The organism is Streptomyces sp. DT190 (assembly GCF_049846985.1).
Taxonomy (GTDB): Bacteria; Actinomycetota; Actinomycetes; order Streptomycetales; family Streptomycetaceae; genus Streptomyces.
On the sequence record NZ_JBNCNM010000009.1, the window covers coordinates 231,941 to 274,243 of the forward strand.

44 protein-coding genes and 1 tRNA gene (1 of these 45 running past the window's edge) are annotated in these 42,303 nt (G+C 72.3%); 18 read left to right on the top strand and 27 right to left on the bottom strand.

The features are described from left to right. Positions 1-103: the 3' portion of an aldo/keto reductase gene (locus ACPXCS_RS18545; RefSeq protein WP_425945172.1), read on the top strand. The gene continues 911 nt to the left of window position 1, outside the view; the window shows 103 of its 1,014 coding nt (coding positions 912-1,014); the start codon falls outside the window, past its left edge; the stop codon is at positions 101-103. Between the two features lie 83 nt (positions 104-186). Here the strand turns inward: ACPXCS_RS18545 and ACPXCS_RS18550 are convergent, their stop codons facing one another. The 3 genes from ACPXCS_RS18550 to ACPXCS_RS18560 form a co-directional block, all read right to left on the bottom strand. After that, on the bottom strand, positions 187-1,038 hold the full coding sequence (locus ACPXCS_RS18550; RefSeq protein WP_425945389.1) for a DUF4429 domain-containing protein: 852 nt from the start codon (positions 1,036-1,038) through the stop codon (positions 187-189). 66 nt (positions 1,039-1,104) lie between these two features. Then, positions 1,105-2,313 (bottom strand): alpha/beta hydrolase, encoded by a 1,209-nt coding sequence (locus ACPXCS_RS18555; RefSeq protein ID WP_425945173.1) that lies wholly within the window; start codon positions 2,311-2,313, stop codon positions 1,105-1,107. Positions 2,314-2,386: 73 nt separating this feature from the next. Beyond that, on the bottom strand, positions 2,387-3,019 hold the full coding sequence (locus ACPXCS_RS18560) for a TetR family transcriptional regulator (RefSeq protein ID WP_425945175.1): 633 nt from the start codon (positions 3,017-3,019) through the stop codon (positions 2,387-2,389). A gap of 116 nt (positions 3,020-3,135) precedes the next feature. On the opposite strand from ACPXCS_RS18560, the gene ACPXCS_RS18565 reads away from it, so the two are divergent. Both ACPXCS_RS18565 and ACPXCS_RS18570 read left to right on the top strand, forming a co-directional pair. Then, positions 3,136-4,755, top strand: a complete 1,620-nt coding sequence (locus tag ACPXCS_RS18565) for an MFS transporter (protein WP_425945176.1) — start codon at positions 3,136-3,138, stop codon at positions 4,753-4,755. Positions 4,756-5,034: 279 nt separating this feature from the next. Further along, positions 5,035-5,343, top strand: a complete 309-nt coding sequence (locus tag ACPXCS_RS18570; protein WP_425945177.1) for a small hydrophobic protein — start codon at positions 5,035-5,037, stop codon at positions 5,341-5,343. 67 nt (positions 5,344-5,410) lie between these two features. On the opposite strand, the gene ACPXCS_RS18575 is transcribed toward ACPXCS_RS18570, so the two are convergent. After that, entirely contained in the window at positions 5,411-6,145 is a 735-nt protein-coding gene (locus tag ACPXCS_RS18575; protein WP_425945178.1) for a potassium channel family protein, read from the bottom strand. An 83-nt stretch (positions 6,146-6,228) separates the two neighbouring features. After that, on the bottom strand, positions 6,229-8,976 hold the full coding sequence (gene aceE, locus ACPXCS_RS18580; RefSeq protein WP_425945179.1) for a pyruvate dehydrogenase (acetyl-transferring), homodimeric type: 2,748 nt from the start codon (positions 8,974-8,976) through the stop codon (positions 6,229-6,231). A 418-nt stretch (positions 8,977-9,394) separates the two neighbouring features. Here aceE and ACPXCS_RS18585 point away from each other — a divergent pair, with 418 nt between their 5' ends. From ACPXCS_RS18585 to ACPXCS_RS18610, 6 genes are all read left to right on the top strand, one after another. Beyond that, a complete protein-coding gene (locus ACPXCS_RS18585; protein WP_010048512.1) occupies positions 9,395-9,832 on the top strand; it encodes a DUF3052 domain-containing protein in 438 nt (145 codons plus the stop codon). A 127-nt stretch (positions 9,833-9,959) separates the two neighbouring features. After that, positions 9,960-10,418, top strand: coding sequence for a peroxiredoxin (locus ACPXCS_RS18590; protein ID WP_425945180.1), 459 nt, complete (start codon positions 9,960-9,962; stop codon positions 10,416-10,418). Between the two features lie 148 nt (positions 10,419-10,566). Beyond that, positions 10,567-11,142: a calcium homeostasis/redox stress adaptation protein gene (locus tag ACPXCS_RS18595; RefSeq protein ID WP_425945181.1), complete on the top strand. Its 576-nt coding sequence runs from the start codon at positions 10,567-10,569 to the stop codon at positions 11,140-11,142. Between the two features lie 119 nt (positions 11,143-11,261). Further along, a complete protein-coding gene (locus ACPXCS_RS18600; RefSeq protein ID WP_425945182.1) occupies positions 11,262-11,837 on the top strand; it encodes a TerD family protein in 576 nt (191 codons plus the stop codon). Between the two features lie 152 nt (positions 11,838-11,989). After that, positions 11,990-13,135, top strand: a complete 1,146-nt coding sequence (locus ACPXCS_RS18605) for a DUF475 domain-containing protein (protein WP_425945183.1) — start codon at positions 11,990-11,992, stop codon at positions 13,133-13,135. A 130-nt stretch (positions 13,136-13,265) separates the two neighbouring features. Next, a complete protein-coding gene (locus ACPXCS_RS18610; RefSeq protein WP_425945184.1) occupies positions 13,266-14,000 on the top strand; it encodes a TerD family protein in 735 nt (244 codons plus the stop codon). Positions 14,001-14,048: 48 nt separating this feature from the next. Here ACPXCS_RS18610 and ACPXCS_RS18615 read toward each other — a convergent pair whose 3' ends face one another. Beyond that, positions 14,049-14,990, bottom strand: a complete 942-nt coding sequence (locus tag ACPXCS_RS18615; RefSeq protein WP_425945185.1) for a TerD family protein — start codon at positions 14,988-14,990, stop codon at positions 14,049-14,051. A gap of 230 nt (positions 14,991-15,220) precedes the next feature. Between ACPXCS_RS18615 and ACPXCS_RS18620 the strand changes: the two genes are divergently transcribed. The 3 genes from ACPXCS_RS18620 to ACPXCS_RS18630 are packed head-to-tail and all read left to right on the top strand — an operon-like array spanning position 15,221 to position 19,834. Further along, positions 15,221-16,387, top strand: a complete 1,167-nt coding sequence (locus ACPXCS_RS18620; protein WP_425945186.1) for an HpcH/HpaI aldolase/citrate lyase family protein — start codon at positions 15,221-15,223, stop codon at positions 16,385-16,387. A gap of 43 nt (positions 16,388-16,430) precedes the next feature. After that, positions 16,431-19,025, top strand: a complete 2,595-nt coding sequence (locus ACPXCS_RS18625; protein ID WP_425945187.1) for a phosphoribosyltransferase — start codon at positions 16,431-16,433, stop codon at positions 19,023-19,025. Beyond that, positions 19,025-19,834, top strand: coding sequence for an HAD family hydrolase (locus tag ACPXCS_RS18630; RefSeq protein WP_425945188.1), 810 nt, complete (start codon positions 19,025-19,027; stop codon positions 19,832-19,834). Before ACPXCS_RS18625 ends, ACPXCS_RS18630 begins: the two co-directional genes overlap by 1 nt. Here ACPXCS_RS18630 and ACPXCS_RS18635 read toward each other — a convergent pair. The 4 genes from ACPXCS_RS18635 to ACPXCS_RS18650 form a co-directional block, all read right to left on the bottom strand. Then, complete coding sequence (locus ACPXCS_RS18635; protein ID WP_425945189.1) at positions 19,764-20,537, bottom strand: DedA family protein; 774 nt, start codon at positions 20,535-20,537, stop codon at positions 19,764-19,766. The two genes, ACPXCS_RS18630 and ACPXCS_RS18635, sit on opposite strands and share 71 nt — an antisense overlap. A 46-nt stretch (positions 20,538-20,583) precedes the next feature. Next, positions 20,584-20,805, bottom strand: coding sequence for an FmdB family zinc ribbon protein (locus ACPXCS_RS18640; RefSeq protein WP_425945190.1), 222 nt, complete (start codon positions 20,803-20,805; stop codon positions 20,584-20,586). A gap of 22 nt (positions 20,806-20,827) precedes the next feature. Next, the gene (locus tag ACPXCS_RS18645; protein WP_425945191.1) at positions 20,828-22,231 is read right to left on the bottom strand and encodes a hypothetical protein; all 1,404 of its coding nucleotides are present in this window, start codon (positions 22,229-22,231) and stop codon (positions 20,828-20,830) included. A 74-nt stretch (positions 22,232-22,305) separates the two neighbouring features. Next, a complete protein-coding gene (locus tag ACPXCS_RS18650) occupies positions 22,306-23,157 on the bottom strand; it encodes a DUF4097 family beta strand repeat-containing protein (protein WP_425945192.1) in 852 nt (283 codons plus the stop codon). Positions 23,158-23,355: 198 nt separating this feature from the next. Between ACPXCS_RS18650 and ACPXCS_RS18655 the strand changes: the two genes are divergently transcribed. Continuing rightward, a tRNA-Val gene (locus ACPXCS_RS18655) sits at positions 23,356-23,427 on the top strand. Positions 23,428-23,520: 93 nt separating this feature from the next. Here the strand turns inward: ACPXCS_RS18655 and tgmC are convergent. From tgmC to ACPXCS_RS18680, 5 genes are all read right to left on the bottom strand, one after another. Then, on the bottom strand, positions 23,521-24,639 hold the full coding sequence (gene tgmC / locus ACPXCS_RS18660; RefSeq protein WP_425945193.1) for an ATP-grasp peptide maturase system methyltransferase: 1,119 nt from the start codon (positions 24,637-24,639) through the stop codon (positions 23,521-23,523). Next, positions 24,636-25,580, bottom strand: coding sequence for an ATP-grasp ribosomal peptide maturase (gene tgmB, locus ACPXCS_RS18665; RefSeq protein WP_425945194.1), 945 nt, complete (start codon positions 25,578-25,580; stop codon positions 24,636-24,638). Before tgmB ends, tgmC begins: the two co-directional genes overlap by 4 nt. Beyond that, complete coding sequence (gene tgmA, locus ACPXCS_RS18670) at positions 25,577-25,867, bottom strand: putative ATP-grasp-modified RiPP (RefSeq protein ID WP_425945195.1); 291 nt, start codon at positions 25,865-25,867, stop codon at positions 25,577-25,579. The genes tgmB and tgmA overlap by 4 nt, the downstream gene beginning before the upstream one ends. A gap of 110 nt (positions 25,868-25,977) precedes the next feature. Further along, complete coding sequence (locus ACPXCS_RS18675; RefSeq protein ID WP_425945196.1) at positions 25,978-26,172, bottom strand: hypothetical protein; 195 nt, start codon at positions 26,170-26,172, stop codon at positions 25,978-25,980. Next, entirely contained in the window at positions 26,169-26,534 is a 366-nt protein-coding gene (locus ACPXCS_RS18680; RefSeq protein ID WP_425945197.1) for a hypothetical protein, read from the bottom strand. The genes ACPXCS_RS18675 and ACPXCS_RS18680 overlap by 4 nt, the downstream gene beginning before the upstream one ends. A gap of 190 nt (positions 26,535-26,724) precedes the next feature. Between ACPXCS_RS18680 and ACPXCS_RS18685 the strand changes: the two genes are divergently transcribed. Next, the gene (locus tag ACPXCS_RS18685) at positions 26,725-27,933 is read left to right on the top strand and encodes a helix-turn-helix domain-containing protein (protein ID WP_425945198.1); all 1,209 of its coding nucleotides are present in this window, start codon (positions 26,725-26,727) and stop codon (positions 27,931-27,933) included. Here the strand turns inward: ACPXCS_RS18685 and ACPXCS_RS18690 are convergent. From ACPXCS_RS18690 to ACPXCS_RS18700, 3 genes are all read right to left on the bottom strand, one after another. Beyond that, the gene (locus ACPXCS_RS18690; RefSeq protein WP_425945200.1) at positions 27,914-28,576 is read right to left on the bottom strand and encodes an HAD family hydrolase; all 663 of its coding nucleotides are present in this window, start codon (positions 28,574-28,576) and stop codon (positions 27,914-27,916) included. The two genes, ACPXCS_RS18685 and ACPXCS_RS18690, sit on opposite strands and share 20 nt — an antisense overlap. 222 nt (positions 28,577-28,798) lie before the next feature. Beyond that, the gene (locus tag ACPXCS_RS18695; protein ID WP_425945201.1) at positions 28,799-29,149 is read right to left on the bottom strand and encodes a hypothetical protein; all 351 of its coding nucleotides are present in this window, start codon (positions 29,147-29,149) and stop codon (positions 28,799-28,801) included. Between the two features lie 51 nt (positions 29,150-29,200). Continuing rightward, complete coding sequence (locus tag ACPXCS_RS18700; protein ID WP_425945390.1) at positions 29,201-30,088, bottom strand: ketopantoate reductase family protein; 888 nt, start codon at positions 30,086-30,088, stop codon at positions 29,201-29,203. Between the two features lie 219 nt (positions 30,089-30,307). Between ACPXCS_RS18700 and ACPXCS_RS18705 the strand changes: the two genes are divergently transcribed. Next, complete coding sequence (locus ACPXCS_RS18705; protein WP_094057260.1) at positions 30,308-30,541, top strand: DUF2277 domain-containing protein; 234 nt, start codon at positions 30,308-30,310, stop codon at positions 30,539-30,541. Positions 30,542-30,566: 25 nt separating this feature from the next. Here the strand turns inward: ACPXCS_RS18705 and ACPXCS_RS18710 are convergent, their stop codons facing one another. The 3 genes from ACPXCS_RS18710 to ACPXCS_RS18720 form a co-directional block, all read right to left on the bottom strand. Further along, on the bottom strand, positions 30,567-31,847 hold the full coding sequence (locus tag ACPXCS_RS18710) for a phosphatase PAP2 family protein (protein ID WP_425945391.1): 1,281 nt from the start codon (positions 31,845-31,847) through the stop codon (positions 30,567-30,569). Between the two features lie 138 nt (positions 31,848-31,985). Then, on the bottom strand, positions 31,986-32,582 hold the full coding sequence (locus ACPXCS_RS18715) for a DedA family protein (protein WP_425945202.1): 597 nt from the start codon (positions 32,580-32,582) through the stop codon (positions 31,986-31,988). A gap of 254 nt (positions 32,583-32,836) precedes the next feature. Beyond that, positions 32,837-32,983 (bottom strand): hypothetical protein, encoded by a 147-nt coding sequence (locus ACPXCS_RS18720; RefSeq protein ID WP_425945203.1) that lies wholly within the window; start codon positions 32,981-32,983, stop codon positions 32,837-32,839. A gap of 9 nt (positions 32,984-32,992) precedes the next feature. On the opposite strand from ACPXCS_RS18720, the gene ACPXCS_RS18725 reads away from it, so the two are divergent. Next, positions 32,993-33,454, top strand: a complete 462-nt coding sequence (locus ACPXCS_RS18725) for a superoxide dismutase family protein (RefSeq protein WP_425945204.1) — start codon at positions 32,993-32,995, stop codon at positions 33,452-33,454. 249 nt (positions 33,455-33,703) lie between these two features. Here ACPXCS_RS18725 and ACPXCS_RS18730 read toward each other — a convergent pair whose 3' ends face one another. The 4 genes from ACPXCS_RS18730 to ACPXCS_RS18745 all read right to left on the bottom strand — a co-directional run bounded on the left by ACPXCS_RS18730 (position 33,704) and on the right by ACPXCS_RS18745 (position 38,792). Then, the gene (locus ACPXCS_RS18730) at positions 33,704-34,156 is read right to left on the bottom strand and encodes a DoxX family protein (protein WP_425945205.1); all 453 of its coding nucleotides are present in this window, start codon (positions 34,154-34,156) and stop codon (positions 33,704-33,706) included. A gap of 75 nt (positions 34,157-34,231) precedes the next feature. Beyond that, complete coding sequence (locus tag ACPXCS_RS18735) at positions 34,232-36,133, bottom strand: FAD/NAD(P)-binding protein (protein WP_425945206.1); 1,902 nt, start codon at positions 36,131-36,133, stop codon at positions 34,232-34,234. Positions 36,134-36,424: 291 nt separating this feature from the next. Continuing rightward, a complete protein-coding gene (locus ACPXCS_RS18740; protein ID WP_425945207.1) occupies positions 36,425-38,065 on the bottom strand; it encodes an alkaline phosphatase D family protein in 1,641 nt (546 codons plus the stop codon). A gap of 82 nt (positions 38,066-38,147) precedes the next feature. Next, positions 38,148-38,792 (bottom strand): HNH endonuclease family protein, encoded by a 645-nt coding sequence (locus tag ACPXCS_RS18745; protein WP_425945208.1) that lies wholly within the window; start codon positions 38,790-38,792, stop codon positions 38,148-38,150. A gap of 399 nt (positions 38,793-39,191) precedes the next feature. On the opposite strand from ACPXCS_RS18745, the gene ACPXCS_RS18750 reads away from it, so the two are divergent. Continuing rightward, complete coding sequence (locus ACPXCS_RS18750) at positions 39,192-39,773, top strand: TMEM165/GDT1 family protein (protein WP_351352782.1); 582 nt, start codon at positions 39,192-39,194, stop codon at positions 39,771-39,773. Positions 39,774-39,970: 197 nt separating this feature from the next. Then, on the top strand, positions 39,971-40,630 hold the full coding sequence (locus ACPXCS_RS18755) for an HAD-IA family hydrolase (RefSeq protein WP_425945209.1): 660 nt from the start codon (positions 39,971-39,973) through the stop codon (positions 40,628-40,630). A gap of 50 nt (positions 40,631-40,680) precedes the next feature. Here the strand turns inward: ACPXCS_RS18755 and cpt are convergent, their stop codons facing one another. Together cpt and ACPXCS_RS18765 are read right to left on the bottom strand one after the other, a co-directional pair. Further along, a complete protein-coding gene (gene cpt, locus ACPXCS_RS18760; RefSeq protein ID WP_425945210.1) occupies positions 40,681-41,217 on the bottom strand; it encodes a chloramphenicol phosphotransferase CPT in 537 nt (178 codons plus the stop codon). A gap of 27 nt (positions 41,218-41,244) precedes the next feature. Continuing rightward, a partial coding sequence (locus ACPXCS_RS18765) for a peptidoglycan-binding protein (RefSeq protein ID WP_425970993.1) occupies positions 41,245-42,303 on the bottom strand: 1,059 nt, incomplete at its 5' end.

Consider the following 42,303-nt stretch of genomic DNA (forward strand, 5'->3'; position numbering starts at 1 on the left):
CGTCCTGACGGACGAGCAGCTGGACCTGCTGGACGGCATCGCGGCCCAGGTGGCGGGCGACCGCTACGCGGACATGGCGTTCACCTCGGCGGGCCGGGAGTAGCCAAGCGCCCTGAAGGGGCGCGGGGAACTGCGCGACCGGCCACGTACGGCCCGCGCGCGCCGGCGCGCAGTACCCCGCAGACGCTAGAGCTCCGCCAGCAACTCCGCTTTCTTGACGGAGAATTCCTCATCGGTCACCAGGCCGGCCTGATGCAGCTCCCCAAGGTGCCGGATCCGCTCGGCGATGTCCGCGGGATCGCGCCGCGGCGCGGGAACGGCGGCCACCGGACTGGACGTGCGCACCGCGGCCAGCACCGCCGCGGCGAACGGCAGCGACTCGTGCACCGGCCCGTAGCCCAGTCCGAACACCACCGCGGCCGGATCCTGGTCGGCCTGCGCCGCCGGCTCCCCGGCATCCCGCCGCAGCAGCCGCAGATGCCCCTCGAAGACCTCCGGCGAGCGCCACTCCACCCCGTTGAGCTCCCCGACGGGGAAACTCTGGTCCCCGGCCTTCCACTTCGCCGACGACGCACCCGTCCAGAACCAGCGGAAGTTCACGGTCCGCCCGTCGAAGGACGCCTTGCCGTCGTACGCCTTGAACGACAACGGTCCCTTCGGCGCCTCCACGAGGAACCGGTCCGCGGGCCCGGACTCCGTCAGCAGCCCCCGCAGTTCGTCGGCGTAGTACTCCGCGAGCACCTCCCGCTCGGCGGGCAGCACCAGCCGGTAGGGGTCGCCGCTCTCCTTGAGCTGGCCGGCGGCCGCCTCCATCAACGGGTCCGCCCCGGGCCGCGGCTCGACGCGCAGCACGACCGTGCCGCGCCTGCCGCGCGTCAGCGTCACCCCGGCGATGGCGTCCAGCGGGATGCGCCGTTCCCCGAGCGCCTGAAAGAGCTTGGGTGTTCGAATCCCCCGTTCGTAACGGATGAGCACGGAGTCGGACTCGAACTCCCAGGCGGCATGAAATCCGGCCAGTACGTCACCCATGCGGCTCATCGTATGCGGCACGCGCTCCTCCGTCCCCCTGCCGAGCAGACCGCAATTCCTTCGCCTCTACGCGTGTCAGGCCGCCGCCGTGCCGGACAAACCGGTCCGGCAGACGCCGTCTTCGTGCGCGCAGTGCACCGAGCGGTATGCGCCAACGCCGATCTCTGCGAAATTGAACAGACTTGCCGTGCCCGGCTCGAAGTAGCCGGCGTGACCCTTCGCGCCCGCCGCCGACAGCACCCGCGCCCCGAACCCGGCGGACACCGGGTCCGCGCCGTGCCCCAGTCCGCCGACCTCCAGGTACGGCACGTCCTGGATCCAGTCGTCGGCGTCCCGCATCGCCCACACCCGTGCGCCGGTGCGCAGCTGGGCCGCCCGCTCGACGCGCATGCCGGGGCTGCCGGCCACCGCGATGTCGGACACCCGGCCCGGCAGGCGGTGCGCCGCGACCCCGCAGACCACCGAGCCGTAGCTGTGGCAGAACAGCGACACCGGCGCACTGCCGGGCAGCGCCCGCACCAGCGCGTCGAGCCGTACGGCGCCGTCCTCGGCGCGCATCGCGGTCGCGGAGTCGATGCCGAGTCCGCTCGGCGCCGTGTAGTCGGCCCAGGCGATCACGGCGGTGCGCGTCGAGGGGCCGGCCCGCCGCTCGGCCGCGTACAGGGCCCTGGCCATGCCGACGGGCGCCGAATAGGGGCGGTGGGTGCGCTGGAAGGTGAGCAGGTCGGTGTCGACGCCGGGCACGACGACCGACACCCGCTCCGCCGTGCGCAGGTCGCCGAAGACCTCCGCGACCCGGCCCGAGCCCTCCGGGTCGAAGGCCAGGATGCGGCGGCCCTTCTCCAGGAGGTCCTCCAAGCGGTGCAGCCTGCGCCCGGCCTCGTGCTGGCCGGCCGGGGTGAGGCGCTCGTCGTGCATGCGTTCCCGCTCGACGTCACGCGCCTCGGCCAGTGCCACGCGGTTGGCCCGGTAACGCAGCTCGACCGGGGCGCCGTTCATGTTGCCGACCGCGAGGGCGTACTTGTGGACCAGGCTCGCGCGGTCCCGCTCCCCGAGCGAGGCGAAGAAGCGGGCGAGCCGCTTCGGCTCGGACTGCGGGTCCGGCAGACGGTGACCGGCGATCCGGCCGTCCTCCCAGGCGGAGAGCGAGGCCTGCAGCGGCGAGTCGCCCCGCTGGTTGCGCAGGGCCGTCCAGCCGGTGGTCGCCAGCATCACGAAGACGACGGCCAGAGCGAGCAGTGCGCGCCAGACGTTCAGTTGCGGGGAGGTGTCGAAGGAAGTCACTGAAAGGACACACTAGGAGAACGAGAGGGTCTCGCGTTAACCAAGTGACCGGGATCACGTTTCGGTTTGTGTCCTAGGGGGACGGCTCCGCACGCCAGTTCCCGGCCAGTGCCGGCCCCACCTGGTCGAGGTAGGCCGTGGTGAGCCGGCGCAGTCCGTCCAGGGTGAGGTCGTCCCCCGCCGACCACAGCCGCTCGGTGACACGCATCACCCCGCCGAACACGGCGACGACGATTCTCGGCCGCGGGTCGGCGTCCACGTCGAGCCCTTCGCGCTCGGCGACGATGCGGGCGAGCTGCTCCTCCAGCTCCGCCGCCCGGCGCAGATGCGCGGCGAGCAGCGCGGGCGTCGACTCGATCACCCGGTAGACGCGCATGTGGAGGTCCATCGGCACGATCTCCTCCACCGCCTCGTGGATCGTGTCCCAGCTCTCCAGGACGGCCCGGCGCAGCGCCTCCAGCGGCACCTCGCCCCGCGGCCGGGCCCGCACGGCGTCCACCACGAGGGCCTCCGCGAGCCGCGGCACGAAGAACGCCGTCTCCTCCTTGCCGGCGAAGTAGCGGAAGAAGGTGCGCTGCGAGACGTCGACGGCGGCGGTGATGTCGTCGACGGTCGTCTCCTCGTACCCGCGCGTGACGAACAGCTCCAGGGCGGCCCGCAGCAGGGCGTCCCGGGTGCGCTGTTTCTTGCGTTCGCGCAGGTTCAAGGTGTGCCTTTCGTCTGAAGTGTTCGCCCAGCTCAGGCTATACGGGGATGTCGTGTCAGTTACCGACTAGTGAATTGGTTTGTCAATTGTCAGCGGCTGTCATTAGCCTCGAACGCATGACTAGTCAGACCACCATCGACACGACGGGGTCGGGGGGCGACTCGCCGGCGACGCCGTCGGACGCGACGCCGGGCAAGGGGCTGCGAGGGCACCCCTGGCTCACCCTCATAACCGTCGCAGTGGGGGTCATGATGGTGGCCCTCGACGGCACCATCGTGGCCATCGCCAACCCGGCCATCCAGAAGGACCTCGGTGCCACGTTCGCCGAAGTCCAGTGGATCACCAACGGCTACTTCCTCGCCCTCGCCGTCTCCCTGATCACCGCGGGCAAGCTCGGCGACCGCTTCGGCCACCGGCAGACCTTCCTCATCGGCGTCGTCGGCTTCGCCGCCGCCTCGGGCGCCATCGGCCTGTCCGACAGCATCGCCTTCGTCGTCGTCTTCCGCGTCCTGCAGGGCCTGTTCGGCGCGCTGCTGATGCCGGCCGCGCTCGGCCTGCTGCGCGCCACGTTCCCGGCCGAGAAGCTGAACATGGCGATCGGCATCTGGGGCATGGTCATCGGCGCCTCCACCGCCGGCGGCCCGATCCTCGGCGGTGTGCTCGTCGAGCACGTCAACTGGCAGTCGGTGTTCTTCATCAACGTGCCGGTCGGCGTCCTCGCCGTCGCGCTCGGCGTGTGGATCCTGCTGGACCACCGCGCCGAGAACGCCCCGCGCTCCTTCGACGTCCTGGGCATCGCCCTGCTGTCGACCGCCGTGTTCTGCCTGGTGTGGGCGCTCATCAAGGCCCCGCCGTCCGAGTGGGGCTGGGGCGATGCCAAGACGATCGGCTTCCTGGCCGCCTCCGTGCTGGGCTTCGGCCTCTTCGCCTTCTGGGAGACGAAGGTGAAGGAGCCGCTGATCCCGCTGGCGCTGTTCCGGTCCGTGGCGCTGTCCGCCGGTGTCGTGCTGATGGTCCTCATGGCCATCGCGTTCATGGGCGGCCTGTTCTTCGTGACGTTCTACCTGCAGAACGTGCACGGCATGAGCCCGGTCGACGCCGGTCTGCACCTGCTGCCGCTCACCGGCATGATGATCGTCGGCTCCCCGCTCGCCGGCGCCATGATCACCAAGTTCGGCCCGCGGGTCCCGCTGGCCGGCGGCATGGCGCTCACCGCGATCGCCATGTACGGCATGTCCACGCTGGAGACGGACACCGGCAGCGGCATCATGTCGCTCTGGTTCGCCCTGCTGGGCCTCGGCCTGGCCCCGGTCATGGTCGGCGCCACCGAGGTCATCGTGGGCAACGCGCCCATGGAGCTCTCGGGTGTCGCCGGTGGCCTCCAGCAGGCCGCCATGCAGATCGGCGGCAGCCTGGGCACGGCCGTGCTGGGCGCGGTGATGGCCTCCAAGGTCAACAGCGACCTCGCGGACAACTGGACGAAGGCCGGGCTGCCCCCGCTGACGCCGGAGCAGGAGCACCAGGCGTCCGAGGCGGTCCAGGTCGGCGTCCCGCCGGTGGCGCCGGGTACTCCGGACGCGATCGCCGCGAAGATCACGGGCGTCGCGCACGACACGTTCATCTCCGGCATGAGCGCCGCCTCGCTCGTCGCCGCCGGGGTCGCCGTGGTCGCCGTGTTCGTGGCGTTCCTCACCAAGCGCGGTGAGAACGCGGGCGCGGGCGCCGCGCACATCTGACGGTCCGCCCCCGGGAGTTCCTCCCGCGGGCCCGCCCCCGGGAGCCGATCCCGGGGGCGTTCGCCTATCAGGGTGAACAGGACGGCCGATCCCTCCCTTCCGGCCCCGCCCCAGGTCACAGTGGGTCAAGTCCTCCGCAGGGCACGGGGGGACGGATGCTGCGGCGCGCTGCCGGAGGGGGGCGGCGCGCAGGCAGCAGGATTGAGGACCGCTGTCGGGGTACTCGTCACCCCGTACCCGAATCGAACCCAACCGATCGAGGGTTTACGGGAGTTGACGATGGCGAGCTTCGGACACGGTACGCGCAGGCACCCCCGCTCACGTGGCCGCACGTGGTCACGGACCGGGCCGGATCGCGCGACGCTCGGAATCATCGGAGTCATCTGCGCGGTCGCCGGTTTCTTCGTGCTGGGGATCATCCTCGGCCCGGTGGCGATCGTCTGCGGCTGGCTCGCCATGGGCCGCAGCTGGGCGGGCTCCCGGCCCGTCACGGCCGTGGTCGCCCTGGTCCTGGGCGCCATCGACACGCTCCTGGCCCTCATCTGGCTGGCCGGGGCGGCGCCCGGGGGCAACGGCATGCTGTTCTGACGTGCCGTCCTCCCCGGGGACGTGAGGGAAGGGCCCGCGGCGACCGCGCCGGGGGCCCTCCTTCCTGTCATTTCACCGACGTCCCCTTCAGCGCCGCCAACTCGCCGCGCAGCGCCCGGACCTCCTCCGTCAGCTCCCGTATCGCCTCGGTCTGCCGGCGCTCCTCCACGTCGTCCTTCTCGAAGCGGGAGATGAACCAGGCGGCGATGTTCGCCGTCACCACACCCAGCAGGGCGATCCCGGACAGCATCAGCCCGACCGCGAGCATCCGCCCCAGCCCGGTGGTCGGCGCGTGGTCCCCGTAGCCCACGGTCGTCATCGTCGTGAAGGACCACCACACCGCGTCACCCAGTGTCCGGATGTTCCCGTCCGGTGAGTCCCGCTCCACGGACAGCACGGCCAGCGAGCCGAACATCAGCAGCCCGACCACCGAGCCGGCGACGTAGGTGGTGAGCCGTATCTGCGAGGCCATCCGCGCCCGCTGCCCGACCAGCAGCAGCGTCGACACCAGCCGCAGCAGCCGCATGGGCTGCAGCAGCGGCAGCAGCACGGCCGCGAGGTCGAGCCAGTGGGTGCGCACGAACAGCAGCCGCCGCTCGGCCAGGGCGAACCGGACGACGTAGTCGAGCGCGAACGCCCCCCACACCACCCACTCCACCGCCGTGCAGACCTCCACCACGTCCCGGCTCGCGTCCGGCCGGACGATCGGCACGGCGTAGGCGACGGCGAAGGCCAGCGCCAGGGCGAAGAGCGGACGCTGTGTGTGCTGTTCCCAACGCAGTTGGGCCGGCTGCTGCTGCATGGCCGCATCGTAGGAAACGTGAAGGGGTGGTGCGCCCACGGTGTACCCGTGAGCCTCACCACCCCTTGACAGGGCCCGATGTGTTATGCGTCGCCGCCCGCGGCCCCCGGGTCGGCCGCCGACACGTCGAGCAGCTGGTACCGGTCGATGGCCTGCTTGAGCACCGACCGGTCGACCTTGCCCTCGCGGGCCAGCTCGGTCAGCACCGCCACCACCACCGACTGCGCGTCGATGTGGAAGAACCGGCGGGCCGCGCCCCGGGTGTCGGCGAAGCCGAAGCCGTCCGCGCCGAGCGACTGGTACGTCTGCGGCACCCAGCGCGCGATCTGGTCCGGCACCGACCGCATCCAGTCGGAGACGGCCACGACCGGTCCCTGCGCGTCCGCGAGCTTGCGCGTCACGTACGGCACCCGCTGCTCCTCCTCCGGGTGCAGCAGGTTGTGCTCCTCGCAGTCCACGGCCTCGCGCCGCAGTTCGTTCCAGGAGGTCGCCGACCAGACGTCCGCCTTGACGTTCCACTCCTCGGCCAGCAGCTTCTGCGCCTCGATGGCCCAGGGGAGCGCCACACCGGACGCCAGGATCTGCGCCGGGATCGAGCCGGCCGTGCCCGCGCTGAAGCGGTACAGGCCCTTGAGGATGCCCTCGACGTCCACGTCGTCCGGCTCGGCGGGGTGCTGGATCGGCTCGTTGTAGACGGTCAGGTAGTAGAAGACGTCCTCGCCGTGCGGGTGCTCGGGCGAGCTGCCGTACATCCTCCTGAGCCCGTCCTTCACGATGTGCGCGATCTCGAAGCCGAAGGCCGGGTCGTAGGCCACGCAGCCCGGGTTGGTCGAGGCCAGCAGCTGCGAGTGGCCGTCGGCGTGCTGCAGGCCCTCACCGGTCAGGGTGGTGCGGCCGGCGGTCGCGCCCAGGACGAAACCGCGCGCCAGCTGGTCGGCCATCTGCCAGAACTGGTCACCCGTGCGCTGGAAACCGAACATCGAGTAGAAGACGTAGACCGGGATCAGCGGCTCGCCGTGCGTGGCGTAGGCCGAGCCGGCGGCGATCAGCGAGGCCGTGCAGCCCGCCTCCGAGATGCCGTCGTGCAGCATCTGGCCGTTCGGCGACTCCTTGTAGGCGAGCAGCAGATCGCGGTCGACCGACTCGTACTGCTGGCCGAGCGGGTTGTAGATCTTCGCGCTCGGGAAGAACGAGTCCATGCCGAACGTGCGGTACTCGTCCGGCGCGATCAGCACGAACCGCTTGCCGATCTCCTTGTCCCGCATGAGGTCCTTGAGGAGCCGCACAAAGGCCATCGTCGTCGCGATGGACTGGTTGCCCGAGCCCTTCTTCACGGTCGCGTACGTCTTGTCCTCGGGCAGTGGGAGCGGCTTGGAGCGCACCACGCGCGTCGGGACGTAACCGCCGAGGCCCTGGCGGCGGTCGTGCATGTACTGGATCTCCTCCGAGTCCCGGCCCGGGTGGTAGTACGGCGGCACGCCGGACTCCAGCTCCTTGTCCGGGATCGGCAGGTGCAGACGGTCGCGGAAGCGCTTGAGGTCGTCGACCGTCAGCTTCTTCATCTGGTGCGTGGCGTTGCGGCCCTCGAAGTTCGGGCCCAGCGTCCAGCCCTTGATCGTCTTGGCGAGGATGACCGTCGGCTGGCCCTTGTGCTCCACGGCCGCCTTGTAGGCCGCGAAGATCTTCCGGTGGTCGTGACCGCCGCGGCCCAGGTGCAGGATCTGGTCGTCGGTCATGTTCTCGACCATGGCGCGCAGCCGGTGGTCGTCGCCGAAGAAGTGGTCGCGGATGTACGCGCCGGTCTCCGTGGCGTACGTCTGGAACTGCCCGTCCGGCGTGGTGTTCATCTTGTTGACCAGCACACCGTCGCGGTCCTGGGCGAGCAGCGGGTCCCAGGTGCGGTCCCAGACCAGCTTGATCACGTTCCAGCCGGCGCCGCGGAAGATCGACTCCAGCTCCTGGATGATCTTCCCGTTGCCGCGCACCGGGCCGTCCAGGCGCTGCAGGTTGCAGTTGACGACGAACGTGAGGTTGTCCAGGCCCTCGCGGGCGGCGATGGACAGCTGGCCCAGCGACTCCGGCTCGTCCATCTCGCCGTCGCCGAGGAACGCCCAGACGTGCGACCTGGAGGTGTCGGCGATGCCGCGCGCCTCCATGTAGCGGTTCATGCGCGCCTGGTAGATCGCGCCGATCGGGCCGAGGCCCATCGACACCGTCGGGAACTCCCAGAAGTCCGGCATCGACCGCGGGTGCGGGTACGACGACAGCGCGTGCGGCGCCCTGGACTTCTCCTGGCGGAAGCCGTCCAGGTGCTGCTCGCTGAGCCGGTCCAGCAGGAAGGCGCGGGCGTAGATGCCGGGGGAGGCGTGCCCCTGGAAGAAGACCTGGTCGCCGCCGTCGCCCTCGTCCTTGCCGCGGAAGAAGTGGTTGAAGCCGACGTCGTAGAGGGACGCGGAGGAGGCGAACGTGGCGATGTGGCCGCCGACGCCGATGCCCGGGCGCTGGGCGCGGGAGACCATCACGGCCGCGTTCCAGCGGGTCGCGTTGAGGATCTTGCGCTCGATCTCCTCGTTGCCCGGGAAGAACGGCTCGCTCTTGGTGGGGATGGTGTTGACGTAGTCCGTGCTGCGCATCTCCGGCACGGCCACGCGCTTCTCGCGGGCCCGCTCGATCAGCCGCAGCATCAGGTAGCGGGCGCGTTCCCGGCCGCGCTCGTCGACGGCGGCGTCGAGGGAGTCGAGCCACTCCTGCGTCTCTTCGGGGTCGAAGTCAGGAACCTGACTCGGAAGGCCGCCAATGATGATCGGGTTGCGATCGGATGCGGAAGCCACGCTGTTCCTTACCTGTCAGAGGGCCTGCGAGGGCCGCTGTTTCGCTGTCGTCGCCGGGGCGTCGTCGCTGGGGGGCGCGCCGCTCCCCATGGTCCACCTCGCGGCCGTCAAACGTCATCTCTACCGGGCGGTAACCCAGACGTCAGAACGACTCCGTGACGTATGGGGCGAATACCTTCGAGTCTCGTACCCACAGACGATTCCCAAACGCCCAAACGGGGCAGAAAGGTGTGGTGTGCGTCACCTGGGACCACGATGGTGTGCCTGGAGTTGCGGTGACACCGCCAGGATCGTCACCGTTTCGGCGGTCTGAACGGCCGGGTACTTGCGCGATCGGTCCCGCCCGTGTGGACTACGGCCAATGCTTCGCGCACGCGCGTGGCTGAGATATTCCCAAAACATGATCAGGAGGCAACCCGTGAGCGCGACCGCGGACCACGCGGAGGAGCGGACGAACCCTGCCGCCAGGCTGGGGTTCCAGCCCGGGCAGGTGGTCCAGGAGATCGGCTACGACGACGACGTGGACCAGGAACTCCGCGAGGCCATCGAGGGCATCGTCGAGGGCGACCTGGTGGACGAGGACTACGACGACGTGGCCGACGCCGTTGTGCTGTGGTTCCGTGACGACGACGGCGACCTGACGGATGCGCTGGTCGATGCCACCACGTACATCGAAGAGGGCGGCGCGATCCTGCTCCTCACGCCGAAGACCGGCCGTTCGGGGTACGTGGAGCCGAGTGACATCTCGGAAGCCGCCACGACCGCCGGCCTGACGGCGTCCAAGAGCGTCAGCGTCGGCAAGGACTGGAGCGGGAGCCGCCTGGCGACACCCAAAGCAGCCAAGTCCAAGCGGTAACCGTACGGAACGTACGCATCGCACGGACCGGGCGGGCCGACGCCGTCGGCCCGCCCGCAGGCGTGTGCGGGTTCCTGCGTAGGGTGGACGTCCCACCGGAACCGCCCCACGAAAGGACACCGCGACGATGGCGATCCAGGTCGGCGAGAAGGCACCCGACTTCGAGCTCAAGGACAACCACGGCAGGACCGTGCGGCTGTCCGGCTTCCGCGGTCGGCGGAACGTGGTGCTGCTCTTCTACCCCTTCGCCTTCACCGGCGTGTGCACCGGCGAGCTGTGCGAGCTGCGCGACAACCTGCCCCAGTTCTCCGACCGCGACACCCAGGTGCTCGCCGTCTCCAACGACTCCATCCACACCCTGCGCGTCTTCGCCGAGCAGGAGGGCCTGGAGTACCCGCTGCTGTCCGACTTCTGGCCGCACGGCAACGTCTCGCGCGCCTACGGCGTCTTCGACGAGGACAAGGGCTGCGCGGTGCGCGGCACCTTCGTCATCGACAAGGAGGGCGTCGTGCGGTGGACCGTCGTCAACGGCCTGCCGGACGCGCGCGACCTGAACGACTACGTGAAGGCGCTCGACTCCCTGTGACGCCACCTCGGGCGTTCCGCGCTCGACACCCGCTGAAATGTCGGCTCCAGGGCCTGCGAGGGGCGGGAACCCGTCACTAGGATCGACTCGTTGATCCGACATCCGAGCACAACGGGGCATCCCGCCCCTGGACACCAATGGAGGACTCGTGGGAGTCAGCCTCAGCAAGGGCGGCAACGTATCGCTGACCAAGGAGGCGCCGGGCCTGACCGCGGTCATCATCGGTCTGGGGTGGGACGTCCGCACCACGACCGGCACCGACTTCGACCTGGACGCCAGCGCGCTGCTGCTGAACAGCTCCGGCAAGGTCGCCAGCGACGCGCATTTCATCTTCTTCAACAACCTCAAGAGCCCGGAGGGCTCCGTCGAGCACACCGGTGACAACCTCACCGGTGAGGGCGAGGGCGACGACGAGCAGATCAAGGTCGACCTGGCCGGCGTCCCGGCCGACGTCGAGAAGATCGTCTTCCCGGTCTCCATCTACGACGCCGAGACCCGCCAGCAGTCCTTCGGGCAGGTCCGCAACGCGTTCATCCGTGTCGTCAACCAGGCCGGCGGCGCCGAGATCGCGCGCTACGACCTGTCGGAGGACGCCTCCACCGAGACCGCCATGGTCTTCGGTGAGCTCTACCGCCACGGCGCGGAGTGGAAGTTCCGCGCCATCGGCCAGGGCTACGCCTCGGGCCTGCGCGGCATCGCGCAGGACTTCGGCGTGAACGTCTGAGCCGTTCGACGGGCCCCGGCGAAGGGGCTCCGGGTCCTTCTGTCCGGCGCCGCACGGTTTACGTGCGGCGCCGGACGTGCAGGACCACCTCAGTAACACCACCCGGGGAGGGACATCAGATGGGCGTCACGCTTGCCAAAGGGGGCAATGTCTCCCTGTCCAAGGCCGCACCGAACCTCACTCAGGTGATGATCGGGCTCGGCTGGGACGCGCGCTCCACCACCGGAGCCCCGTTCGACCTGGACGCCAGCGCGCTGGTGTGCAGCGGCGGCCGGGTGCTCGGGGACGAGTGGTTCGTCTTCTACAACCAGCTCAAGAGCCCGGACGGTTCGGTCGAGCACACGGGCGACAACCTCACCGGCGAGGGTGACGGCGACGACGAGTCGCTGCTGATCGACCTCTCCAAGGTGCCGGCCCAGTGCGACAAGATCGTCTTTCCGGTCTCGATCCACATGGCCGACGAGCGCGGCCAGACCTTCGGCCAGGTCAGCAACGCGTTCATCCGCGTCGTGAACCAGGCAGACGGCCAGGAACTGGCCCGTTACGACCTCAGCGAGGACGCCTCCACGGAGACCGCGATGATCTTCGGAGAGGTCTACCGGTACCAGGGGGAGTGGAAGTTCAGGGCCGTGGGCCAGGGGTACGCGTCCGGTCTGCGGGGGATCGCCCTGGACTTCGGGGTCAACGTCTCGTAACGCGATATGAGCAAAACGCGGGGTCCCCTGGGGTACGGAGGGGGCCCGACTAGACTTCGGCTTCAAAAGTTCGTAAAGCCGGGTACGGCGTGGGGGAAACCCTCCCCCAGACTCCGTCTGGGAGGTACCCCCGACACACGATTGGGTAGCCAGTGGTTCTGAAAACCTTCGGGTGGTCGTTCGCGGTCACCGCGCTCGGCCTGGTCGCAGCGGTCTTCTACGGAGGGTGGACCGCGTTCGGTGTCGTAGCGATCCTGTCCATCCTCGAGATCTCGCTGTCCTTCGACAACGCGGTGGTCAACGCCGGGATTCTGAAGAAGATGAATGCCTTCTGGCAGAAGATCTTCCTCACCATCGGCATCCTGATCGCCGTCTTCGGCATGCGGCTGGTCTTCCCCGTCGTGATCGTCGCCGTCAGTGCCCAGCTCGGGCCGATCGAGGCCGTCGACCTGGCGCTGACCGACAAGGACCGCTACCAGGAGCTGGTGACCGACGCGCACCCGTCGATCGCGGCCTTCGGTGGCATGTTCCTGCTCATGATCTTCCTGGACTTCATCTTCGAGGACCGGGACATCAAGTGGCTGGGCTGGCTGGAGCGCCCGCTGTCCAAGCTCGGCAAGGTCGACATGCTGTCGGTCTGCATCGCCCTGATCGTCCTGCTGATCTCCTCGATCACCTTCGGCGCCCACGCCCACCAGCACGGCGGCACCCACGCCGACAAGGCGGAGACCGTCCTGCTCTCCGGCATCGCCGGTCTGATCACGTACATGATCGTCGGCGGGCTCTCCGGCTACTTCGAGGACAAACTCGAAGAGGAGGAGGAGCGCGAGCACGAGGCCGAGGAACAGGCCGAGCGCGAGGGCAAGCCCAAGTCGGCGGTGAGGCTGGCCGGCAAGGCCGCGTTCTTCATGTTCCTCTACCTGGAGGTCCTGGACGCCTCGTTCTCCTTCGACGGCGTCATCGGCGCCTTCGCCATCACCAACGACATCGTGCTGATGGCCCTGGGCCTGGGCATCGGCGCCATGTACGTGCGGTCGCTCACGGTCTACCTGGTCCGCCAGGGCACCCTCGACGACTACGTCTACCTGGAGCACGGCGCCCACTACGCCATCGGCGCCCTCGCCATGATCCTGCTGGTCACCATCCAGTACGAGATCAACGAGATCATCACCGGCCTCATCGGAGTCGTCCTGATCGGCGCCTCCTTCTGGTCCTCGGTGCGCCGCAACCGCGCCATCGCGGCAGCCCAGGGAAAGGCCGGCTCGGACGACAAGACTGAGGTCTCGTCCGGGGTGTGACGCCCCTCCGGGTGAGGAACGCTCTCGACGGGGCGGCCACCGAGGTGACTCCTCGGCGGCCGCCCCGTCGGTCGTCAAGGGCCGCGGGCACGGCGGTGACCCGCGGCTCCCAAAAAAACATGGGGGCGGAATGGGCCTGTTCGACGGACTCAGGCGCGGCACCGTGCAGTTCGACTCGGGTGACGCGTCGACCAACGCGATCGAGCTGACCAAGCGGCGCGCACAGATATCACTCACCAAGCAGGACGCGGCCACCGGCCATCTGCGCGTGAACCTCAGCTGGCGGATGCGCACCTCCGACATCGGCGGCTCCCAGCGCGAGAGCCTGCTGCGGCACCCCTTCCGGGCGCTGAAACCACCGGAGGTCATCGGCCACAGCCAGAGCATGGTCAACGTCGACCTCGACCTGGGCTGCCTCTACGAGCTCCAGGACGGCACCAAGGGCGTCGTCCAGCCGCTCGGCGGCTACTTCGGCGACGTCAACGCCCCGCCGTACGTCAAGCTCAGCGGCGACGACCGCTTCGGCTCGGGGTCCGGCGAGACGATGTACATCAACCTCGACCACCGCGACAGCATCAAGCGGCTCCTGGTGTTCGTCTACATCTACGACCAGACGCCCGCCTTCGACCGCGCCCAGGCCATCGTCACCCTCTACCCCAGCAACGGCCCGCGCATCGAGATCCACCTCGACGAGCGCCAGCCGCAGGCCCGCTCCTGCGCCGTCGTCATGATCGAGAAGGTCAAGGACGAGATCGTCGTCCGCCGCGAGGCCAGGTTCGTCTACGGCTTCCAGGCGGAACTGGACCGGCTGTACGGGTGGGGGCTGCAGTGGGGGCGGGGCTACAAGTCCAAGGTGGGCCGCTGAGCCCGTGGGGCCGGCGGAGCCCTTCGGGACGGCCCGGCGCCGGGGCGCTCAGCGGCCGATGAACTGCGGGCCCTGCGGGGGCAGGCGGAAGTCCGGGTCGGGGGCCGCGGTGACCGGCTGCGGGTAGCCGTAGCCGGACTGCGCGCCCGCCGCGCCCGCCGTCGCCGGTGCCTGCGGGTAGCCGTAGGCGGGCCGGCTCGCCGGCTGCGGGTAGCCGTACGCCGGCTGCGTCGCCGGAGGCTGCTGAGCCGGGTAGCCGTACCCGGACTGCGCGGGCACCGCGGTCGGCTGCTCCGGCGGCAGCGGCCGGGACACCTCTGCGGAGGACTGCGACGCGGACGCGGGCTGCCGCGGGCCGGGCTCGGTGGCCGCGGGCCGGGCGGAGCCGGCCGTGGTGGGAGGCGCGGGCACGGTGGTGGTCGCCGCCTCCGCCGACGCCGCGGCCTCCGACTCGTCCACGGAGATGCCGAAGTCGGTCGCTAGCCCCTTCAGCCCGTTCGAGTAGCCCTCGCCCAGCGCCCGGAACTTCCAGCCCTCCCCGCGCCGGTACAGCTCGCCGCAGATCAGCGCGGTCTCCTCGCCCGTCTCCGGCTTGACGTCGAAGTAGGCCAGTGCCTCCGTGCCGGCGTCCGCCGCGTCGTACAGCAGGATGCGCAGTTCCCTCACGCGGTCGAAGGCCACGCCGTCCGCCGACGCGACCAGCAGGATCCGGCTCACTTCCGGCTCGACACCGGTGAGCTCCGTCTGGATCGTGTCGGTCAGGCCCTCGGCAGCCCGCTTCTTGCCGAGCCGCCACACCTTCCCGGAAGGGTGCCGGGGCTGGTTGTAGAAGACGAAGTCCTCGTCGGAGCGCACACGACCGTCGGGGCCGAGGAGCAGCGCGGAGGCGTCGACGTCCGGAACCCCCTGCCCGGGTGTCCAGCGCAGCACGGCGCGCACCGTGGTGGCTTCCAGCGGGACGTTCGACCCCTTCAGCATCGCGTGCGTCATGCGGTCATCCTGCCTTCTCGGTCCTGCTCACGACAACGCGGGGTGCCGGGGGCCACGAGCGGCGCGGACGGCCGCCGGGGACTACCGTCGTCATGGCCGGGTACTGGCTGTGATTGCCCGCGTTACCTGAAATTCATGCCTGACGGGAACCTCCGACATGGACTTCTACGTACTATTACCGGCCAGCTTTCGTCGATTCGCAGGTCGCGCAACCACCACGGGGGAGTTCCATGCGTCATTTCGGGCACATCGCCCCTGAGGTGCGGAAGCGTCTCTTCCACCGGGAGCCGTGCGTGTTCACCGCCGACTCCCCGGCCCGGCTGCTCGCGGCGGCCCTGGGCGCCACGCTCTACAGCCCGGCCACCCGCCCCCGCCTCGCCGACGACGTCCTCAAGCAGGCCGGGCGCGGCGTGGTGTCGATGGTGATCTGCCTGGAGGACTCCATCGACGACGCGGACGTGGGCCCCGGCGAGGAGAACCTCGTCCGCCAGTTCACCGCGCTCGCCGGTCTCCCGGACGCGGATCTGCCGCTGCTGTTCATCCGGGTTCGCGCCCCCGGGCAGATACCCGACCTGGTGCGGCGGCTCGGCCCCGCCGTCCGCCTGCTGTCCGGGTTCGTGCTGCCGAAGTTCACCGAGGAGCGCGGCATTCCGTTCCTGGAGGCCCTGGCGACGGCCGAGGCCGAAAGCGGACGTCGTCTTTTCGCCATGCCGGTGCTGGAGTCCCCCGAGCTGCTCTACCGCGAGTCGCGCGTGGAGACCCTGGAGGGCATCTCCCGCGCGATCGACAAGTACCGCGACCGCGTCCTCGCCCTGCGCCTGGGCGTGACGGACTTCTGCTCGTCCTACGGGCTGCGCCGGGGCCCCGACATGACCGCCTACGACGTGCAGATCGTCGCCTCGGTGATCGCCGACGTGGTGAACATGCTGGGCCGCGCCGACGGCACCGGCTTCACCGTGACGGGGCCGGTGTGGGAGTACTTCCGGGTCCAGGAGCGCATGTTCAAGCCGCTGCTGCGGCAGAGCCCCTTCTTGGAGGTACAGGCCGCCGAGCTGCGCGCGCAGCTGATCGAGCACGCCATGGACGGGCTTTTGCGGGAGATCTCCCTGGACCAGGCCAACGGCCTGCTGGGCAAGACCTGCATCCACCCCTCCCACGTGCTGCCGGTGCACGCCCTGTCGGTCGTCAGCCACGAGGAGTTCTCGGACGCCCGGGACATCCTGCGGCCCGAGCGCGGCGGCGGGGGTGTGCTGAGATCGGCGTACACGAACAAGATGAACGAGGTGAAGCCGCACCGGGCCTGGGCGGAGCGGACGCTGCTGCGCGCCGAGGTTTTCGGCGTGGCCAACGAGGACATCGGCTTCGTGGAGCTGCTCGCGGCGGGCCTGCCGAGCTGAGTCCTCGAGTCCGGTACACCGCTGAGCGCGACGCAGGGAATCCATGGAGAAGGCAGTGAACGAGGGGCCGCACCACGAGGGGCGCGACGGTGTCTGGTCGGGCAGCTGGGTCGCCGAGCGGCTCGGGGTCGAGCTCGCCGGTGACGAGCGGCTGACCGGCCTGCTGGGACTGGCGCTGCGCCGGAACCCCAAGCGGGCGCACCTGCTGGTGTCGAACGTGCTGGGCAAGCACGTGCCGCAGGCGCCGTCCGTGGTCCACGGCCACGGGCTCGCGCTCGGCCGCCGGGTGCGTGAGCTGCTGGGCGACGAGGAGGCCCGTGCCGCGGTCGTCCTGGGCTACGCGGAGACCGCGACCGGCCTCGGCCACTCCGTCGCCGACGGCCTCGCGCTCGCGCCCTACCTGCACTCCACCCGCCGCCCGGTCGACGGTGTCGCCCCGGCCGGCGGCTTCGAGGAGTCCCACTCGCACGCGACCTCGCACCTGCTGCTGCCCGAGGACCCCGCGCTGCTCGCGGGCGACGGGCCGCTGGTCCTGGTCGACGACGAGTTCTCCACCGGGAACACGGTGCTGAACACCGTGCGCGATCTTCATGCGCGGTATCCGCGGCGGAGGTACGTCGTGGTGGCGCTGGTGGACATGCGGTCCGCCGCCGATGCGGGCCGGCTGGAGGACTTCGCCCGTGAGATCGGCGCACGGGTGGATCTCGTGGCAGCGGCTTCGGGGACTGTGCGGCTGCCGGAGGGGGTGCTGGAGAAGGGGCAGGAGCTGGTGGCGCGGTACGAGTCGCGCGGTGCCGGTGGGGGTGCGGCGCCGTCGTGGTCGCTCGGGCGGTTCCCCGCGCCTCTTGAGGGCGTCGCCGACACGCCCCTTTCAGGTGTGCGGGGAACTGCGCGACCAGCCCCCACCGACCCGCACCCGGACCACGACGGCACCGGCCCCCACGCCACCCGCGTCGACCTGCACTGGCCCCCCGGCCTGCCGGACGGCGGCCGGCACGGGTTCACCCCCGCCCACCGGGAACGCCTGGAAGCAGCCCTGCCCGGCATGGCCGCCCGGATCGCCGGGGCCCTGCCCGCCGGCGCCCGGCGCGTACTCGTCCTGGGCTTCGAGGAGCTCATGTACGCCCCGCTGCGGCTCGCCGAGGCCCTGGAGCGGACCACGGACGCCGAGGTCCGCTACTCGACCACCACGCGCTCGCCCGTCCTCGCCGTGGACGACCCCGGCTACGCGATACGCACCCGCCTGGCCTTCCCGGCCCACGACGACCCCGCCGACGGACCCGGCGAGCGGTACGCCTACAACGTCGCCGGTGCCGGTTTCGACGCCGTCGTGGCCGTCGTCGACTCCGTCGCGGACACCCCGGCGCTGCATGCCCCCGACGGGCTGCTCGCCGGGCTCGCCGCGCACACCCCGCGGGTCGTCCTCGCCGTCGTGCCGTCGTACGTCCCCGAGACCCCGCACGCCCCCGAAAGGCCCTCCATGCTGCCCGAGCCCCTCCGCGGCCCCGCCTTCTCCTCGTATGCGCCCGAGGAGGTCGGCTGGCTGCTCCAGGACCTCTCGGACGTGACCCTGGAGGCGCCGACCGAGGAGCGCGAGGAGTCGATCCAGAGCGGCGGCGCGCACTACGCCGAGTCGCTGCCCGTGGAGTACCAGCCGAGCGAGCAATACCAGGAGCTGTTCCACGCCGCGCTCAAGACCTCGGCGGCCCGTATCGCCCGGGCCGTCGGCGTCGTCACCGAGACGGTCCTCGCCGAGCGGTCCCCGCGTCCGGTCCTGGTGTCCCTGGCCCGGGCCGGCACGCCCGTCGGCATCCTCATGCGCCGCTGGGCCCGGCACCGGCACGGCCTGGACCTGCCGCACTACGCCGTGTCGATCGTGCGCGGCCGCGGCATCGACGCCAACGCGCTGCGCTGGCTCGCCGCGCACCACGACCCCCGGGACGTCGTCTTCGTCGACGGCTGGACCGGCAAGGGCGCCATCACCCGCGAACTCGCCCAGGCGCTGGAGGAGTTCGAGAAGTCCGACGGCATCACCGGCTTCGACCCGGAGATCGCGGTCCTGGCCGACCCCGGCTCCTGCGTACGCACCTACGGCACCCGCGAGGACTTCCTCATCCCCTCCGCCTGCCTCAACTCGACCGTCTCCGGCCTGATCTCGCGGACCGTGCTGCGCGCGGACCTGGTCGGGCCCCACGACTTCCACGGCGCGAAGTTCTACCGCGAACTGGCCGCCACCGACGTCTCGGTGGCCTTCCTCGACGCCGTCTCCGCCCGCTTCCCCGAGGTCGCGGACGCCGCCTGCGCCCAGGCCAAGGAGCTGCTCGCCGCCGACCGCTCGCCCACCTGGGAGGGCTGGGCCGCGGTGGAGCGCATCAGCGAGGAGTACGGCATCCACGACGTCAACCTCGTCAAGCCCGGCGTCGGCGAGACCACCCGGGTGATGCTGCGCCGGGTGCCCTGGAAGGTCCTGGCACGCGCCGGGGCGGGCAGCGACCTGGACCACGTCCGCCTGCTGGCCGAGCAACGCGGGGTGCCCGTCGAGGAGGTGGCCGACCTGCCCTACACCTGCGTCGGCCTGATCCACCCCAAGTACACCCGGGGCGCGACCGGCGCCGACGGCAAGGCGGTGACGCTGTGATGCCCGTCCTCGTCGCGAGCGACCTCGATCGCACCCTGATCTACTCCGCCGCCGCGCTGGCACTGACCATGCCGGACGCGCGGGCACCCCGGCTGCTGTGCGTGGAGGTGCACGAGAGCAAGCCGCTGTCGTACATGACCGAGACGGCGGCGGGTCTGCTGACCGAACTGGGCGACGCGGCCGTGTTCGTGCCGACGACGACCCGGACGCGCAAGCAGTACCAGCGCATCAGCCTGCCCGGTCCCGCGCCCACGTACGCGATCTGCGCGAACGGCGGCCACCTCATGGTGGACGGTGTCTCGGATCCCGACTGGCACGCGCAGGTGACCGCACGGCTGGCCGACCAGTGCGCGCCCCTGGCCGAGGTGCAGGAACACCTGCTCAGGGCCGCCGACCCGGTGTGGGTGCGCAAGCACCGCGTCGCCGACGACCTCTTCGCCTACCTCGTCGTCGAACGGGAACTGCTGAGCGAGGACTGGGTGAAGGAACTCGCCGTGTGGGCGGAGAACCGCGGCTGGACCGTGTCCCTCCAGGGCCGCAAGATCTACGCCGTGCCCAAGCCGCTCACCAAGAGCGCGGCCATGCGCGAGGTCGCCCGCAGGACGGGCGCCTCGCTCACCCTCGCCGCCGGGGACTCGCTGCTCGACGCCGACCTGCTCCTCGCGGCGGACCGGGGCTGGCGCCCGGGCCACGGGGAGCTGGCCGACACGGACTTCACGGCCCCCGCGATCAGGGCGCTCACCGAGCGTGGCGTCCTCGCCGGGGAGCGGATTCTGCGGGAGTTTCTGGGGGCAGTGCGGGGCGCCTGAGAACGCGGGTGTCCTGGTCGTCGTGCGGGTGCGGCCGCGCGGTGGCTCGTCGCCCAGTTCCCCGCGCCCCTTCGGGGCGCGTCCCCTTGGGGCGCCGTCGCAGCCGTACCGCGACGAAGGCCACCGCTGCCAGCGCCACCACAGCCAGGACCACCTTGGAGTAGGTGGAGACGATGTCCGACACCGTGTGCCAGTTCGCGCCGAGGAAGTAGCCCGCCAGCACGAACACCGTGTTCCAGATCGCGCTGCCCAGGGTGGTCAGCCCCAGGAACACCGGCAGCCGCATCCGTTCGACTCCCGCCGGCACGGAGATCAGACTGCGGAAGATCGGGATCATGCGGCCGAAGAACACGGCCTTGGTGCCGTGCTTGAGGAACCACGCCTCGGTCTTCTCGATGTCGGAGACCTTCACCAGCGGGAGCCGGCGCGCGACGGCCACCGTACGGTCCCGGCCGAGCAGCGCCCCGACGCCGTACAGCGCCAGCGCGCCGATCACCGAGCCGGCCGTGGTCCACAGCAGGACGGCGAGCAGGCTCATCCGCCCGCTGCTCGCGGCGAAGCCGGCCATGGGCAGGATCACCTCGCTGGGCAGCGGCGGGAACAGGTTCTCCAGGGCGATGGCGAGACCGGCACCCGGCGCGCCCAGCGCGTCCATGAGGTCGTTGACCCACTGCGGTCCGGCGTCCGCGGCGATGGCTGTCATGCCGCCACGCTAGGCAACCGGACCTGAAGGGATCCTGAGGAAGGCGTCAGCCGCAGCAGCCGCCCCCGCAGCAGCCGCCCCCGCCGCCGCCCGCGCGCGGGGCCGGGGCGGAAGCGGACGCCGAGCCGCCCACCGCGACGGTGGACAGGAGCTTCACCGTGTCGTCGTGGCCCGAGGGGCAGGCCGCGGGAGCGGAGGACTGGGCCATGGGGCGGCTGAGTTCGAACGTGTCGCCGCAGGTACGGCAGCGGTACTCGTAGCGAGGCATGGGCACAGGTTAACCGGCGCGCTCAGTGGCCCGCCGCGCCCCGTTCCTCACGGATCAGGGTGACCACGTGCGCCACGTCCTGGCGTACCGCCTCCGTCTCCGTGAGGAAGTGCCAGTAGTCGGGGTGGCGGCCGTCCAGCGTGGTGACGGCGCGTTCCAGGCGGGACACCGCGTCGTCCAGGGGGCGGGCGTGGCGCGGGTCGGGGGTGTTGCGGCCGGCCATGGCGAGGCGCTGGGCGTCGCGGATGGCGAAGCGGGTGCGCTCGATCTCCTGCTGGGGGTCCTTCTGCACGGCGTTCAGGCGGTGCAGGCGGTCACCCGCGGCCGAGACGGCCTCGTCGGTGGTGTTCAGCAGGGCCCGTACGGTCGACAGCAGGGCGGTCGCGTCCGCCCAGCGCTGCTCGTCGCGGGCGGCACGGGCCTCGGCGAGCTTCGTCTCGGCCCGGCGGACGTTCTCGGCGGCCGTGTCGGGGACCTTCTGCAGGTCCTGCCAGCAGGCGGCGGTGAAGCGGCGGCGCAGCTCGCTGAGGATCGGGTCGACCTGCTCGGTGCGGGTGGTGAGCGCCTGGGCGCGGGTGCGCAGGGAGACGAGCCGGTGGTCGATCTCGGCGGCCCGCTCCGGCAGCCGCTCGGCCTCGACCCGGACCGCCTCGGCCCCGCGGGTGACGCGCTCGGCACGCTCCAGGGTCTGCGGTACGCCGTGCTGGCCGGCGCCCTGGTTCAGCTTCGTGAGCTCGGGGGAGAGGGCGGCGAGACGGGCGGCGAGGTCGTCCGCCTTCAGTCCGGTGGCGCGGACGGAGTCCAGGGCGTTGGAGGCGGCGAGCAGGGCCTGGCGGGCGCGCTCGACCGCGGGCGCCAGGCGGGCCAGCTGGGTCTCGGCCTTGCCGAGCAGGGGACCCAGACCGGCGGCGAACCGGTCCAGCTCCTGCTTGACCCGGCCGAGCTCCTCCTTGGCCGCGGTCAGCTCGCCGCGGGCGCGGGTGGCCGCCGAGGCCTCCAGGTCGTCGCGGTCGAGGTCGTGGGCGTCGACGGCCTCGATGTACCGGTGGCTCGCCTCGTCGATGCGCCGGCCGAGGGCGTCGAAGTCGCTCACGGCCCGCCGGGCGGCGGGGGAGTCGTCGACGGCGGTGATCGTCTCGATGGAAATGCGCAGGTCGCGCTGGGCGGTGTCGAGCTCGTAGAACGCGGCCGCCGCGGCGTCCTTGGCGGCCTGCGCCTCGGCCCGCTGGTTCTCGGCACGGCCGCCGAACCAGCGGCGGGTGCCGCCGCCGGCGAAGGCGGCGGGCAGCGCCAGCGCGGCCAGCAACGGCAGGGTGACCAGGGCGAGCGTGTCGCGGAGCGGGCCGGGTCCGCGGGTGAGGCGGTGGCGCGGACGGCGTGCGCGCGACACCGACGGCGAGTACGGCTGCGCTGGTGTCGCCGTCACATCCCTCTCCCGTGCTGTGGTCCACCCTGCCCGGTGTCATTCTCCCACCGGTAGAGGACGAACACACGGGCCGGTCAGTTCGCCGTTCGGACCGTCACTTTGCCGTCGCCGGTGCGGGCGGACACCACGTGGGCGCTGCTCGCGTCGCGGGGCACGGACACGTCGACTCCGCCGTCACCCGTCTCGGTGGTCACGCGGTAGGTGGCGCGGGGCAGGGCGATGGTCACGGAGCCGTCCCCGCTGCGGGAGTCCACCCGGTCGGGCACGGCGCCGAGTTCGAGGCGGACCGAGCCGTCGCCGGTGTGAGTGCTCACCACGCGGGAGGCGACGTCCGCCCGGATCGAACCGTCGCCGGTGCGCATGCGCAGCGGGCCGGTGGCGTCGGAGACACGGATCGATCCGTCGCCGGTGCGCACCTCCAGGGGGCCGGTGGTGTCGGTGACCCGGACGGAGCCGTCGCCGGTGCGGATGTTCAGCGGGTCGCTGAAGCCCCGGGCGCGGACGCTGCCGTCGCCGTCCTGGACGTTCACGGCGATGCCGCGGGGCACCTCGATGCGGTGCCTGGCCGAGCAGTCGGCGACGAAGCCGGAGCACTTCAGCCGCAGGACCAGCCGGTCGTCCCGCATGGTCCAGGTGACGTCGGGGTCCTCGCCGAGGACGACCGAGCCCTGGAACCAGCGGGTCACCTCGATGCGGCCCGCCGGGTCGCCGTCCGCGGCGACGATCTCCAGGGCCGAGTCGTCGGAGTCGACGGTGAGGGTGCGGCCCTGGAGCGCGAAGGACCGGCGGTCGGGTTCCTTGTCGTCCCCGGCGGAGGCTCCGCAGGCACTGAGCCCGGCGACGAGCACGACGACGGCACCGGAGGCGGCGGCCGTGCGGGCGCGGGTGGTGCGGGTGGTGCGGGTGGTGCGGGTGGTGCGGGCCATGGTGGTCTCCCCCTGGACGGACGACGGGCGCTCTCGGGCGCTCTACGACCGTAGGGATCCGGGCCCCGCCGGGGGATCCGGGCGGCTCCCGGATCAGGGGTGGGGTTAACCCCCGGCGGGGCGGGCGATACGGGTTTGCGGGACCGGGCCCGGGGCAATGTAGGCTGTCGACTCGTCCTGGGCGCGTGCCCGGGAGCCGGGTGCGTAGCTCAGGGGTAGAGCGCCTGCCTTACAAGCAGGATGTCGGCGGTTCGAAACCGTCCGCGCCCACCGCGCCGAACAGCAGGTCAGAGGCCTCCCTGGGTTCTTCCGGGGAGGCCTTCTGCGATGGCACGGGGTGCGGCTCCGCACGGAGGGTCGGGTTCACCAGTGGATGCGCTGCCCGTCCGGCGTCACGGTGACGGTGAGTTGCTCCAGCGCCGGGGCGCCGGCCTCGTTCCAGCGGCTGAACTGTTCCTCCACGGCGTCCCACAGCGGCTCAGGGCCGCCCTGCCGGACGAGCCACCGTCCGTCGTCCTGGAACACCGCGGCCCACGAACCGGTCTCGACGTCGAGGAGGACCTCCTCGGTCCCCCCGTCCCTCTCCAGCGTGAGCCGCTGGGCGCCCGGCACGGCGAGCTGCACGACGAACCCGGACGCCCAGTTGCCCAGCACCTCTGTGCCGACGGCGGTCTCGCGTTCCTTGCCGTCCCCAAGGTCGGGGAGCAGCCCGAGCGGTGGTGGCAGATGCGGGCGGGCGAGCATGAACGACACGCCGCCGCCCAGCAGGGGCCCGGACGCCGTACCGTCCTCCCGGACCGTGAGGCGGGCGAGCTCCGAGGAGCCGAGCCAGCCGCCGATGGTCGCCAGGATCAGACCGCCCGGCCGGGTCTGCTCGACCCACTGGGGCGGCACGGTGCGCACGCCGCACGTGGCGATCACCCGGTCGTAGGGTGCGCCCGCGCCGTGGCCGAGGAGGCCGTCACCGGTCACGAGCGTGGGGAACGTGCCGAGGCGGCCGAGGGCCGCCCGGGCCCGGGCGGCCACGTCCGGGTCGAACTCGACGGAGGTGACGTTGTCCTCGCCGAGGCGCGCGCAGAGCAGGGCGGTCGAGTAGCCGGTGCCGGTCCCGATCTCCAGCACCCGGTGCCCGTCCTCGACCTGGAGGTCCTCCAGCATGCGCAGTACGAGGGACGGCAGGGTGCTGGAACTGGTCGGCTCCCGCGCGATCCGGCCGCGGATGTCCTCGGGCACGATTGTGCCGGCGATCTGGGTCACCAGCGACTCGTCGGTGTAGCAGCCCTCCAGCCAGCCGGGTTCTCCTCGCCGCACGGGCTGCCAGGCGGTGCAGTCCGAGCAGTGTGCGCGGCGGAAGAAGCCGCCGCGCAGGAACTCGTGGCGGGGGACGGCCGCGGCGGCCCGCTTCCACGGCTCGGTGCGCAGGCCGCCGGTGGACGTCATCCGATCGAGGAGCAGCCGGTGGAGGTGGGCTTCTTCGGTCACGATGTCCTCTCCAGGAGGTCGGCCAGGGCGGCGGTCATGGGCAGGCCGGTCTCGGTCTCCAGCCAGTGCCACTGGCCGGAGGGGTTGCACTCCAGGAACCACCATCGGCCGTCCTCGCCGACGGCGAAGTCGAAAGCGCCGAAGACGAGCCGGAACCGGTCCATGTAGCGATGGAGCGCCCCGCGGATGCCGGGCGGTGCCTCGACGGGGGCGTACGTCAGCCGGCTGTAGTCGGTGCGCCAGTCGAGGAGGTCGGAGTCGATGCGGACGCAGAACACCTGGTCGCCGATGACGGTCACCCGCACGTCGGCGCTCTTGCGGACGCGTCGCTGGAACAGGTGGGCCGTGCCGGCGACCGTGTCGTCGATGTTCGCCTCGGAGACCTCGGAGACCTCCACCACGGAGGAGACGCCGTCCACCAGGTAGACGGGATTCGACAGCGGCTTGTGAATCACGGGCCCATACGCCTTGATGAACTGCCGGGCGGCATCGGGGCTGGACGTGATGAGGGTGGGCGGCACCGCAAACCCGGCCTCGACCGCCGTGGCGAGGCCGGCCGGTTTGAACTCGGCGTCCCCGATGCGGTGCGGGTGGTTGACGTACAGGCAGCCGGGCAGGGACGCCAGAACCCCACCCAATCCGTACCGGGCCTGCGTGACGGCGAACCGGGCGTCCTGCTCGCCGAGGTGCGGGAAGGCGAAGCCGGTCGGCCGGCGGTAGTAGAGAGAGCGGACGTCCGCCAGATCGGCGGTCCGGGACGGCGTGATGAGGCAACCGTGCAGGCCGCGCTCGTCGATTTCGGCCTCGACCGACAGTGTTGCGGGGAAGTCTCCGGAGTCGAGCCGCACAACCGGGACGGCCCGGTCGTGCAGCTCGCGGATCACCACGTCGGCGGTGGGGTCGTGCAGGCTGGTGACGACCAACACCGGTGACTCGCTCACTGGTCGGTGTCGTTTCCGGTGTCGGTGTCCCCGCCGCCCTGGCCGTCGGGGCTGGTGCCCGTCGCCGGGTTGGTGCCCGTGCTGGTGCCGTGCTTGCCCATCTCCAGCAGCTGGTCGGCGTCGTCGTAGAACACTGCGGTCTGCGTTGCCGGGTCCAGGGCCGCGCGGGCGTACGCGGGGGCCATGGTGGGGTAGGGCGTCATGCGGCGCAGCCCCCACGGGCGGGCGGTGACGAGGCCCTGCGGGAGTGCCGGGCTCGTGGGCAGACGGTCAGAGCGAACGAACATGCCTCTCCTTGTGTCGGTGTGGTGGAGCGTGGGTGGCCCGCGCCGGCGCTCGACCCGTCCAGGGTTGGGGGCCGGGGCGGGAGTATGTGCTGGCCGAACCCGTACCGCGGCTACTGGCGGGGTCGCTTGGGGCAGCAGGGGGCGCAGGCGTACACCTCGACGTCGAGCTTGTGGGCGCCGATCGCACCGCGGGAGATGCCCGCGCTGATGCCGCCCTTGTTCAGCGAGGCGCCGCACCAGCAGCACGCCCAGCCCTGGTACTGGCGATACGTCAGCTGGGTCGCGGGCGGCGGAGTGGGGGTCATGGCATGGTGTTGCTGCCGAGCCTCGGCCCGAAGGCGTCGGCCAGAGCCGCGGTGAGTGCGGCCGGGTCGGTCAGCCAGTCGCCTTCGCCGGGGCACATCCGCCAGTGCGGGCCTGGGCCCGAGGTGCGCCGCGCGGGCGGGATGGGTGCAGCGGCCCCGCCAGGAAACGCCTCAGTGTTCTCCACCGTCCAGCCGGTGGCGGTGCCGGTGGGCACAAAGAAGTACAGCGAGGCCCGGACCGGGTCGTCCACGACGGCGCCCGCGCGGGTGCCCAGGATGCTCATCGCAGCGAGACCAAGCTGCCGAGGGACGCGGATGGCGTCCATCGAGAGGCTGTCCGGTAACGGCGTGGTCGTCGGCATGGTGGGCTCCTTGGCACCAGAGGTGATCAGGTGCGTACAGAGTGGCCCTCCTTCCGTCACAGTCCAAGGACTTCGAGAGGTCTCTTGTCCGGCGGAAAGAGGGCTTCTACTCCGCCGAAGGGGTGACGGCTGGTCAGTTGGAGGACTTCCCGCAACACTTGCGGAAGTACATGTCGATGGAGGTGCACCAGTGGCCAACACCCGGCTCAAGGCGGCCCGGCTTGCGGCCGGTTACCACTCTCAGCAGGCCCTCGCGGACGCGCTCCAGGTCGGGGTCCGGCAGGTCCGGCGGTGGGAGTCCGACCAGCCTCCCGTGCCGCAGCCCGAAGTGGCCCAGGCCCTTACCCGGCTTCTCGGGCAAGACCTCAAGTCGCTCGGATTCGCCACCCTGGCCGAAGCCGCCCCCGCCCGCCGCACGGTCCTCGCGGCCACAGCCGCGACCGTAGGGCTCGCAGCTGTCCCCACCCACGCCGTCGCCGTGCAGCCCGTCACCGCCGCAGACGACTACGAGGCAGTCACCCGCGCGCACCGGCGTCTGTACTGGTCCGTCGCTCCCGCCACCCTGCACCCGGCGGCGATCGCACACGCCACCCTCGGCTGCGCGCTGCTCTCCGAAGCGGCCGGCCGTACCCGGCATCGGATCGCCGCGGCCCTCGCCGAGACGTGGCTGCTCGCCGGGCGGATCGAGTTCTTCGACATGCGCGAGGCCGACCGGGCGCAGCACACCCTGCTCCGCGCACTCCAGGCCGCAGGCGAGGCCGACGACAGCCTGCTCGGCGCGGCGGTCCTCGCGCACATGGCGTTCGCTCCGGCGTGGGACGGGGACCGCGAGGCAGCCGCCGAGCGGATGGTGGCCGCGCGGACGTACGCCCGGCGAGGCCCGGCCTCCGCCGAGCTGCTCGCCTGGCTCGACGCGGTGGAGGCCGAGTGCGAGACCCGCTGCGGCAACACCAGGACCGCGCTGCATCTGATCGGGCACGCCGAGGACGTCCTCGCGGAGGGCGGCGAGCACACCTCCCCGGCGTGGCTGGACTGGTTCTCTCCGGTCAGGCTGGCCGCCTTCAAGGGCAACACCCAGCTGAAAGCGGGACACCTCCCGCAGGCCCGCGAGACACTCCTCGGTGTCCTGGAAGCCCTCGACCCGGCCGAGGAGAAGCAGAGCACGGTGGTCCTCGGCGACCTGGCCGCCGTCGAGGCCACGGCCGGCGATCCCGAGGCGGCGTGCGGGTACGCGCTGCGGGCACTCGACCAGCTGGAGCGCACCTGGTACGCGATGGGCATGGACCGGGTGCGGGAGGTGCGACGAGCGTTGACGCCACACCAGCACGAACGGTGTGTGCGAGAGCTGGACGACCGCCTCTACGGCTGGTCGACGACCGTCAGCGCTCTCGCTCGTTGAACGACTTGATCTGCGGGGACAGCTCCAGCAGCGACTCGACGCGGAACGTCGGCAGCTTCTGCGCCGGCTCGCTGCGCCACTGAATCGTCGCCCACGGCCCGCGGTGCACCAGCGCGGTGTGCATCCCGGCCCGGCGCGCGGGGGCGATGTCATTGTCGACGCGGTCGCCGACGTACAGCATCTCGCCGGGCTCGGCCGGGACCACCTCGGCGACGCGGTCGAAGAACGCGCGGTCCGGCTTGCTGGCGCCCCAGTCGTCGCTGGTACCGATGAGGTCGACGTCCGGGGCGAACAGCTCCCGCAGGATCTTGCCCGCCCTGACGGTCTGATTCCCGGCGATGCCCAGCCACAGACCGTCCGCACGGAGGGCAGCGAGGGCGTCGCGCACGTCCGGGTACAGGTCCTCCTCACCGAAGTGCTCGGGTTGCCCGGCCTCCGCGCGGAGCTCCCGCTCGGCGTACAAGTCGAAACCGGGCCGGAACTCCTGGAAGGTGTCGCGGTAGTCGCGTCCCTGGGCGATGACGGCGCCGAACAGGGCGGCGAAGGTGTGGCGAGGGACGCCGAGCCAGTCCGCCCAGGTGCCGTACTCCCGAGTCTCGTCCACGAGGCACTCGCCGACGTCGAAGATCACAGCGCGAATCATGGGGGCAGAGTATCCGGACACGAGGAAAGGCCCCCTCCCGCCCGAAGGCAGGAGAGGGCAGGGCAAGGGTTCACGGGCATGGACGGCGATCGGGGTCCAAGGCGCCGCGAGTGGAGCGGGCGAGCCGCCTCCGTCAGGGGTGCAGGTGTACGTGACGCCGCGGTTCCGCCAAACGGCCCGGCAACGCGCGGTTCGTGCGTGTCCCGCCCGCCAGGCCCGGGGCTACTTCGGGTCCGGCTGCTCCGGTGAGGGCTCGTGGGCGTGTTTCAGTGCCGAGCGGGCCGTCACCCGGTCGGGGCCGGTGAGTTCGGACCAGTAGCGGTGCGTGCTGACGAACACCGCGAGTTCGTGTTCGCGTCGCCGGAGTTTCTCCACCTCGGCCTGTTCGTCGGCGGTCCAGCCCGGGGAGGCGGGGCGTTCCACCTTGCGCCAGCCGTTGTCGTCGCTGAAGCCGTCCAGCGGCTCCACCGACCAGGGCAGGCGCTTCAGAAGGGCCGACAGCTCGGCCCGGACCTGATGGAGTTCCTCCTGACCGGCGAGGAGGTCACTCGGAAAGTCATAGGTCGTAGCCACGCCCCAATAATACGCCTGTTCGAATTAGGGGAGCGAGTTCCTTCCCGTGGTTCATGCGAACGGGTGTACCAGCCGGAGCTCGTCGACGATCCGCCGCGTCACCGGCGCCGGGATCCCGTGGCGCTCGGCCGCACGGAGCAACGCGCCCCCGATGGCGTCCAGTTCGAGCGGCCGGCCCGCCTCCGCGTCGCGCTGCATCGACGACTTCATCGCGGGCGGGAACGCCTCGTAGCGGGCGAGGGTCCGGGCCGGGTCCGACGGGCCGCCGCACGCGCCGCTGATCGCGGCCGTCTCCGCGACCAGGGCGGTCAGTTCGTCGCCGTGCCGGGTGCCGAGGTCGCCGATGGGCAGGCCGTGGCGGGTGGTCAGCAGGGCGAAGGGGGCCAGGAACGACATCTTCGCCCACAGGGTCGCCGTCTCGTCCTCCTTGACGCGGGTGTCGGGACCCGCGGCGCCCAGGGTTGCGGCGAGGGCGTCGAGACGGGCGCGCGGCACGTCCGTACCGGTCAGGTCGATCTCCGCGAAGGGGCTGGTGTGCGCGATGACGCCCGGGGCGACCCGGGTGGACTCGACGCGGATGACGGCGGGGGCGACCCGGTCCGGGCGGTACCGGTCGCGCAGCAGTGCCGGGTGTTCGACGCCGTTCAGGAACGGCACGAGGAGGCCGTCGCCCGGCGCGGCGGCGGGTACGCGCCGCAGGGCCGCGTCCAGAGCGGTGTGCTTGACGGTCACCAGACAGGCGTCGACCGGTTCGCGCAGCTCGGTGTCGGCCTCGACGCGGGCCGTGAAGTCGCCGAACCGGGCGCTGCGGACCCGGATGCCGTCGGTGCGCAGGGTCGCGGCCGTCTCCTCGCCGGACAGGCAGATCACGCGGTGGCCCGCGCGGGAGAGCAGGGCGGCGAGCAGACCGCCCACGCCGCCGGGGCCCAGCACGGCCACGGTGAGTCCGCCGGCCGGCGACGGGCGCGCCGCGGACGGCGCCGCGGTGCCGGTGTCAGGGGTCGGCGCGACGTTCGGCGCGGAGTTCGGTACGGAGTTCGGCTCGGGGTGCGTCACCGCTGGTTCCTCTCGTCGGTCGGCCCCGGGACGGTGGCCGCCTGGACGCGATCATGGCAGGAATCGCTGTCGCGGAGGTGAGGAAAGAGTGAGACTGGGGGCATGTGCCGGAGTATCAAGACGCTGCGTCCGCCCGTCCTGCCCGAAGAGGCCACGGAGGCGGACATTCGCGCCGCCGCGTTGCAGTACGTGCGGAAGGTCTCGGGTTTCCGGGCCCCCGCCGCTCACAACCAGGAGGTGTTCGACCGCGCCGTGGAGGCCGTGGCGCAGGCCACGGCCGAACTGCTCGACGGGCTGGAGGTCCGGGGGGCCGGGGCCGGTCGCCGGGCGGGCTGACGGCCGGCCCGGACGCCGCGACGCCTCACGCCGGCTGCGGCTCCGCCCGCGGGGCCGGGACGGTCGCGCCCTCCCACAGCCTCGTCAGGCGCCGGTGGCCTAGGACCACCGAGGCCATCACCAGCAGCACGAGCGGCCCGGCGAGCCACGGGTGGCGCGCCATCTCCAGCGGAGCGAAGCGGTACGCCGCCAGCAGCGCGACGAAGACGACCGTGCCGTAGCCGACCAGCAGGAGCCCCGCCCGGTCCCCGCCGCGGTCGAACGTGCGCAGCCCGGTCTCGATCGTGTACGCGAACACCACCCCGGCGACGAGGTCCACGCCGTAGTGCCAGCCGAACCCCAGCGTCGCCGCGAGGGTCGCGACCAACCAGAACGTGCCCGCGATCCGCAGACCGCGCGGCCCCCTGCGGGTGTGGATGAAGATCGCGGTCGCCCACGCCGTGTGCAGGCTCGGCATGCAGTTGCGCGGGGTGATCTCGTCGAAGGGCAGGTGGTAGGGCGTGCTGATCGGCGGCAGCGTGTGCGGCCACAGGTCGGCCGCCGCCCAGGTCCCGCCGTCGGGGCCGTAGGCGAACATCGGGCCCACCACGGGATAGACCATGTAGACGGCCGGTCCGACGAGACCGATCACCAGGAAGGTGCGCACCAGGTGGTGGCGCGGGAAGCGCCGCTCCGCGGCCACGTTGCGCAGCTGGTGCAGCGCGACGACGACCGCCGCGACCGCGAGCTGGGCGTACACGTAGTCGAGGGTGTGCTCCGCGACCGGGCCGCCGGCCTCCAGCAGCCGGCCCGCCAGCCACGACGGGTTGCCCAGGGCGTGGTCGGCCATGGCGATGTACGGGTCGAGCGTGACCGGGAGGGTCTGCGACGTGATCAGCAGCCAGGTGTCACCGGTCTTGCGGCCCGTCACCAGCAGCAGGCCGAGCCCGACGCCCTTCAGCAGCAGGACGCGATCCGGTCCGGTGCGGCGGGTGAGGGCGAGGACGGCCAGGCCCAGGACGACCCACAGCGCGCCGTTGCCGAAGGGGTGGCCGTCCTCCGGAAGGCCGGCGCCGGTCGCCCACCGCACCGCCAGGAAGACCAGGTCGATGCCGATCGCCGCCGCGAGGGCGATCAGCCGCTGCCGCCAGGTCAGCACCACCATGGTCAGCGCCATGCTGGCGTACAGCAGGAAACCGGACTTGGGGGCGTGGATCACCTCGCGCGCCTGCTGGCTGATCGGCCCGGGTATCCCCAGGTGGTGCGCGACGATCTGGAGCGCGACGAGGAAGCCCAGCGTGATCACGCCCGCCGTCGCCCACAGCACCGCGCGCCGGCGCTGTGGCGCGGTGCGCGCTCCCTGTTCCGTGCCCGTGCTCTCCGAGGCTTCCCGCGACGCCGTTGTCGTCAATGTCCCAGCCGCTTCCAGGTCTTGGTTCGATCGTGGTGAGGAGTCCGAGCCGCGCTACGACGTCCGGGGCTCGCGCCGCATCAGGTACGCCGCCCCCGCCCCGGCCCCGAACAGCGCCCCGACCGACACCGCCGTCCCCAGCCAGCTCGCGCCCAGCCAGTGCGCGCCGAACCAGCCGAGGGCGACGCTGTAGCAGGCCCAGGTCAGGCCGGCCAGGGCGGACCAGGGGAGGAAGTCGCGGGCGCGGCGGTGCGCGGCACCCGCGCCCAGGGAGACGACCGAGCGGCCGGCGGGCGCGAACCGGGCGAGCACGACGAGCGCGCCGCCGCCCCGCGCTAGGGCGGCGCCGAGACGTTCCTGCGCGGTGGTCAGCCGCCGGGAACGCGAGATCGCCCGGTCCAGCCGGGCGCCGCCCCGCCAGGCGAGCCGGTAGGCGACCAGGTCACCGAGGACGGAGGCGGTGGCCGCGCACAGCGTCAGTACGAGGACGTCGGGCACGTCGGTCGCCGTGCCCGCTGCCGCCGCCGTGGCCGCCGTGATCACCAGGATGCCGCTGGGCAGCACCGGCAGGAACACGTCCAGCAGGACGGAGAGGGTGACCACCGCATAGATCCATGGGCTGCCGATCAGCGACCCCACCTGCTCCAGCACCGCGACTCCCCGTTTTCCCCCGTGGGCCAGACCGTGCCGCGGTGACGCGGGGGGAGCGGCAGGGGGTGGCCGATGACAGCCATACAGCGTACGCGGGGGTGTGACGGGTGGTTCACGGGGGGCTCGTACGTTCGGTACGGAGTGTTCACCTCGTCCCGGGTCGTCCCCTCGTCACCCGGCTGCCGCGCCCTGGGAGCGGCGGGTGCGGGCGTCCCGTAGCAACGGAGAGGAGGCGAGCCCCGAGGGCCCGCACGTCACGAGGAACGGTGGACACGATGCTGGCTGGGATATGCGCGGGCGCCCTCGCCGCCACCGCCCTGTTCGCGGGTGGAGCGGGCGGAGCGGGTGGAGCGGGTGGAGCGGGCGGAGGGGGTGGAGCGGGCGGAGACGGCGGTCCGCACGGGTACACGATGCGGACGGACGCCCGGTTCGCCCCGCCCGGCCCCGCCGGACCGCCGTTGGCGCTCACGTACGACCGTGACCTCGTGCCCGTGGGCGCGTGGATCGAGGTCGGCCAGCGCACGGCACGGGACGGCGCCACGACCGTCCGGCTGCGGGTGACCGGGATGAGGCCCGGGCACGCCTACGGGGTCCATGTGCACCGCAAGCCCTGCGGCGCCGACCCGGAGGCCGCGGGCGGGCACTACCAGCACCGGCCCTCGGGCGAAGCGCACCACGTCGGTCCGCACAACGAGGTCTGGCTGGACTTCACGGCCGACCGGCACGGCACGGGCACGGCGAGCGCCCGGCACGCGTGGGGCTTCAGGCGGGGCGAGGCGTCGTCGGTGGTGCTCCATGACGTGCCGGGGGGCGCGGGAGCGCGGCTGGCCTGCTTCACGGTGCCCTTCGGCTGGGTGGCCGGGAGCGGGTAGCGGGGCCTGGTGGGGCGGGTAGCCGGGACCGGTGGGGCGGGGAGCGGTGGAGTGGGCAGCGGGGACCGGCGGAGCGGGCGGCTGGGGCCACCGGTGGAGCGGCGGGGCCGGGCGGAAAGGGCGCCGGAAGGGCGCAGGAGCGAGCGGCGGAAGGGTGCCGGAAGGGACCCCGGGACGTACGACGGCGCCTCCCCGCGTACGGGAAGACGCCGCTCTCCGTCCGGCGGGCACCGGGGCGGGTCAGGCGGGTCAGACGGCCACGGGCGCCTGGTCCGCCGTCCGCGGCCCCCGCTCGGCGGCGCTCCGCCTCAGCAGCCGGTCCAGGCCGAACGCGCCGGAGCCGGTGAAGATCAGCAGGAACATGGCCCAGCAGTACATGGCCGCGCCCTCGCCGTTGTTCTGGATCGGCCACAGCGCCTCCGGCTGGTGGACCTTGAAGTACGCGTAGGCCATCGCGCCGGAGGAGATGAACGCCGCGACCCGGGTGCCGAGGCCCAGCAGCACCAGGGTGCCGCCGACGAGCTCGATGACGGCGGCGTACCAGTTCGGCCAGGCGCCGGCGGCCGCCGTGCCGCCCTTGCCGTCCGCGCCACCGAGGACGCCGAAGAGCGCGACGGCGCCGTGGCAGGCGAACAGCAGGCCGATGACGATCCGGAACAGCGCGAGCGCATAGGGCTGGGCGCCGTTGAGGCGAGCGGTCACGTGGGGTCTCCTTCGGTCGGCCGGCCCGGGGAGGCCGGTCGGGGGACAGAACCGATCACCTCACGTTAGGTCCGCCTAACAGATGCTTGCAAGTTCAACATTTGGCCACTGCTTCATCTCCTGTTGCGGTCCGCTGTCGGTCCCCGCCGCACGTAGGGCCGCTCTCGCCACCGCGTCCGCGTCCGAAAGTGTGACCGAATCCACCCCGGGCCGGGCGCCCGCCGCCGTCACCCAGTGCACGCCCTCCGTCGGCACCCCGAGAGCGAACCTCCGCGCGTGCGGCGTATTGTGACGATCTATCAGATGGTAAGGGCGGGGCGTCACGTCCAACCCCCCTGTTTCGTAACCGTCGACGGTGTGCGGGCGGCACTGCCCCGTCCGGAGCAACTCCGCGAGAAGCGCGTCGGCCGTGCGGCGCAGGTCGGGTTCCGGCAGCCGGGCCTCTATGAGGGTCGTCACAGAGACGGCCGAACCGGGTACGTCCGGCGAGTGCGCCGTCCAGGCCCCGGCCTCCTCCGCCACGGTCAGCCGCGGTCCGAGCACCTCCACCACCCCTGCCTCGATCAGGGCGGTGAGTTCCTCGATGCGGCGCCTGGGCGGGCCGATGGACAGGAAGGCGTTGAGCGGGGTGTACCAGCGATCGAGGTGGTCCCGGCGGGAGGCACCGGCGAGTCCGCCGTGGTCGACCACCAGCCGGAGTTCGTTGCGCAGGTCGCGCAGCACGTCGAGGGCCGCCTTCGACGGGCCGTGCACATTGCCCAGGGCGGCCTGCGCGGCGTCCTCGCGCAGATACGACAGCAGCCACGCGCGCCAGGCCCCGGGACGGGCGAAGTCCCGCCCGGCGTACGGCCGGGAGATCCGCTCCCAGGACCACCGGTCGGGCTCCGCCACGCCGAACTCGTCCAGCAGCGCCGTCTCTTGGGGGTCTCCGTGCGCGACGGCGAGGAAGCGGTCGGCGAACTCCCGCTCGGGCCCGCCCGCCCTGCGCAGCAGGGTGCGGTAGTAGACCGTCTCCACCTCCTTGGCCACCAGCGGCCATATCTCCGCCAGGAAGTCGGGCGCCTCCCCGGAGTCGGCCCGCTTGCGGAAGCCCGCGATCACCTCGGGGGTGAGGACGAGCGGCAGGTGCCGGCCGTAGGGGCCCTTGGCGTTGTCGCCGCGCGCCTGGTACGGCACACCGCGCCGTGAACCGGCGTACAGCCGCGGCTCCCGTCCGGAGGGGAGGTAGCGCAGGCCCCGGCCGTCCCGTACGAAACGGCCGCCGCGGCCGGTGGTCAGCAGGGCCGTGTGGTCGAAGAAGTTGAGGCCGAGGCCGCGCAGCAGGACGGGCTCGCCCGGCAGGATGCCGGACAGGTCGATGTCGGCCGGGTTCGCGGGCGGGACGTGGCGCAGCCCGTGGCGGGCGGCGTGGGCCGCGAGCCGCACCCGGTCCGGGTCGGCGGTCGTCGGCAGATGGCCCTGGGCCAGGACGACCGCGGACAGACCGGTCAGGGTCCGGCCGTCGTCGAGGACCAGGGTCTGACGGCCGTCGGGGGCGTCGTCGAGGCGGATCGCGCGGGCCCGGTGCGTCTCGACGCGGACGGCGGCCGGCGCCAGCCGCACGACCTCGGCGAACACCCATTCCAGGTAGCGGCCGTAGTCGGCCCGGGCCGGGTACTCGTCCGGGCCCAGGGCGCCGTCCGCCCACGCGTGCAGGCTCGGGCCGGGCCGGATCGGGCCCGCGCAGTCCACGCTGTCGTCGGTGAACAGGGTGACCTGGCAGGCCACGGTGTTCATCAGCAGCTCGGGCGACTGGGCGGTGCGCCAGACGCGGCCGGGGCCGGGCGGGTCCGGGTCGATCACATGGACCGTCAGCCGGGCACCGGGCGGGAGGAGTTCCGGGGCGGAGGCGCACAGGCGTTCCAGGACGCTGGTGCCGCGGGGCCCGGCCCCGACGACGGCGACGGAGAGCGGCCCGGACGCGGGCGGAGCGGGCACCGCCGCCCCGGTCGCCCGCGCCGGAACGCGCTGCCGGGCCGGAGGGGGACCCCCGGCCGGTACGGATGCCTCTGCCGGTGGGGGTTCCTCGGTCGACGCAGACAAGGGTGGGGCTCCAGGGCGTGGGGGTTGCGTGAGTCGGAGGTCCGCGGGTGGGGAAGCGGACGGTCCGCCTCATCATGCCGTCGCCGGGAGCGGTAGTTGAGGCCCGTGGGAAGGATTGGGGCGCGCTGTGGCATGCGTCACTAGCAGCACGGGTCACAGCGGCAGCAACCGGGCGGAACAGGCCGGTTACGGGGCAAGCTCGGAGTCCAGCAGGGTCGTCAGCCGCGGGCCCGCCCCCTTGCGGGCCTTGGCGTGCTCCAGCCGGAGCCGGGCCGAACGGCCGCGCAGCGTCAGGGTCATGAGCTGGTTGCCGAACCAGGGGCCGCCCGTCTTGCGCCAGCCGACCGGCGAACGCGACAGGCGGCCGTGCCGGGCGAGGCAGCGGCCGAAGCCGCGGGCCGCCGCGCTCCAGCCGGCGCGGAAGGCCAGCCGCATCGACAGCGGCACCGAGTTGTGGACGGGGGAGCAGACCAGCTGCACCACGCGGGCGGCCGGTCCCGGCCGGGACCGCCACGAGGGCTCGGCGATGTAGGCGTGGTGCACGTCCCCGGACAGCACGCACACCGTGGCCGGCGCGTCCGCCCCGGACCCCGCCTCGGCGATCAGCTCCGCCAGCCCGGCGAAGGAGTCCGGGAACGCCGACCAGTGCTCCAGGTCGGCGGCCCGCCGCACCTTCTCGCTCAGCCGGGCCCAGCGCGGGCCGCGCTCGCCCCGGCACAGCGCCGCGTTCCACCCCTCCGCGTCGTGCACCAGGTGCGGCAGCAGCCAGGGCAGGGACGTGCCGATCAGCAGGTGGTCGTAGGCACCGGGGGAGTCCAGGACCTGCTCGCGCAGCCAGGCCTCCTCACCCGGGTCGAGCATCGCGCGGTCTTGTTCGTCGAGGACGCGGGCCGCGCGGCTGTCCACCATCAGCAGCCGTACGCGCCCGAAGTCGCGCCGGTAGCTCCAGCGGGCCGTGGTCGGGTCGGCGTCGGCCCGCGCGGTGAAGGTGCGCAGTACGTCGGTGCCGTCGGGCAGGGAGCGGACCTGCTCGTAGACCGGGTCGGCCGCCAGCTCCCCGGGGGAGAGGTTGCCCAGGTGCTGGTGGACCCAGTACGACATCAGGCCGCTCAGCAGCCGCTCCCGCCACCAGCCGGTGGACCGCATGTCGTCGAGCCAGGCGGCGGAGGTGTTCCAGTCGTCGATGACGTCGTGGTCGTCGAAGATCATGCAGCTCGGCACCGTGGACAGCAGCCAGCGGATGCGCGGGTCGAGCCAGGACTCGTAGTAGAGGTGCGTGTACTCCTCGTAGTCCGCGACCCCGCTGCCCGGCGGCTCGTCGAGGTCCCGGCGGCCCGCGAGCCAGCGCTGCGTGGCGTCGGAGGTCTCGTCCGCGTACACCTGGTCGCCGAGCAGCAGCAGGACGTGGGGCCGCTCGCCCTCCGGGTCGGCCGCCAGGCGGGTGGCCAGTGCGTCCAGGGCGTCCGGGCCGACCGGGTCCTCCCCGCCGGCCGGCGGGGACGCCCAGCGGCAGGAGCCGAAGGCCACGTTCAGGGCGCCGTCCGGGCCCGGCGCGTGGATCGCGGAGGGCGGGAAGGGCGAGCCGGGCAGCGGCCACACCCGGGTGTCGTCGAGGAGCACCTCGTACGTCGTCGTCGTGCCGGCCGTGAGGCCGGTCACCGGGACGAGCGCGTAGTGGTGCCCCGCGATCTGGAAGGTGCGGGCCGTGCCGCCGGCGCCGTCGGCGCAGCGCACCTCGGCCGTGCACGGGCGGCTCGTCTCGACCCAGACGGTCGCGGACGAGCCGTCGGTGTACCTCAGCAGTGGTCCGAGGCGCAGTCCGGCCATGGCGTTCCCCTCTCCGTCGCCCCGTACGGTACGGAACGACGGAGGTCAGCGGGGAGGTTCCGGCGTGAATTCCTCGCGCGTGTCAGCAGCCGGCGAGGTAGTTCGTCAGGGCGGACTTCTCGGCGGAGTCCACCGAGAGGCCGTAGTAGTACTTCACCTGGACCCAGGCGCGGACGTAGGTGCAGCGGTACGCCGTCCGGGAGGGCATCCAGGTGGCGGGGTCCTGGTCGCCCTTGGCCTGGTTGACGTTGTCGGTGACCGCGATGAGCTGCGGGCGGGTCAGGTCGTTGGCGAAGGCCTGGCGCCGGGAGGTCGTCCAGGAGTCGGCCCCGGAGTCCCACGCCTCGGCGAGCGGGACCAGGTGGTCGATGTCGACGTCGGAGGCGGCCGTCCAGGTGGCGCCTTCGTAGGGGGAGTACCAGCTGCCGCTGGTGGCCGCGCAGGCGGAGTCCTGGACGACGTTGGTGCCGTCGCGCTTGAGGACGACCTCGCGGGTGTTGCAGGCGCCGGACTGGGTGATCCAGTGCGGGAAGAGGTCGCGGTTGTAGCCGGTGCGGTCCTCGGTGGCCACGGTGAGGGTGGCGAGGTAGGAGCGGGCCGTGGCGCCGCTGACCGGGGTGGGGAGGGCGGCGGAGGCCGAGGGGGCGCTGAAGAGGGCCACGGAGGATATGAGGGCGGTGAACGCCGCGGCCACGCTCAGCCGTCGACGCGCGTAGAACCTGGGCATGCGAACTCCCTTGGGGAGAGGGGGTGTTGGCGGGCGAGCGTGGGAATGCTCGCGGTGCCGTGTTGCGCACAGGTGTGCGCCCGGTGAGAAGTTAGTGACGCGTGCATGACATGACAAGATTCAAGACGGAACTTTTCACTCCGGGACCGTCGCGTACGATGGACGGCGCAGAAGGGGAGTAGCTCTTCGCCGGACCGTCGACATACTGCTCAGCCCGCCTGAGCCGGCGCCCGGAGGCAGGTCCTTTTCCCGGACCCGCCAGCGAGACCTTCGGCAAGCAGTGCACGCCCGTGCCCCACGGCACGGGCGCCGAGTGCGCTGCCGTGCCGAGGTGTCGCGTCGAAAGGTTTCGACAGGATCAGCACTCTCGGTGGGGCAGCCCCGACCGATTGAGGAACCTTGATCAGCCTGACCGTGACGGCCGTCGTCTTCGGCGTCGTCTTCCTCGCCGAACTGCCGGACAAGACCGCCCTCGCCGGGCTCGTCCTCGGCACCCGCTACCGCGCCTCCTACGTCTTCGCCGGGGTCGCCGCCGCCTTCGCGCTGCACGTCGCGCTCGCCGTCGCGGCCGGCAGCGTGCTGACCCTGCTGCCGCAGCAGATCGTGCACGCGCTGACCGGTGTGCTCTTCCTGGGCGGGGCCGCGGTGCTGCTGCTGAGGAAGGGCGAGGACGAGGAGGAGGTCCGCAAGCCGGAGAACCAGTCCTTCTGGAAGGTCTCGGGCGCGGGCTTCATGCTCATCCTCGTCGCCGAGTTCGGCGATCTCACCCAGATCATGACCGCGAACCTGGCCGCCCGCTACGACGACCCGCTCTCCGTCGGCCTGGGCGCGGTGCTGGCGCTGTGGGCGGTGGCCGGGCTCGGCATCGTCGGCGGAAAGGCGCTGATGAAGAAGGTGCCGCTGCGGCTCATCACGCAGATCGCGGCGCTGCTGATGCTGGGTCTCGGGGTGTGGAGCCTGTGGGAGGCCGTGACCGGCTGAGCTGAACGGCGGGTGAACGTCCGCGGGGGCCCCTGGCGCGAACCCCGTCTTGTTTTGTACCGTGGAGGAACAAAGTGGCCTCCGCCCGTTTTCCCTGACCGGCGGGCGGGGCCGCCTTGTCCCCCGGGGTGCGACGGACACGGTCCGCCGCCCGCCCCCTCCCGCGCTGGAACGCGCCCCGAGCCTTGGAGCTGCCGATGACGGCCACCGCCGTGCTCACCGCCCGCGCCCTCCTGCTGGACATGGACGGCACCCTGGTCAACTCCGACGCCTGTGTCGAACGCGTCTGGCGGCGCTGGGCCGAGCGGCACGGGCTCGACGGGGACGAGGTCATGAAGGTCGTCCACGGGCGGCAGGGCTACGCCTCGATGGCGCTGCTGCTGCCCGGCCGGCCGATGGAGCAGAACCACGCCGACAACGCCCGGTTGCTCGCCGAGGAGACGGCCGACACGGAGGGCGTCGTCGCGATCCCCGGGGCGCCGGAGTTCCTGGCCTCCCTGCACGGGCTGCCGCACGCCCTGGTGACCTCGGCCGACGTGCCGCTGTCCACGGCGCGGATGGCCGCGGCCGGTCTCGGCCTGCCCGAGGTGCGGGTGACCGCGGAGTCGGTCGGGGCGAGCAAGCCCGACCCGGAGGGCTTCCTGAAGGGCGCCGCCGAACTGGGGATCGCCCCCGCCGACTGTGTCGTCTTCGAGGACTCCGGAGCCGGGATCGCGGCCGGACGCGCCGCCGGCATGACGGTCGTCGGCGTCGGGCCCCGGGCCGCGTTCCACGAGCCCGACGTGGTGGTCGAGGACCTCAGGCAGGTGCGCGTCGAGGCCGCGCCGGACGGCACGATCCGGCTCCACATCGGCTGAGGCCGTGATGGCCGGGCGGGCGGCGTGCCCGGCCGCGGGCGGCCCGCCGTTCAGCCGGTCACGTGGGCGGCGATGGCGCGGGCGCACGGCAGGGACTCCGTGCGGGTGGTGTCCACCTCCACGTCGTAGGCCATGCCCTCGTGCACGATCCCGGCCTGGGCCGCGGCCATGCCCCGGACCCGGTCGCCGCGCGCGATCTCACGCCCGGCCGCGACCTCGGCGGAGCACCTGACGCCGACCCACAGCACGTCCAGCCCGGCGAGCGCCCGCTCCCACCGCCGACGGGACGCCGGTCCGCCGAGGAAGACGTCGTCGACGATCATCCTGGCGCCGGCCCGGGCCGTCGCGGCGACGCCCCGCATCCAGGCCGTCTCCAGCGCGCGGAACTGCGCGCCCACGCTGACGCCGCCGTCCGGCGCGAAGGCGATACCGCCCTCCGAGTCGCGCAGCCGGGCCGGCAGGGCGTCGACGAAGCCGTCGACCGAGAAGGACAGCCAGGGGTCGGGCAGCACCTCCTGGAGGCACCGGACGATGCCCGACTTGCCCGCGCTGGAACCGCCGTTGAGAACGATCACCCGAGTGGTCACGGCGTCACCGTACGGCGGCCGGGCCGGTCACGGCTCCCGGGTTTCCGCCTCCAGTTTCTCGCGGGTCTGCCGGTCGTAGACGCCGAGGTCGTCGGTCTGCACGCCGCGGGACCACTGGTAGGTGCGGACGGCGTCCTCCAGCCGATCGTCGAAGGAACCGTCGGCGTCGTCGTTGTAGAGATACACCTGCCGCAGGCGCAACTGGAGTTCGGAGACCTCCGGGCCGCTGTCGCCGCGGCGCAGGACGGTGGCGCCGCCGTTCTGGCCGGCGTTCTCCGGCACGCCCGGGCCGGTCGGCGCGGCGGGCGTCGGGGACGCCGACGGCTCCGACGGCCGCGAGGGGCTCGGTGCGGCGCTGGTCGCGGACGGCGACGGCGAGGGCGACCCGCTCGCACTGGCGGACGGCGACGGTGACGGTGCGGCCGAGGCCGACGCGGTGGCCGGCGCGGTGCTCTCCGGGGATGCGGTGGGCGCGCTGCTCGACGGGGCGTCCGGCACGCTCGCGCGCAGGTCGTCCGGCAGGGCCGTGTCCCGGGAGGGGCTCTCGTAGGAGAACACCCCGGTCGCGTACCCGGCCGCGGCGACCACGGCGACACAGGCGGCGGCCGCGGCGGCCAGGGCGGTACGGCGCCGGCGCCGGGGCCGGTCCGCCTCGGGGGCGTCGGCCCGGACAGCGCCCGGCTCCGGCCCCGAGCCGTCGAAGAGCCGCAGGTCGGTGACGCTGGGCTCGCTCGTGCCCGGCACGAGCGGCGCGGGCAGCACCGCGGTGTCCCCGGCGGCCGGGATGCCCGGGCTGGCGGGGAGCACGGTGGTGGCGTCCGGGTCGACCGCGCGGAGCGGGGTCGTGGCGTCGGTGGGGGACGAGTGGGGCGCGGGGGACGCGGGGGAGACCGTGGAGGCGGGTGGGACCGGCCCGGCCGGTGGGACCGGAGAGGCGGTGGTGGCCGGCTTGCCGGGCCCGCCGTCGGGGGACGCCTGCGGAGCGGATGCCGCTTCGGCCGAGGACGGTCGCGGCGCGGCGGAGGCCGCTCCGGCGATCGTCGCGCCGGGCCGACCGGTGTGTCCGCCCTCCGCGGGCCGGGCGCC

What these genes read in the sequence shown, in the direction of transcription:
- ACPXCS_RS18635 (WP_425945189.1), bottom strand. Translation starts at nt 20,537, where the DNA reads ATGACAGCCATCGCCGCGGACGCCGGACCGCAGTGGGTCAACGACCTC.
- ACPXCS_RS18620 (WP_425945186.1), top strand. Translation starts at nt 15,221, where the DNA reads ATGCGTCATTTCGGGCACATCGCCCCTGAGGTGCGGAAGCGTCTCTTC.
- ACPXCS_RS18570 (WP_425945177.1), top strand. Translation starts at nt 5,035, where the DNA reads ATGGCGAGCTTCGGACACGGTACGCGCAGGCACCCCCGCTCACGTGGC.
- ACPXCS_RS18600 (WP_425945182.1), top strand. Translation starts at nt 11,262, where the DNA reads ATGGGCGTCACGCTTGCCAAAGGGGGCAATGTCTCCCTGTCCAAGGCC.
- ACPXCS_RS18690 (WP_425945200.1), bottom strand. Translation starts at nt 28,576, where the DNA reads ATGATTCGCGCTGTGATCTTCGACGTCGGCGAGTGCCTCGTGGACGAG.
- ACPXCS_RS18610 (WP_425945184.1), top strand. Translation starts at nt 13,266, where the DNA reads ATGGGCCTGTTCGACGGACTCAGGCGCGGCACCGTGCAGTTCGACTCG.
- ACPXCS_RS18740 (WP_425945207.1), bottom strand. Translation starts at nt 38,065, where the DNA reads ATGGCCGGACTGCGCCTCGGACCACTGCTGAGGTACACCGACGGCTCG.
- ACPXCS_RS18680 (WP_425945197.1), bottom strand. Translation starts at nt 26,534, where the DNA reads ATGCCGACGACCACGCCGTTACCGGACAGCCTCTCGATGGACGCCATC.
- ACPXCS_RS18675 (WP_425945196.1), bottom strand. Translation starts at nt 26,172, where the DNA reads ATGACCCCCACTCCGCCGCCCGCGACCCAGCTGACGTATCGCCAGTAC.
- ACPXCS_RS18565 (WP_425945176.1), top strand. Translation starts at nt 3,136, where the DNA reads ATGACTAGTCAGACCACCATCGACACGACGGGGTCGGGGGGCGACTCG.
- ACPXCS_RS18640 (WP_425945190.1), bottom strand. Translation starts at nt 20,805, where the DNA reads ATGCCTCGCTACGAGTACCGCTGCCGTACCTGCGGCGACACGTTCGAA.
- ACPXCS_RS18705 (WP_094057260.1), top strand. Translation starts at nt 30,308, where the DNA reads ATGTGCCGGAGTATCAAGACGCTGCGTCCGCCCGTCCTGCCCGAAGAG.
- ACPXCS_RS18590 (WP_425945180.1), top strand. Translation starts at nt 9,960, where the DNA reads ATGGCGATCCAGGTCGGCGAGAAGGCACCCGACTTCGAGCTCAAGGAC.
- ACPXCS_RS18650 (WP_425945192.1), bottom strand. Translation starts at nt 23,157, where the DNA reads ATGGCCCGCACCACCCGCACCACCCGCACCACCCGCACCACCCGCGCC.
- ACPXCS_RS18755 (WP_425945209.1), top strand. Translation starts at nt 39,971, where the DNA reads ATGACGGCCACCGCCGTGCTCACCGCCCGCGCCCTCCTGCTGGACATG.
- ACPXCS_RS18550 (WP_425945389.1), bottom strand. Translation starts at nt 1,038, where the DNA reads ATGAGCCGCATGGGTGACGTACTGGCCGGATTTCATGCCGCCTGGGAG.
- ACPXCS_RS18725 (WP_425945204.1), top strand. Translation starts at nt 32,993, where the DNA reads ATGCGGACGGACGCCCGGTTCGCCCCGCCCGGCCCCGCCGGACCGCCG.
- ACPXCS_RS18575 (WP_425945178.1), bottom strand. Translation starts at nt 6,145, where the DNA reads ATGCAGCAGCAGCCGGCCCAACTGCGTTGGGAACAGCACACACAGCGT.
- ACPXCS_RS18630 (WP_425945188.1), top strand. Translation starts at nt 19,025, where the DNA reads ATGCCCGTCCTCGTCGCGAGCGACCTCGATCGCACCCTGATCTACTCC.
- ACPXCS_RS18745 (WP_425945208.1), bottom strand. Translation starts at nt 38,792, where the DNA reads ATGCCCAGGTTCTACGCGCGTCGACGGCTGAGCGTGGCCGCGGCGTTC.
- tgmA (WP_425945195.1), bottom strand. Translation starts at nt 25,867, where the DNA reads ATGTTCGTTCGCTCTGACCGTCTGCCCACGAGCCCGGCACTCCCGCAG.
- ACPXCS_RS18615 (WP_425945185.1), bottom strand. Translation starts at nt 14,990, where the DNA reads ATGACGCACGCGATGCTGAAGGGGTCGAACGTCCCGCTGGAAGCCACC.
- ACPXCS_RS18625 (WP_425945187.1), top strand. Translation starts at nt 16,431, where the DNA reads ATGGAGAAGGCAGTGAACGAGGGGCCGCACCACGAGGGGCGCGACGGT.